51 protein-coding genes and 1 pseudogene (2 of these 52 running past the window's edge) are annotated in these 57,671 nt (G+C 45.6%); 15 read left to right on the forward strand and 37 right to left on the reverse strand.

The genetic code is table 11. The features are described 5' to 3' along the window. A protein-coding gene (locus R7O13_RS04795) for a type 1 glutamine amidotransferase domain-containing protein (protein WP_213903726.1) crosses the window boundary here: on the forward strand, positions 1–321 show its final stretch. The gene continues 351 nt to the left of window position 1, outside the view; only the last 321 of its 672 coding nucleotides appear in the window; its start codon lies off the left edge, out of view; its stop codon occupies positions 319–321. An 84-nt stretch (positions 322–405) separates the two neighbouring features. Here the strand turns inward: R7O13_RS04795 and R7O13_RS04800 are convergent, their stop codons facing one another. Next, a complete protein-coding gene (locus R7O13_RS04800; protein WP_213903725.1) occupies positions 406–1,053 on the reverse strand; it encodes a glutathione S-transferase family protein in 648 nt (215 codons plus the stop codon). Between the two features lie 118 nt (positions 1,054–1,171). Between R7O13_RS04800 and R7O13_RS04805 the strand changes: the two genes are divergently transcribed. Then, positions 1,172–2,002 carry a LysR family transcriptional regulator gene (locus R7O13_RS04805; protein WP_318303160.1) on the forward strand — a complete coding sequence of 277 codons (831 nt, stop codon included), beginning with the start codon at positions 1,172–1,174 and terminating at the stop codon, positions 2,000–2,002. A 9-nt stretch (positions 2,003–2,011) separates the two neighbouring features. On the opposite strand, the gene R7O13_RS04810 is transcribed toward R7O13_RS04805, so the two are convergent. The 5 genes from R7O13_RS04810 to artP form a co-directional block, all read right to left on the reverse strand. Next, a complete protein-coding gene (locus R7O13_RS04810; protein WP_318303162.1) occupies positions 2,012–2,584 on the reverse strand; it encodes a protocatechuate 3,4-dioxygenase in 573 nt (190 codons plus the stop codon). A 138-nt stretch (positions 2,585–2,722) separates the two neighbouring features. After that, a complete protein-coding gene (gene artM, locus R7O13_RS04815) occupies positions 2,723–3,391 on the reverse strand; it encodes an arginine ABC transporter permease ArtM (RefSeq protein ID WP_005388569.1) in 669 nt (222 codons plus the stop codon). Continuing rightward, positions 3,388–4,077 (reverse strand): arginine ABC transporter permease ArtQ, encoded by a 690-nt coding sequence (gene artQ, locus R7O13_RS04820; protein WP_318303163.1) that lies wholly within the window; start codon positions 4,075–4,077, stop codon positions 3,388–3,390. The genes artM and artQ overlap by 4 nt, the downstream gene beginning before the upstream one ends. A gap of 1 nt (position 4,078) precedes the next feature. Next, complete coding sequence (locus R7O13_RS04825; RefSeq protein WP_005388572.1) at positions 4,079–4,822, reverse strand: arginine ABC transporter substrate-binding protein; 744 nt, start codon at positions 4,820–4,822, stop codon at positions 4,079–4,081. An 88-nt stretch (positions 4,823–4,910) separates the two neighbouring features. Continuing rightward, the gene (gene artP / locus R7O13_RS04830; protein ID WP_102970230.1) at positions 4,911–5,639 is read right to left on the reverse strand and encodes an arginine ABC transporter ATP-binding protein ArtP; all 729 of its coding nucleotides are present in this window, start codon (positions 5,637–5,639) and stop codon (positions 4,911–4,913) included. A gap of 427 nt (positions 5,640–6,066) precedes the next feature. Here artP and R7O13_RS04835 point away from each other — a divergent pair, with 427 nt between their 5' ends. Continuing rightward, the gene (locus R7O13_RS04835; RefSeq protein WP_318303165.1) at positions 6,067–8,301 is read left to right on the forward strand and encodes a hypothetical protein; all 2,235 of its coding nucleotides are present in this window, start codon (positions 6,067–6,069) and stop codon (positions 8,299–8,301) included. A gap of 141 nt (positions 8,302–8,442) precedes the next feature. Then, positions 8,443–9,438, forward strand: a complete 996-nt coding sequence (locus tag R7O13_RS04840; RefSeq protein WP_285335211.1) for an ABC transporter substrate-binding protein — start codon at positions 8,443–8,445, stop codon at positions 9,436–9,438. An 82-nt stretch (positions 9,439–9,520) separates the two neighbouring features. On the opposite strand, the gene R7O13_RS04845 is transcribed toward R7O13_RS04840, so the two are convergent. The 7 genes from R7O13_RS04845 to R7O13_RS04875 all read right to left on the reverse strand — a co-directional run bounded on the left by R7O13_RS04845 (position 9,521) and on the right by R7O13_RS04875 (position 17,309). Continuing rightward, positions 9,521–9,898, reverse strand: a complete 378-nt coding sequence (locus R7O13_RS04845) for a nuclear transport factor 2 family protein (protein ID WP_031777276.1) — start codon at positions 9,896–9,898, stop codon at positions 9,521–9,523. A gap of 142 nt (positions 9,899–10,040) precedes the next feature. Next, a complete protein-coding gene (locus R7O13_RS04850; RefSeq protein WP_053307776.1) occupies positions 10,041–10,772 on the reverse strand; it encodes a DUF3726 domain-containing protein in 732 nt (243 codons plus the stop codon). After that, positions 10,769–12,505, reverse strand: a complete 1,737-nt coding sequence (locus tag R7O13_RS04855) for a hypothetical protein (RefSeq protein ID WP_262653004.1) — start codon at positions 12,503–12,505, stop codon at positions 10,769–10,771. The genes R7O13_RS04850 and R7O13_RS04855 overlap by 4 nt, the downstream gene beginning before the upstream one ends. A gap of 101 nt (positions 12,506–12,606) precedes the next feature. Then, positions 12,607–14,208, reverse strand: coding sequence for a BCCT family transporter (locus R7O13_RS04860; RefSeq protein ID WP_318303169.1), 1,602 nt, complete (start codon positions 14,206–14,208; stop codon positions 12,607–12,609). A gap of 109 nt (positions 14,209–14,317) precedes the next feature. Then, positions 14,318–15,307: a membrane dipeptidase gene (locus R7O13_RS04865; RefSeq protein ID WP_318303171.1), complete on the reverse strand. Its 990-nt coding sequence runs from the start codon at positions 15,305–15,307 to the stop codon at positions 14,318–14,320. 69 nt (positions 15,308–15,376) lie between these two features. Further along, positions 15,377–16,837: an aldehyde dehydrogenase family protein gene (locus R7O13_RS04870; RefSeq protein ID WP_053349978.1), complete on the reverse strand. Its 1,461-nt coding sequence runs from the start codon at positions 16,835–16,837 to the stop codon at positions 15,377–15,379. A 73-nt stretch (positions 16,838–16,910) separates the two neighbouring features. Next, a complete protein-coding gene (locus R7O13_RS04875) occupies positions 16,911–17,309 on the reverse strand; it encodes a RidA family protein (RefSeq protein ID WP_005375789.1) in 399 nt (132 codons plus the stop codon). Between the two features lie 155 nt (positions 17,310–17,464). Here R7O13_RS04875 and R7O13_RS04880 point away from each other — a divergent pair, with 155 nt between their 5' ends. After that, positions 17,465–18,355 carry a LysR family transcriptional regulator gene (locus R7O13_RS04880; RefSeq protein WP_005375788.1) on the forward strand — a complete coding sequence of 297 codons (891 nt, stop codon included), beginning with the start codon at positions 17,465–17,467 and terminating at the stop codon, positions 18,353–18,355. A gap of 80 nt (positions 18,356–18,435) precedes the next feature. On the opposite strand, the gene R7O13_RS04885 is transcribed toward R7O13_RS04880, so the two are convergent. From R7O13_RS04885 to R7O13_RS04945, 13 genes are all read right to left on the reverse strand, one after another. After that, positions 18,436–19,542 carry an NADH:flavin oxidoreductase gene (locus R7O13_RS04885; RefSeq protein WP_033906956.1) on the reverse strand — a complete coding sequence of 369 codons (1,107 nt, stop codon included), beginning with the start codon at positions 19,540–19,542 and terminating at the stop codon, positions 18,436–18,438. Between the two features lie 661 nt (positions 19,543–20,203). After that, a complete protein-coding gene (gene cyoE, locus R7O13_RS04890; RefSeq protein ID WP_047100930.1) occupies positions 20,204–21,118 on the reverse strand; it encodes a heme o synthase in 915 nt (304 codons plus the stop codon). Beyond that, positions 21,079–21,390 (reverse strand): cytochrome o ubiquinol oxidase subunit IV, encoded by a 312-nt coding sequence (cyoD, locus tag R7O13_RS04895; protein WP_213897626.1) that lies wholly within the window; start codon positions 21,388–21,390, stop codon positions 21,079–21,081. The genes cyoE and cyoD overlap by 40 nt, the downstream gene beginning before the upstream one ends. Further along, positions 21,390–21,992 (reverse strand): cytochrome o ubiquinol oxidase subunit III, encoded by a 603-nt coding sequence (gene cyoC, locus R7O13_RS04900; protein ID WP_005375782.1) that lies wholly within the window; start codon positions 21,990–21,992, stop codon positions 21,390–21,392. Before cyoC ends, cyoD begins: the two co-directional genes overlap by 1 nt. After that, positions 21,982–24,018 (reverse strand): cytochrome o ubiquinol oxidase subunit I, encoded by a 2,037-nt coding sequence (gene cyoB, locus R7O13_RS04905; RefSeq protein ID WP_005375781.1) that lies wholly within the window; start codon positions 24,016–24,018, stop codon positions 21,982–21,984. The genes cyoC and cyoB overlap by 11 nt, the downstream gene beginning before the upstream one ends. 5 nt (positions 24,019–24,023) lie before the next feature. Continuing rightward, the gene (cyoA, locus tag R7O13_RS04910; protein ID WP_005388604.1) at positions 24,024–24,905 is read right to left on the reverse strand and encodes a ubiquinol oxidase subunit II; all 882 of its coding nucleotides are present in this window, start codon (positions 24,903–24,905) and stop codon (positions 24,024–24,026) included. A 798-nt stretch (positions 24,906–25,703) separates the two neighbouring features. Continuing rightward, on the reverse strand, positions 25,704–26,462 hold the full coding sequence (locus R7O13_RS04915; RefSeq protein ID WP_005375778.1) for an SDR family oxidoreductase: 759 nt from the start codon (positions 26,460–26,462) through the stop codon (positions 25,704–25,706). A gap of 110 nt (positions 26,463–26,572) precedes the next feature. Beyond that, positions 26,573–27,478, reverse strand: a complete 906-nt coding sequence (mmsB, locus tag R7O13_RS04920) for a 3-hydroxyisobutyrate dehydrogenase (RefSeq protein ID WP_005375775.1) — start codon at positions 27,476–27,478, stop codon at positions 26,573–26,575. Between the two features lie 11 nt (positions 27,479–27,489). Continuing rightward, the gene (locus R7O13_RS04925; protein ID WP_318303172.1) at positions 27,490–28,629 is read right to left on the reverse strand and encodes an enoyl-CoA hydratase/isomerase family protein; all 1,140 of its coding nucleotides are present in this window, start codon (positions 28,627–28,629) and stop codon (positions 27,490–27,492) included. A gap of 8 nt (positions 28,630–28,637) precedes the next feature. Then, positions 28,638–29,423, reverse strand: a complete 786-nt coding sequence (locus R7O13_RS04930; protein ID WP_318303173.1) for an enoyl-CoA hydratase — start codon at positions 29,421–29,423, stop codon at positions 28,638–28,640. Positions 29,424–29,460: 37 nt separating this feature from the next. Continuing rightward, positions 29,461–30,615, reverse strand: coding sequence for an acyl-CoA dehydrogenase family protein (locus R7O13_RS04935; RefSeq protein WP_318303174.1), 1,155 nt, complete (start codon positions 30,613–30,615; stop codon positions 29,461–29,463). A 19-nt stretch (positions 30,616–30,634) separates the two neighbouring features. Further along, complete coding sequence (locus R7O13_RS04940) at positions 30,635–32,128, reverse strand: CoA-acylating methylmalonate-semialdehyde dehydrogenase (RefSeq protein ID WP_031781134.1); 1,494 nt, start codon at positions 32,126–32,128, stop codon at positions 30,635–30,637. 23 nt (positions 32,129–32,151) lie between these two features. After that, positions 32,152–33,363: an acetyl-CoA C-acyltransferase gene (locus R7O13_RS04945; protein ID WP_318303175.1), complete on the reverse strand. Its 1,212-nt coding sequence runs from the start codon at positions 33,361–33,363 to the stop codon at positions 32,152–32,154. 275 nt (positions 33,364–33,638) lie between these two features. Between R7O13_RS04945 and R7O13_RS04950 the strand changes: the two genes are divergently transcribed. The 5 genes from R7O13_RS04950 to R7O13_RS04970 all read left to right on the forward strand — a co-directional run bounded on the left by R7O13_RS04950 (position 33,639) and on the right by R7O13_RS04970 (position 38,656). Further along, on the forward strand, positions 33,639–34,013 hold the full coding sequence (locus R7O13_RS04950; protein ID WP_017821195.1) for a MerR family transcriptional regulator: 375 nt from the start codon (positions 33,639–33,641) through the stop codon (positions 34,011–34,013). Positions 34,014–34,079: 66 nt separating this feature from the next. Beyond that, positions 34,080–35,249, forward strand: coding sequence for an isovaleryl-CoA dehydrogenase (locus R7O13_RS04955; RefSeq protein WP_005387610.1), 1,170 nt, complete (start codon positions 34,080–34,082; stop codon positions 35,247–35,249). A gap of 25 nt (positions 35,250–35,274) precedes the next feature. Then, positions 35,275–36,879, forward strand: coding sequence for a carboxyl transferase domain-containing protein (locus R7O13_RS04960; RefSeq protein ID WP_318303176.1), 1,605 nt, complete (start codon positions 35,275–35,277; stop codon positions 36,877–36,879). 29 nt (positions 36,880–36,908) lie between these two features. Next, positions 36,909–37,748: an enoyl-CoA hydratase-related protein gene (locus R7O13_RS04965; RefSeq protein ID WP_138940352.1), complete on the forward strand. Its 840-nt coding sequence runs from the start codon at positions 36,909–36,911 to the stop codon at positions 37,746–37,748. Further along, complete coding sequence (locus tag R7O13_RS04970; protein ID WP_213867791.1) at positions 37,748–38,656, forward strand: hydroxymethylglutaryl-CoA lyase; 909 nt, start codon at positions 37,748–37,750, stop codon at positions 38,654–38,656. Before R7O13_RS04965 ends, R7O13_RS04970 begins: the two co-directional genes overlap by 1 nt. A gap of 46 nt (positions 38,657–38,702) precedes the next feature. Here R7O13_RS04970 and R7O13_RS04975 read toward each other — a convergent pair whose 3' ends face one another. The 7 genes and pseudogenes from R7O13_RS04975 to R7O13_RS05000 all read right to left on the reverse strand — a co-directional run bounded on the left by R7O13_RS04975 (position 38,703) and on the right by R7O13_RS05000 (position 46,004). Beyond that, complete coding sequence (locus R7O13_RS04975; RefSeq protein WP_005375761.1) at positions 38,703–39,581, reverse strand: DMT family transporter; 879 nt, start codon at positions 39,579–39,581, stop codon at positions 38,703–38,705. Positions 39,582–39,972: 391 nt separating this feature from the next. After that, positions 39,973–40,509 (reverse strand): methyl-accepting chemotaxis protein, encoded by a 537-nt coding sequence (locus tag R7O13_RS31505; RefSeq protein ID WP_412125714.1) that lies wholly within the window; start codon positions 40,507–40,509, stop codon positions 39,973–39,975. Further along, a pseudogene (locus R7O13_RS31510) lies at positions 40,507–41,286 on the reverse strand (PAS domain-containing protein); the annotation flags it as partial. The gene R7O13_RS31505 and the pseudogene R7O13_RS31510, both read right to left, overlap by 3 nt. Positions 41,287–42,312: 1,026 nt before the next feature. Further along, positions 42,313–43,224 (reverse strand): hypothetical protein, encoded by a 912-nt coding sequence (locus R7O13_RS04985; RefSeq protein ID WP_025816241.1) that lies wholly within the window; start codon positions 43,222–43,224, stop codon positions 42,313–42,315. 346 nt (positions 43,225–43,570) lie between these two features. Continuing rightward, positions 43,571–43,873 carry a hypothetical protein gene (locus R7O13_RS04990; RefSeq protein ID WP_054574367.1) on the reverse strand — a complete coding sequence of 101 codons (303 nt, stop codon included), beginning with the start codon at positions 43,871–43,873 and terminating at the stop codon, positions 43,571–43,573. 205 nt (positions 43,874–44,078) lie between these two features. Beyond that, positions 44,079–45,017, reverse strand: coding sequence for an alpha/beta hydrolase (locus tag R7O13_RS04995; RefSeq protein ID WP_017635745.1), 939 nt, complete (start codon positions 45,015–45,017; stop codon positions 44,079–44,081). A gap of 72 nt (positions 45,018–45,089) precedes the next feature. After that, a complete protein-coding gene (locus R7O13_RS05000; protein ID WP_017821078.1) occupies positions 45,090–46,004 on the reverse strand; it encodes an alpha/beta hydrolase in 915 nt (304 codons plus the stop codon). A 128-nt stretch (positions 46,005–46,132) separates the two neighbouring features. Here R7O13_RS05000 and R7O13_RS05005 point away from each other — a divergent pair, with 128 nt between their 5' ends. Further along, positions 46,133–47,062, forward strand: coding sequence for a LysR family transcriptional regulator (locus tag R7O13_RS05005; protein ID WP_005386206.1), 930 nt, complete (start codon positions 46,133–46,135; stop codon positions 47,060–47,062). Between the two features lie 68 nt (positions 47,063–47,130). On the opposite strand, the gene R7O13_RS05010 is transcribed toward R7O13_RS05005, so the two are convergent. Continuing rightward, entirely contained in the window at positions 47,131–48,324 is a 1,194-nt protein-coding gene (locus R7O13_RS05010; RefSeq protein ID WP_318303182.1) for an acetate/propionate family kinase, read from the reverse strand. A 363-nt stretch (positions 48,325–48,687) separates the two neighbouring features. Here R7O13_RS05010 and R7O13_RS05015 point away from each other — a divergent pair, with 363 nt between their 5' ends. Beyond that, positions 48,688–50,226 (forward strand): bifunctional diguanylate cyclase/phosphodiesterase, encoded by a 1,539-nt coding sequence (locus R7O13_RS05015; protein ID WP_318303184.1) that lies wholly within the window; start codon positions 48,688–48,690, stop codon positions 50,224–50,226. 72 nt (positions 50,227–50,298) lie between these two features. Here R7O13_RS05015 and R7O13_RS05020 read toward each other — a convergent pair whose 3' ends face one another. Beyond that, entirely contained in the window at positions 50,299–52,230 is a 1,932-nt protein-coding gene (locus R7O13_RS05020) for a DEAD/DEAH box helicase (RefSeq protein WP_005375680.1), read from the reverse strand. 413 nt (positions 52,231–52,643) lie between these two features. Between R7O13_RS05020 and rnb the strand changes: the two genes are divergently transcribed. Both rnb and R7O13_RS05030 read left to right on the forward strand, forming a co-directional pair. After that, the gene (gene rnb / locus R7O13_RS05025) at positions 52,644–54,647 is read left to right on the forward strand and encodes an exoribonuclease II (RefSeq protein WP_047104463.1); all 2,004 of its coding nucleotides are present in this window, start codon (positions 52,644–52,646) and stop codon (positions 54,645–54,647) included. A 71-nt stretch (positions 54,648–54,718) separates the two neighbouring features. Continuing rightward, on the forward strand, positions 54,719–55,528 hold the full coding sequence (locus R7O13_RS05030) for a helix-turn-helix transcriptional regulator (RefSeq protein WP_053307810.1): 810 nt from the start codon (positions 54,719–54,721) through the stop codon (positions 55,526–55,528). Between the two features lie 33 nt (positions 55,529–55,561). Here R7O13_RS05030 and R7O13_RS05035 read toward each other — a convergent pair whose 3' ends face one another. Further along, positions 55,562–55,915 carry a DUF3024 domain-containing protein gene (locus tag R7O13_RS05035; protein ID WP_017635751.1) on the reverse strand — a complete coding sequence of 118 codons (354 nt, stop codon included), beginning with the start codon at positions 55,913–55,915 and terminating at the stop codon, positions 55,562–55,564. Positions 55,916–56,181: 266 nt separating this feature from the next. Between R7O13_RS05035 and R7O13_RS05040 the strand changes: the two genes are divergently transcribed. Continuing rightward, positions 56,182–57,006, forward strand: coding sequence for a phosphate ABC transporter substrate-binding protein (locus tag R7O13_RS05040; RefSeq protein WP_017635752.1), 825 nt, complete (start codon positions 56,182–56,184; stop codon positions 57,004–57,006). A gap of 63 nt (positions 57,007–57,069) precedes the next feature. On the opposite strand, the gene R7O13_RS05045 is transcribed toward R7O13_RS05040, so the two are convergent. Further along, a protein-coding gene (locus R7O13_RS05045) for a MaoC family dehydratase (protein WP_005386198.1) crosses the window boundary here: on the reverse strand, positions 57,070–57,671 show its 3' portion. Its footprint extends 79 nt past the window's final position; 602 of the gene's 681 nt are visible here — the last part of the coding sequence; its start codon lies beyond the right edge, outside the window — the gene reads right to left on this strand; its stop codon occupies positions 57,070–57,072.

Consider the following 57,671-nt stretch of genomic DNA (forward strand, 5'->3'; position numbering starts at 1 on the left):
GCAAAACACTATGAAGATGGCGGTATTGTTGCAGCAGTTTGTCACGGTCCGGGCGCTCTTCTCCCTATCACGCTTAGCAATGGCGAAAAGCTACTTTCGTCTAAATCAGTAACAGGCTTCACTCGTGAAGAAGAGATCGACTTCGGCACCATCAACGATATCCCATTCCTATTGGAAGAATCTCTTGCACGCAGCGCAGCGCGCTACTCTAAAGTGCAACCATGGCAAGAGTTTGTAATTGTGGATGATCGTGTCATCACAGGTCAAAACCCAACGAGCGCACACGGCGTAGGCAGAGCGATTGTTGAACACCTAGCTTAAACGCGCTGGAAACGACAACCATCCTAGAAGAGGAAAGCGTGCTTTGTCATGCTTTCCCTTGCTACAGGCGATCGCAAGATGCGCTTATACTTCTTCCCCTGCCTCGTCCTCTTCTACGATATCTGTTTCTTGGCTCGCCTCTTCCAGCCATTGCTGTAAAGATTCACTTGCTAGCACCTTCTGTTGGTAGACTTTGGCACCTTCCGATAACTCGATACCATAAGTTTGGAAACGCAATGCCACAGGTGCATACATGGCATCCGCTATCGACCATTCTCCAAATAACCAGCCGTTGGGATACAGCTTGGCTTGTTCTGCCCAAATAGCGTCAATGCGTGCAATATCTTTACGTGCACCTTCAGTTAAATCGACTTTTCTGCGCGCGCGGATATTCATTGGGAGTTCGCTTCTTAAGTTAAAGAAACCCGAGTGCATTTCTGACGCAATAGCGCGTGCTTTAGCTCGTTCTGCGGAGTTGCTTGGCCATGCTTTGCCTTGTAAGTATTGCTCGTTAACGTATTCCAAAATCGCTAATGAATCCCACACGGTTGCGTCACCATCCACCAAGGTAGGTACTTTCGCCGTTGGTGTAATACCTTCCAAGGTCTTATAAAAATCTTCCGTGAATAATTTGAGCTTGGTGACTTTCACATCCAGTTTGAATTGAGAAAAGATCAGCCATGCGCGAAGTGACCAGCTTGAGTAGTTTTGATTAGCAATAAACAGTTTCATGACGCCTCCATGCGGTTTGTGTTTTGAGTACCCATTCACAATATCTGATTGTATTTAAGGGGACTAACGGATAGTTTTGATGGAACACTTCAACAAAAACGATGGATGAGTTTTAGATATGGATATCGATGCGTTACGCAGCTTTCTGGCTTTTGTCGAAACGGGAAGTTTCACTCGTGCAGCCAAGCAGATCAATCGCACCCAATCCGCGTTCAGTGCGCAAATGCGTAAGCTAGAAGACGAACTCAGCGTCAGTTTGTTTGAAAAAGAAGGTCGCAACCTAGTATTGAGTGAAGCGGGACTGGCACTGCGCTCTCACGCCGAACTATTGGTTAACTTGCACAATCAAGCACTGAAACAAGTGAAACGTTATGAAAATAAGCGTCCTCTTCGCTTAGGTTGCCCAGAAGATTACAACGACAATATCTTGCCTAAAGTCATCCGCGTATTACAGCAATCTGAGCCCACATGTTCGATTCAGGTCTTTAGTGAGCCGAGCATCACCTTGAGAGAAAAACTTGATGAAGGAAAGCTAGACGCCGCTATTGTGACAAGAGCACCGGACAGTGAGGAAGGTTACTGGCTAGCAAGCGACAAAGGCGTGTGGATTGCTCATCCTGATTTTGACATCGAGCAAGCCCAACCTATCCCTCTCGCCCTATTCCAAACCGACTGTAAATACCATGCGGCAGCAGTAGACGGATTAACCAAACGTGGCACTCCTTATCAACTACTGGCATGTTGCAATACGGCTTCTGCACAACGAGCAATTGTACGTTCAGGCATGGCTATCGGTGCGATGGGCAGTATTAGCGTTAGCGAGGATCTTAAGATCTTAGACGATATGCCATCGCTACCTTCCGTGGATATCGTTTTGGTCACGGGCGTCGAGCCTCATCCGATACTGGATAAAGAATGCTTGGCGCAATTGGTTGAGTTAATGGTTTAACCGGATTAGCTAGCCAATCACAAAGTTAAATTCGCCCGTTAACCGCCCGTCGATTCGTATAGTTTCAAACTGCAGATAATCACGGGCTTTGCCTCCCCACCATTCATCGCCAGTATTGCCTTTCAAGTACAACTGAGTGGTCAGAAGCTCTTGGTTATCCCGCCACAACTTAACGTGAATGTGCGGTGGACGAAAGGCATAAGGTACAGGGTACAAGGTCTGAAACAAGTAGTGGCCATCCGATTGAGTTAAAACTGCACCAAAGCCAGCAAAGTGCGCATCAAACTTATCGTTATTTGATTGCTTAGGATGATCGTAAATCCCCTGCCCATCGCATTGCCAGATTTCTACTTTGATGCCTGAAACTGGGTTTCCCGATGTATCTACTACTCTGCCTTGCAACACGATAGGTTCACCGACCAAGCCTTCTGATTGCAGAATCAAGTTTTGACGAAGAGGAATATCCACTACTGGATAAAATGGCCCTTCTGTTTGTGCTGGCGTCGGCCGCATTGGTGTCGTCGCTTTTAAAGAGGGTGCGAACAACAATGTCCACAGCGCTAAAAAGTGTCTTCTTTCCATGGTGCCACCAATACAATTGCATTGAATTAAGTTTGGTGGAACTTGAGGGATTTGCCATAACGAATATAAAAAATGCCCCTGCAAGAGAGTCATTTGCAAAGGCACTGTGGAACGAGATGATGAGTGTTGATTGAAGGTTTATGCGGCTTCGAACGCCAATGCTTTCTTCTCTACCTGACGGAAAATAAGAGTTAGCACACCATTTACCGTTAAATAAAATGCGCCCGCAATACCAAATACCGTCAACGTATCGTAAGTTTGTGCGTTAATGCGCTGCGCGTAACCCATCAGATCCATGATCGTAATCGTGCTTGCTAGTGACGTGCCTTTGAAGACCAAAATCACTTCGTTCGAGTAAGCAGGAACAGCACGACGAATAGCGTATGGTAGCAGCACTTTTAGCGTTGCGGTTTTGTTCATACCCAGAGCACGACACGCTTGCCATTGACCGGAAGGAATCGCGTTAAACGCTCCTTTGAACAACTGAGTGCTGTATGCCGCGGTATTCAACGCTAGCGCCAACATCGCACAGAACCAAGGTTGGCTTAACCATGTCCAGAATACACTTTCTCTTACTGCGTCAAACTGACCCGGACCGTAGTACACCAAAAAGATCTGTACCAACAAAGGCGTACCAGTGAACAAGGTAATGATGCCACGGCTTACCCAATGCAACCCCGGAGTACGCAGGATCAGAGTCAGCGTCATCATCAGAGCTAAGAGACAGCCCACAACCAAGGAAGCGGCGGTCAATTGGAGGCTAGTGCCTAAGCCATCCAGCATTTGCCAAACGTGTTGTTCGTTCATGCGGTCGCCTCCTGTCCCATGCTCATGCCTTGAATTGAGAACTTCTTATCAATCAGTTTGACGGCACGTTGTGTAATCAAAGTAATGCCTAGGTAAATCACCGCAGCGGTTGCGTACCATGTAAACGCTTCATGCGTCGCTGCAGATGTTAGCTGCGCTTGCTTCAACAAATCCGTTACGCCAATCAGTGATACAAGCGCGGTGTCTTTCAGCAGAACCAACCATTGGTTAGTTAAACCTGGTAGTGCGTGTCTTACTGCTTGTGGTAAAACAATGCGAACGAAAGCGTGTGCTTGACTGATGCCGAGTGCACTTGCTGCTTCTCTCTGCCCTCTTCCAACGGCTTTTAATGCGCCACGTAGAGTTTGAGAAGCGTAGGAAGCGAAGATCAATGACAACGCCACCACGCCAGACAAGAACGGGCTAACTTCAATAAAGTCGTCGGTGATTAAAAACAGAACCTGCGTCGAACCAAAATAGATGAACAACACGACAAGGATTTCTGGCAAGCCACGTACAATCGTCACAAACGCCGTCATTGGCCATTTAACGAAAACGCGGCGAGACATTTCACCACTGGCGAATACCACTGCCAGAATCAAACCGACTAAGAGGCTTGTGAAGGCCAGCTGGACAGTCATCCAACTAGCTTGAACAAGCGATAAAGAGTAACCCGTTAGTGCCATATTACTTACCGAAGTATTTGTTGTAGATTACGTCGTATTCGCCGTTTGCTTTCACTGTTTTCAGTGCTGTGTTCAGCTTGTTCACTAGCTCGTCGTTACCTTTATTTACTGCGATACCGAAACCGTTACCGAAGTATTTAGGGTTAGTGACGTGCTCACCCACGTAAGCTAGGTTGTCTTCTTTCTTGAACCATTCTGCTACGACTGCTGTGTCACCGAATACAGAATCAATACGGCCATTTTTCATATCGATGAACGCGTCTTGGTAGCTTGAGTAAGGAACCGCGGTTACGCCCGGCATTTGCTCAATCAGGTAGCTTTGGTGTGTTGAACCGTTTTGAACACCAACACGCTTACCTTCTAGTGCTTTTTGATCAGCCACTTTTTCTTTGATAGAAACAAACGCTGCTGAGTTGTCATAGTATGCATTCGTGAAATTCACTTGCTCCAAACGCGCCTCAGTAATGTCCATTGCAGAGATTGCCGCATCGTAGCGCTTGAATTTTAATGCTGGGATCAGGCTGTCAAAAGATTGGTTGTGGAAGGTGCATTTTGCTTCGATTTCTTTACATAGTGCATTCGCCAGATCCACGTCAAAACCTTGGATTTGGTTGTTTTCATCCATGTATTCGAATGGTGCGTACGTCGCTTCCATCGCGAATTTGATCTCTTCTTGTGCTGCTGCGTTTGCTGCCATAGTTGCAGAAGAAAGGCCGATTAGTGAAGCTAGTAGAATCTTTTTCATTGCAATACTCCGTGTGTACTTAGTGGGCTGACACTCGCAATGACAGCCGAGCTTATCTGTTAAATAGACTGAACTTTAAAAACGTAATTTAGTGATTTAGGTAGTCAGCAAACTGGGCGGTTTGCGGATTAGAAAACGAATCATTTGTGCCGTGCTCGACGATGTGTCCTTTTTCTAAATACAGTACGTGGCTAGCGATTTTCTTGGCGAAATCCACTTCGTGCGTCACAACTACTTGTGTAATTCCGGTTTCGCTTAAATCTTTAATAATCTTAACGACTTGGTTAGTAATTTCCGGATCAAGCGCAGCGGTCGGTTCATCAAAAAGCAAGACTTCCGGTTTCATCATCAATGCACGAGCAATCGCCACACGTTGTTGCTGACCACCAGAAAGTTGCATCGGCCATGCATCCGCTTTGTCTGCCAAATGCAGCGTCGCAAGAATTTGCATTGCCTGCTTCTTCGCTTCTTCTTTATCCATGCCAGCGACTTTTACCGGAGCCTCAATCAGGTTCTCCATCACTGTCATGTGCGGCCATAAGTTGTACTGCTGGAACACCATGCCTACTTTACGACGAAGTGCTAAACCTTGTTTCTCTTTGATTTCAGTAGAGAAATCAAAAACATCATTTGCGATGTTTAGCTTGCCGTTATCCGCCCCTTCAAGAAGGTTAAGAACACGTAGTAGAGAGCTCTTCCCTGCGCCACTTGGACCAAGTAACACCAGTGTTTCCCCGCTTTCACACTTAAAGCTGACATCGTGAAGCACTTGTGTCTCACCGTAGGATTTATTGATTCCGCTTACCTGAATAGTCATGCTGACATACCGCATTAATTGTCACTTGGTATTTATATTACTCAACTGGACTTTTTATACAATAAAAATGTATAAAAATTTAATTTGTTAATTTTTTGTATGATCAGCTACCACCAAGACAGAGTATCTGACTGGTTTGAAGAGTTAGTTTTAACTGAATTTGTTGAAGAAAAATCCAACAACATGGTGACGACCGAAACAAGGTTAAAATGGTGGTTATTTTTGTGCTGACGTGTAGAGGAAGTTTTGAGTCTATGAGGATGATCTATTCCAAGTACACCCGCTCATTTTTGCACAGCATCCCCTGTTAGTTTTCCTGTAAAGTCCTCTATGGCAGGGTCCTGATTACGACTTCGCGAATGGACTATAATTTCTCTTTGTATCTGACTCTTAATTTGAGTCATCTAAGTATTAATGGGATAACTCCATGTTGAAGTCGCATTGTTTTTCTCTCGTTACACTCATTTCTTTGAGCTTGCTTTCTGTACCCAACGTTTGGAGTAGAACAGCAATCGTATTACCTGGGTTGCATGAACAGGGTATTGATCTTCAAGATAAGCCTATCTCTGCTGCCGCTGCACTTGAATGGGAGTTGGATAATGCCGATATCGTGTTTGGAGCTTACGAAAATAAGAGTGATAACGAGCGTGTAAAAGCGCTTGGTTACATGTACAACCAAAAGCTGGAACTTAACTCAGGTTGGCTGGAAAACGATATACGTAACCAAGCAGAACTGAATGGAATTGACTACGAAGATTTCTTTCTCCACTTTTCTGAAGACACTATCCTAGCTGAAGTCGACTCAAGCCATGGTGAAAATACCTTACTCAATCGAAAACCGATGATCGTTGGCTATACCGCCAGCGCTAACCACGCCGGTTTTTGGCTATATCAACCACCGCCATGGGATGCTGATGTATTTGGTCAGGCGAATAATGGTGGAGCCCTCTATGTCTATCACTCAGAGAAGTTCGACCGCTTAGCCTTTACGTTCTCTCAGTTTGCTCAAGGCGGCAGCTTCACGATTGAATACCCTTCTGCCATCGACTCGTTTGGTCAGGTAACTGAATGGAAACGCTTCGCGATTAAAAAAGACAAAACTGAGAACATGACTAAAAACCAAACGGTCAACTGGTCTGTCCCTTCGGATTGGGTTCGCGCTACAACGCATGATGGTAGCGGAAAAACTTATGGTGGCGGTCAGAACTTTGGCTCCACCTTTTTACGCGACGGCGGCCGCCTTTACGTTGCGAAAATTACTTGGCATGACGACAACATAGAAAACCGCCCACGTCTCGAAAACATTCAACTCAAAGATAGCTTCCCTGCCGTCAATATCTCAGGAGCACCAACGGAGACACCTGAAGGTCAAACCATTCAACGCTGGCGTAAAATTCGTGGCTTCGACAAATCTGCAGATCGAAACCAAGACAATTATCTTTCTTGGCATGAATACAAAAACCGTTCGAATAAGAATGCAACCGCACGATTTCGTTGGGAGTCACGCGTTATTCCATTTGGTCGTATGTGGAATCAAACCTCTTCTTGGGCATTGACCAATCTCGGCAATCCCGTTTTTGCCAATACAATGCGCCACTCTTACCAAGCTGAATGGGCGAAACAAGGTTTAAATGGTGCGTACAACGACGATACGAATAAGTTACTCGGTGCAAATCAGTTCTACATATATTCCGGAGGCACAGTGGATGAACTTGGTTTGGTGGCGGGTAGCCAAGCTGCTGACGATGCTTACAAAGCGCAATTCTCGGCGTTCTTGAATAAACTGGCAACGCTGGATGAAGATGCGTTAATTGGCCTCAACATAGGTACGGCAAACTTATTCGGTCGTAATGGGCAAAACCACTTGGTTAACGCTGGCTCCTTGTACTTGCGCGAGCACTACCTTTTCCCTGCTACCGGCTTTAGTGGCTATGCTGGCTTGGCTAAGTTTTGGGATAACTCTGCACTCGCCAAAGCGGGTCAGAAAGTGATTTATCAAGCGACCACGCGTTATGGTCGAGTTCAATACTTTGGTAACACAGAAAACAATTGGAAACAGGACCAATACTCTGCACTAGCGGTGTTCTACTTAAACTATCACCCTGAGCGCATTTACTTTAATCAGTGGAACAATGGCTACTTATATGGAAGTAATAACACAACAAGTGACAACTTCTGGAAGGCAGGCGTACCAAAGAATATTGCTTATCAACCTAGCGCCTTGCTTGCCATCGATTTAGGTATGCCAACCAATCAAATCCCAGATGGGTATCAGGCGACTCCGCTAATGATGTCCACCAGCACGCCCTATTCCGCCGATTACACGGTGATTGGAGATGCTTCTATGAGCAAAGTGGCTCATCCTGACTTGCCTAATGGCGCTATCGATTTGTTACCAACCCATACGTACTTTGCGTATCACTCAGACGATACGGTAGTGATGCATGGCCCTACAGAGATGGTGTTAGCCCGCGAATTCACCAAAGGCCAAGTTCTGTATCGAACTGATTTCTTTGGCAAGAATATCGATTATTTCTCCTCACCGAAGATAACTATCGCACTTCCAGAACCTATGCGACCTGTAGATCAAGACGGTAACATCGGCGACTATGTTTCTCACATTGAGATCGGCGGCTACGAAGGGGTGTTCTTGCTGTATTAACTCCCTTTCAACCACTCTGACTAAACGCTTCATAAATCGCCGTTTTTATGCTTAACGTCACTGAAAAAACCTTGTTCACTGAATCTTTATAAACCGATGTATATACTGAAGTAAATGACAACGACAAGGAAATTCAGTCACATGAAGACGACACCTTCAATGCTATCTGTTCTGCTGCTATCAGCATTATCTACTCATGCAAATGCGGACGAATGCGGAAAAATAACCATCGCAGACATGAATTGGAATTCGGCCAGCTTAATGGCGCACATCGACCAATTTGTCTTAAATGAAGGCTACCAGTGCGATGCGGAATTGATCCCTGGTGATAGCGTTCCTACAGGCACCTCTATGATTGAAAAGGGGCAACCTGACGTTGCGCCAGAGTTATGGACAAACGGCATTAAAGAAGCACTTGATAAAGGGATTGCGGATAAACGCTTGCGCATCGCTAGTGAATCGCTTGTCAATGGCGGTGAAGAAGGGTTTTGGGTTCCCGCCTATCTGGTAAAACAGTATCCAGAACTCGCGACGATAGAAGGCGTCATCAAGCACGCCAAACTATTTGAACACCCAGAGGATGATGACAAGTTCGCGTTTTATAGCTGCCCTGCTGGTTGGACATGCCAAATCACCTCCGGTCACTTGTTTAATGCATTAGGGTTAAGTGAGCACGGCTTTGAGATGGTTGACCCAGGATCTGGCGCAGCATTAGCTGGCACCATCGCCAAAGCCTATGATCGCAAAATGCCTTGGTTTGGTTACTACTGGTCACCAACACCCGTATTGGGCAAGTATGATATGGTCAAAGTGGATTTTGGTAGCGGAACGGATCTGGAAGAGTATCGCAACTGTACCACCCAGCCTGATTGTACTTCTCCCAAAGTAACAATGTACCCACCTTCTCCAGTTCGCACAGTAACAACGGAGGCGTTTGCGAGCAAAGAACCCCAAGCATTCGCGTACTTGCAGAAACGCGGATTTACCAACGAGCAAATGAGTGAAATGCTGGCCTGGATGGAAGATAACTACGCGGACGGTGAAGAAGCGATGTTTTACTTCTTTAATACCTACCCTGACTTGTGGAAAGGCTGGGTATCTGAAGACGTCGCGGTGAGAATCGAAAAAGCGCTTTGATGATTAATACTTCGAGTGCCACAAATCATTTAACCTCCCATACCGTTTGAATAAACGGCATGGGAGACTAATCAACGACTCGTTAATACATGGTGTGACCATTCAATGTTTCTTTGGGTATCTCTTGCAGAGCGTCCCAATGTTCAACGATCTTCCCATTGTGATCAAAACGAAAGAAATCCATCGTCACGTATTCAATATCATTAGGCCATGTTTGGTGAGTGTGTAGTGCCACCAAATTCCCTTCAGCAATGGCTCGCACAAACGTAATATCTTTATCGGGATACTCATTTTGCATCCGCTCAAAATACTCGATAAAAGCCTCGGGGCCATTTCCAACTAATGGATTGTGCTGGATGTACTCATCACCTACGTAGTCTTCAACTGCCTTTCTTGGGTTACCTCTATAGGCGGTTTCGTAAAACGCAATGGCATTTCTTTTATTCTCTTGCAGATCCATTTTTCTTACCTGTATTGCTCCATCTTGCGGATAACGGTAATCATAGTCTTTGAACTTCAGAAGTGACTGAACATCGCGCACAAAAAAGGCCGCTAAACAGCAGCCTTCATCACTTCTACTTGGAATCATCGCCTTTCATCGCTTAAACCACACCGCCAGCACCGAGCATAGAACGCTCACTGTTCTCCACCAGCAACGCGGTTGCGGTTTGTTTCAGTGTTTCCCATTCTTGGTCTTCGACAAAGATACCATTTTGCCAAGAAGCTTGTTGCGTACGGCTTAACTCATCGCCTTCAATGTGGGTGGTATATCCTTGTGCACTTTTCTCGATATCGAAATCGTTCACGGAGAGCTCGATAACCATACTATGCAAATCCGTATCATGCCCATCAAACTGATCCGAGAAAAAGACTTCTGGTGCGATTCGTCCACGATTTAACACATAAAGCGTTCGCTTGGGACTAGAGCCATTGACCCATTGTGCACGGCACGCAATGCCTTTTGCAGAGAGTTTCAACAACTCACTAAAACCTAGCCAACGGTTATGGCACTGCGTCAACGTGATAGTAATCGACTTACGGTTAATCATTTTCTCAAGTGCGAAATCCAACACAGCGGGTAAATGACACGCTACACTCCCGTTGTGCAGTTCTACCTCTATGTTTGACGGCGTACTGTTGGTCACCGATACGGCGCAGTCTGAATCTAACCCAAGAAACAGACTGGCGTTATTAAAATGACGAACTCCATGTAAGCCAACCATTTGCAAGTCCGCCACCATGTTCGCAATGACATCCGCCTCACCACAGTGACGGCGCATGCCAAGAAATGCCTTATTAACCGCGGCCACCAATTCGTTGTGAGAGACGATCATAATGCAAATCCTCCACTGATTTTTTGATTATCACTTTGCGCAATTTCGTCACGTGGCGGCATGCTAGGGAAAATCCATGTGTCTACCAGTTTAGGGTCGTGAATTTCATCTAACAACGGCGCACCTTGGAAGAAAGTTACTCGAACCCAACGATCCGAGCGCGGATCAAACTTAGTCGCGCCAAAGATCGCCAATTTACAGCGCAGTAAGTGCATTGGTAACGCATCTTTACGCAGCACATTCATTTGAATATCCCCCATCGCACGGTTGCCTAGCGTCCATACGCGACGTGTGATCGAACGATAAGCCGGTTTTTGCAATAGAAACTCTGCTACGGACATTTCTACATCACAGTCAAGCAAGGCCTGGTACAAGCGATTCACTTGTCTGCCGATATCAAGCGGCAGTTCTTTTTCTTCTCCAGCCTCTTCCCCGCGAACACCAAGCCTTGGCTCTTCTTTATCTTGTGAGCGATACCAGAACCAGTAGTTGTTCTCGGCTAGTGAGTAATCCGCATCAATCGCCCAGCGGTACTTGCTTTGCAACACTTCCAGTAAATCTTGGATCTTTTTCCCGCCCGGAATAGATAACGTTTCATCCGTATTCATTTGGCTAGCAAATTCATCCACTAAAGATGGGTAGAGTTCGATCAAGCAAGAGGTGAGGATTTCTTGGGCTTCCACACTCATTGTTTTCTTATGCTCGACCAAACTCGCCCAATTCGGATGTGATGCCATTAACGTTGTTAGCTCTGATAGCAGTTGTTTGATGTCTGATATCGCTTGATGATTGAGCCTGTCTTGATGTTCATTGATGGTGATGACTTGCTCTAAATGACGCTGTGCTTTTTGTAGTAATCCTTGCAAAGGAGCATGGAATGAAGCTTCACATGGCATCGCAAAGACTCGCGCTACCGCACGTTCGCGAGAGGTCATCCATTGGTCAACGATGCACGGGTGATTAATCAAGTATGGAGCCATGCCTAAGCCAGTCGCATTGCCGACACCAAGGTAGCGCTGCAAGCCACGATGCAAAGCCACCGCGTTGTCGCCACCTTGTTGAAGTGCCAGATAGTGCACCCAATCTAGGCTGAATTCACGCAACATATATACGGCACACATTTGCGCACTAAAAGACTGGCTGAAATCTGAGTTGTTCTCTAACAGTTTGAAATCGGCGATACCAAACTTTCCGTTACCATAGACAGCTGTGGTACGCAGGATATAACCCACTTCCGCTAACTCTTTCGGCTCAGGCTGCTCGCCTTGAGAAAGCGCGCTAACAATGTGCTCAAACACGCGCACACTTTTGTTTGCGCGAGCAAGAACAAGTACGTTGTTTGGATTACGTCCCGCTTCTTGCAGCGGTACATTTTCTCGCAATCTTTCCAACAAGGTAACATCAACATCGCCTTGAACCAGTGCAAATGTGACGTCCCACTTTTCAGCAATTACGCGATCATTACGCTCGTCGTCGGCAATTTCATCACAGAATACCACCAAATGATAAACGTGCTCTGGCGTGGTCAATTTGTAAATCACATGACCATAACCACGAGGACAAAGCTGCCACTCATGCTTGGTTACTTGCCAGTTTTGGCTTGCCATATTACGAATCAGACTGCGAACAAAGCTGATTCGGTTTTGGTGCATTGCGCCAAGCCTTTCGGCTGCCATGACAATCGCTGCATCGCGCATAGTTGCTTCCGTATAAGTAGAACGATGTGCATCCATTTTGCTCACCACCTATTTGTTATTGTAAGAATACTAGGGTTTGTGCGGATGCAGGAGGAAAACACCCGCACAAGCTCCACGTTGTTTGAATTAGATAATTGTTATAGCCCTTGCTCTTTCGCCATTTTGATTGCGATTTGCGGCGCATTCCAAAGTGACGGTAACAGAATCAACGAAACCGGAACCGCGGTAATCACAATGAAAGATTGCAGTGCAGAGATGCCACCAGAGCCAAGAGAAATCAGGATTAGTGCCGTCACACCCATCATTACTCCCCAGAAGGTACGGATGATCGCATTCGGCTCCGTTTCACCACTGATCACGACACTGATTGTGTAGGTCATTGAGTCGCCCGTCGTGACGATGAAGATCGTGGTTAAAATCAGAAATAGAATTGAAGTCAGCATTGGCATTGGTAGTTGCTGAGTCACTGCAAGCAAAGCACCTGGCAAGTTAAAGCCCTCAAACGCCGCACTCACGCTACCCGGTTCAGCAATTTCAAACGCAAGGCCTGAGCCGCCCACAATCGTGAACCAAAAACAAGTGGTTAACGGAGCCACAATACTGATGGTGGAAATAACTTGGCGAATAGTGCGACCACGGGAAATACGCGCAATAAAGATTGCCATCATCGGACCATAACCCAGGAACCAGCCCCAGAAAAATACTGTCCACCAACTTAGCCAACCTTCGTCACCGCGATAGGTCGCCATTGGGATAAAGTTATCCAGCATGCTCCCTACACCTTGAATATATCCGTTAAAGATAAAATTCGTCGGACCAAAAAACAGGATGTAAACCATCAATGCCATTGCCAGAATCACGTTGTAACGACTAAGCAGTTGCATGCCTCGGCTTAATCCACTGAGTGCTGACAAGGTGTAAAGCGCAATCGCAAACAAGATGATGATAAGCTGAGTGGTAAAGCCATCAGGAATATCAAACAGCGCATTTAACGCGTAGCTAACCTGCAAGCCTAGAAACCCAATGGGCCCGATGGTGCCCGCGGCTACCGCGATAATGCAGCACGCGTCAATCAATGCACCGAGTTGGCCTTTAAGTGCTCGTTCACCCAAGACTGGGTAAAGCAAAATACGGGGTTTTAGTGGTAAACCTTTGTCGTAATGTAGGTGCATCACCACGATGGAAGTTAAGCTACCTACAATCGCCCAAGCTAGAAAGCCCCAGTGCATAAAGGATTGTGACAACGCATTCACCGCACCTTGCTGCGGGTTATCTTGCGCGCCGTACAAAGGGGGTGGGCTAACGTAATGCGCGATAGGCTCAGCCGCGGCCCAGAAAACACCACCACCAGCCAATAAGGTACAGAAAATAATCGCCATCCAGCGGAAAGAATCCATTTCTGGTTTTGCAATCCCGCCCAACATCACCTTGCCTGTTCGCCCTGCAGCCAAGCCAAGACCAATAAGAAAAGTGAGAAGCAGCAGTAACTGCCAGTATGGACCAAACACCTGAACTGCCCAGCTAAAACCGGCGTTAACGATCGTAGATAACAGCTCGCCGTCATAAAGTGCAATAGCAACGAACAACGCGATGAAACCACCGCTATACCAAAAGGCCGGGTTATTCAGTCCTAATTTGTCCGTCGTGTTTTCTGTTGTTGATGTGTTGTGTTTTGCTTTTGACTTGCCCGATGACGCGCTCATCGTGGAAGCTTTCATGCTATTGGTTAAATCAGACATACTCTGGCTCCAGAGGTTCTTTGCAGCAGCCAAAGACTGGCTACAAATGTAAGTTTTACGCCTGCCGTATTGTTATTATGTGGGCAGGCGGTTCCTACTTTGGGGAATGCTATGAAATAGGCTCTAATCCTTCTTTAAGGAAGTTGAACCAGTTTTCACCCAATATTTTTCCAGCCTCAGATTCACTGAATCCGTGACCCATTAATCCGTTATAGATGTTCTCCATCCCTGCACTGCCGCAGAACCATGGCAGCGCACCTGGCCATCCCGAGTTACTTGCTGAACCTTCGCCGTAATCCATCGCTTTTGACCAACGCCCGTTGCGCATCCACTCCAATACTTGTTGCGGTTGGTTTAAGCACAGATCACTACCGATGCCTAAATGGTCGACGCCAAACATGTCTGCGGTTTTCGCTACCATCTGGCAGAAATCATCCAGCGTGCACTGGCTGCCATTTGGTAAATGGAACGGATATAAACTGAATCCAATCAAACCACCGCGCTCCGTCAGTGCTTTGATCACGGTGTTGGACTTGTTGCGCAGTGCGTCATGCGCAAACGTCGGGTTAGCATGGCTGATACAAATTGGACGCGAAGAGAGCTCGATAGCTTCCAACGTCGAACGCTCCGCGCTGTGGGACATATCAATGATCATCCCGACTCGGTTCATCTCTTCAATCGCTTGCTTACCAAAGCGAGTTACGCCGGAATCGTTTGGTTCGTAACAACCTGTCGCCAGTAAGCTTTGGTTGTTGTAGGTCAGTTGCATGATCAGCAGACCTTGGCGGCGCATCACTTCAATCAGACCAATTTCATCATCGATAGGTGAGCAATTTTGCGCGCCGAAGAAGATGCCGACTTTGCCTTCTGCTTTGGCTTTTTCTACATCTGCCATTGAATAAATAGGCATGATGAGGTCCGCATTTTGCTCGAAGCGCAAGTTCCACTCAGCAAAACGCGTTAAGGTTTCGCGCGCAGTTTCGTGGTAGACGATAGTGGCATGAACGGCGGTAATGCCACTCGCCTTAAGCGTTTGGAAATACTCTCGATCCCAATTGCAGTACTGCAATCCGTCAATCACAATCCGTTGTTGGTACATAACCACTCCTTAAACAATTTCTTAGCCTTTTCGTGCGGGTAACTGACACCATCAGCTACCCTGCTGTTCTTAGTAAGGGCGCTGATAAGCGGTTTTCACCACGGTGTAGAACTCTTTGGCGTACTGCCCTTGCTCACGAGGGCCAAAGCTAGATTCTTTACGGCCACCAAATGGGACGTGATAATCTGTACCCGCAGTTGGCAAGTTAACCATGACGCAGCCCGTTTGGACTTGCTGTTTGAAGATCGCGCTATTGCGCAGACTTTGCGTGATAATGCCGCCTGTCAGGCCAAAGCGCGTATCGTTCGCGACTGCAATCGCCTCATCCAAATCAGAAACGCGAATCACGCTTGCCATTGGTGCAAAGACTTCTTCTTGGTTCACTTCCCAGCTGTTTTGTGTGTTCAAGAACAGGGTTGGTGACATATAGTAACCGTCATGCTCTAGGCTCAGACGCTCACCACCGAAAGCCAGCTCCGCGCCTGCTTGGCGTGCATTTTCAATCCACTCAAAGTTCGCATTCAGCTGGTTACCATCAACAACAGGACCCATGAATACGCCCTCTTCCAGTGCGTGACCCACTTTAAGTTCGCTCATGCGTTTGATTAGCGCTTCAACATACGCGTCGTGAATTCCGTCCATAACGACAAGACGAGAAGACGCGGTGCACTTTTGACCTGCACCCGAGAATGAGCCTGCGATTGTTGCTTCGACAGCAATCTGAATGTCTGCATCATCTGCCACTACGAGCGCATTTTTGCTACCCATCTCTAGCTGACAACGCACAAAATTTGGTGCTGTTGCCGCTGCAACTTTGCGGCCAGTGTCCACAGAACCAGTGAAGCTAACGCCGTTCACATCCTTCGAATTGATAAGGGTATTACCGACTTGCGAACCGCTACCCAAAACGAGGTTAAACGTGCCAGCAGGTAAACCTTGGCGATGGATAATCTCTGTCAGCGCAACGGCACTTGCTGGGGTGAGGTTGGCAGGCTTCCAGACGACGCTGTTGCCAAACGCAAGTGCTGGCGCGATTTTCCAAGCCGCTGTTGCTGTTGGGAAGTTCCAAGGAGAGATAATGGCGATAACGCCGACGGCTTCGCGAGTAACTTCAACGGAGACACCTGGACGGACGGAAGCAGCGTTATCGCCAATTTGACGCAGAACCTCAGCAGCAAAGTATTGGAAGAATTGGCCAGCACGGTAAATCTCACCTCGACCTTCAGCAAATGGCTTACCTTCTTCACGCGAAAGCAAGGTGCCCAATTCGTCACATCGTGCAATGAGCTCATCACCAATCGCTTGTAACACTGCTTGTTTGCGCTCGATTGGTGTTTTTTCCCACTCTGGCTGCGCTGATTTAGCCGCTTGAATCGCTTGCTCTACTTGCGACACGCTCGCTTGTGCAAAATCACCAATGTTTTCGCTGATATCAGAAGGGTTAATATTGGCGATGGTGTCCATGCCCGATTGCCACTCACCCGCTATATAGAGGGATTTTTCTGCTTGAACATTGTTAATAAAAGTCATGGTTCTTTCCTTGTTCTTCCGATTTGTGATGGCAAGCCACCCACTCACTGATCTCTAATTATTCTTATTGGATTTATTCTGGTTGGCTTGCCGACGCGTAGACAACAAACTCCACCAACATCTCTTCTCGCGCTAACCCTGCAACCACCATGGCGGCGCGATTTGGGTACGGCGCTTCAAAATATTCCGCGTACACTTGGTTAACGGTCTTTAAGTATTCTCTGTCAGTCACATAAATCAGGACCTGCAACACCGAGTCCAAAGACTCCCCTGCACACTCCAGGGTGTGAATGAGATTGTTAAAGGTTTGACGTGTTTGTGCTTCGATACCGCCTTCCACAACCGCGCCTGTGTCATCAATAGGAATTTGAGCCGTATACAGGGTTCCGTTGTTGACTATCGCCCATTCAAGCGGCGCTTTAGAAGCAAATAGACTGGTTTTAACTGGGTGTTTTTTAGTAGGAGTATTCACGTGCCTTTCAACCTTTGTAACAGCTTTGTTTCAATATGGTTAAATGATGCACATTGACAGGCGATAAATCTAACGGTAAATTTTTGACATTTGATAAATTAAACTTATCACCCTATTTAAAATAACGTAAATAAAGGGATTAAGAGGCATTAGGGATGAGTATTAAGCTTCAACAATTAATGCATTTTGTGATGGTAGTCGAGGAAGGAGGCTTTCGAGCCGCTTCACATCGTGCAAATCGTTCTCAGGCGGCACTGTCAACATCGATAAAAGAGCTTGAAAAAATTCTAGGGCAAACGCTGTTTGAACCCGGAAACAAAACCAAATTGACCCCGTTTGGTGAAATTTGTCTGCCCAAGGTGGTTCAGTTTCTCAATATCTACAGTGCGCTGGACAACGATCTCAAAGCTGCCGCGGCCGGACAGCAAGGGAGAGTGCGAATTGCGAGCGTTCCTTCTGTTGCAGCGAAACTCATCCCTAGCGTATTGGGTGCCTTTTGCGAGCAGTATCCAAATGTAGAAGTAAGCTTGATCGATGATAACGCGGCGGGCGTCGAGGCTCGCTTACTCTCCGGTGAAGTCGACTTGGCGCTCGGTAACCCCTCTCACCTCGATGAGGGCGGCATTGACTTTACGCCGCTGTTAGCCGATCCAATAGGCGTGGTGTGTTTAAAGGACAACCCTATTGCGAGTCATCCAGAAGGAATCGAGTGGCAAACTTTGTTGGAACAACCCTTTATCCGTAACGGCACCTGTACGCTTCTCGATCCAACCCCAGCCAGAGCTCTGAGTCAGCAAGCGCTCTATTCGGTCGAAAATATTACTTCGCTGTTTTCTGTCTTAGAACTTGGGATTGGTGTCACGACCCTACCGAAGCTTGCTTTCCCAACCAATGAAACACGCTTGGTTTGGATTCCGCTTATCGATCCACCACTTGAAAGGCAAATTGGTATATTTACGTTAACCGATCGCACGATCTCGCCTCAAGCTAAAGCATTTCACGACCTTTGTGTGCATTATTTAAACTATCAAAAAGAAGATAAATAATGGTTCGATTAACATGCGGATAATTAAAAGCCTCCATATTCAGAGTGGAGGCTAATTTGTATTTGTGTATTCGCTTCGTTCTATTTTTTGCGACGATTTCGGTTCTTATACACCACGCAAAAGTTACCACGCTTGGTACGACACTTTGAGCAACGTTCGCAATCTACTGGTGCGCGATTGCCTTCTTTCCAACGTTTGATCAACTGCGGCTCAGCCAATAAAGGGCGTGACACAGCAAAAAATTGGATATCTGTGTTTTCTGCAATTTTCTCAATCGCATCAATGTCGCTCAGCCCGCCGACAGTAATCACCGGTATGCTAACGTCCTGACTGATCACGTGACCATATTCGTGAAAGTAACCTTCTTCTTGTAGTCTGTAACCATCGAACGTTTGACCAACAAGTTCGTTTGCTTTGCCGTGAACATTGCCAGATACGATGATCGCATCAACGCCTACTTCTTCAAGTTTCTTACAGACGACGCGAGTTTCATCGAACGTTAAACCGCCGTCAAAGAACTCTGTTGCCGTCAGTTTAACGAGGATCGGAAATTCGCTTCCAACCAGCTTTCTGGTTTCAGAGTAAATTTCTAAAAGAAAGCGCATGCGATTTTCTAAGTCACCACCATATTCGTCTTCGCGACGATTATAGTACGGGCTTAAAAACTGGTTAATTAAATAAGTGTGCGCCGCATGAATCTCTACGCCGTCAAAACCAGCGTCTTGAGCACGTTTACTCGCCAATGCGAATGCCTTTACGATGTAGTCGATTTCGTCCTTTGTCATCGCTTTGCCTTGCGTATTTGTACCACGCTCAGGCACGTCACTCGGAGCGAAGATGACACGCTCACCGACGTTATGGGTGGTTTTGGTGCCACCGTAAGCAATTTGCATCACGATTTTAGAATCTTGTTGATGTACTAGCTCTGTTAGCTTTTTGTATTCTTCAATAAAAGAGTCGTTGTAGATCCCCATCATACCTGCGTTGGGTTTCTCTTCTTCAACGATATTGGCATAACCCGTGACAATAAGCCCAACCTCCCCTTTCGCAAGCGTTTCGTAAATATCGTAAAGCTTTGCCGTCATGTGACCATCTTCGGTCGCCATGTTCTCCCACGTTGCGCTTCTCACAAAACGGTTCTTTAGGGTCATGTTGCCAATGCGGGCTTCGGAAAACAAAATGCTCAAAACCAGTCCTCTTAAAGTTGTCTTTATGTTTTATCTTTTCGCAAGTAAACAAGAACGAAAAAGGAACAGCGATACACGATGTATGGCTGTTCCTTCTCTGAATCCTTGAGACCTGCAAACTACAGGCGCACCTTAATGCCTCGGAGACGACAAAACTTTAATCTGGGTTAAGGTTTAGTGAGTTTTTAGATTATGTAAAAGGATGATTCTTAATCGTGTTCATTTCACTGGAGTTAAGATGCTTCCTCACCCACTTTCAGTCGTAAAACTTTTGTATTTCGCTAGCTGGTGATTCAACTTAAACATTCACATTGTTAGTTTGTATGCTGCTATGGGAACTAGCACTACCCCAAATGTTTACATTACAAACTATCGATATTGAATTCTCATATGGTAAGTAGAGTTATTGCGCTGTTTATACTTTTAGCTTAATCGTCGCTATCTCTTGGCATTATTACGCGTCAGCGGAAACGCGCGATCTACTATGTTTTACACACTGGTTGTTTTTGCTTTTAGATATGAATACGTGATAGTGAAGCTAGAGGAGGAACAGGGAAAATAAAGGACAATAGAAAGTTAAATGACCTTACTTCTAGGTAAGGTCATTCATGCATTCAGCAGCAAAAGATATTGGCGCGTAGCAAACGCTTAGGTCTGGTTGTTACAGAGCTAGAGGAATCAACTCGACACCAAGCACACCACTGATCCCCATCACCACTAGCAGTGAGACTTTAAACACCGACTTTGACCAAGCGATGTAGTTGTTCTCATCAATGCTGCGAAAGGTCACTTTCGTCCACATAAAGCAAACAACCGCTGCAACCGCTAAGTATTCATACCCGGCTTCACCTAGTAAAAATAACCCCAATGATGCTGCCCCAAAAGCCACGACATACGCTTTCATGTGTCGATGCGCTTTATGAATGCCTTCTTTAACTGGCAATACGGGAATCCCGGCTTCTCGGTAGTCTTGCATGCGGAACATGGCAATGGCATACGAGTGCGGCATTTGCCAGAGACAGAACATGGTAAAGAGTAAAATCGCTTCCAAGCTAATGAAGTTTGTTACCGCCAAGTAACCCACCAATGGCGGAACTGCGCCTGAGATACTTCCCACTAAGGTTCCATACACCGAGTTACGTTTGTACCACATCGTGTAAAAGAACACGTAATACACGTAGCCAAGCAACACGACGACAGCGGATAGTGGATTCACTCGGATAAATAACAGTGCGGTTCCTACCAGCAATAAAGCAAGTGCATAAACAAACGCAATATCGATATTGATGTTGCCTTTCACTGTTTCACGATTTCGTGTACGTGCCATCTTTTGGTCGATATCACGATCGAAAATATTATTCACCACACAACCTGAAGCGATGACTAACCCAACACCAACTAACGTCGTAACGAACAACATTAGACTGGCTGGTTCTGTTTTTGCGGCGAGGAAGAACCCCGCCGCAACAGAAATCAGGTTGCCGAAAATAATGCCCGGTTTAGTGATAGACAAATAACTTTTCAGCATACCTTGACCTACAACTTCATGTTGACGTTCATGTTGTAGATGATCCATACCGAGCCAGCGATAAGGATAAGTACAACAATGGCGGTAAACATCAGTGATACAAGGTTCCAACGTCCGTCGGATGTTTTTGTTTCCATGTGCAAGAAGTATTTAAAGTGAACAAATATCTGCACTAATGCACATCCAAATAGAATCGCATAGGTCGTTGTATCTGGTAATGATTTCGTCCAAACAAAGTAGAACGGAATTACCGTCAGAATCACTGAGGCAATAAAGCCTTTCACGTAATCTGACGCACTGGTTTCTACATGTTGATCCATTACATTACCCCCAGTAAGTAAACGATGGTAAAGACACAAATCCAAACGATATCTAAAAAGTGCCAGAATAGGCTTAAGCAGTTAAAGCGCATTGCCATATTGTCGTTTAGACCTTTCGTCGACAGTTGATGGTACGCTACCGCTAACCAAATCAGACCAAAGGTTACGTGTAGGCCGTGCGTACCAACCAACGTAAAGAATGCCGACAGGAATGCACTTGTTTGTGGCCCATAGCCTTCTTCAATCAGGTGATGGAACTCATAGACCTCCATACAGATAAAGCCAAGACCAAGCGCGAACGTGACTAACATCCAACGTTTGAGACCAGCAACGTTGTTGCGCTTCATCGCGATAATGCCAAAACCAAATGTGATACTGCTAAACAGCAGCAGCATGGTTTCGACAAACACGAATGGGAGTTCGAAAATGTCTTTACCTGTTGGGCCCGCAATTGAATTGCTCGACAGCACAGCGTAAGTCGCGAACAAGGTCGCAAACAATACACAGTCACTCATCAGGTAAACCCAAAAGCCAAATAGCTTGTTGCCATTCGTGTCATGGTGGTGATCATGGTCGTGATGTGCTGCGATATTAGTTTGCATACGTCACCTCCAGATCATCTTTACTTTCGCTGTCTTTCACTGAGTTTTTCTTCGCTTCTTCAAGCTGAGCTCGACGCTCGGCCTCAATTGCTTTGATCTCTTCAACTTCCACGTAGTAATCCACGTCATCGTTGTAGCTGTGCTGAATACACGTCACGATAATACCGACCAAACTTGCTGCCGCTAGCCACCAGATGTACCAAATCATGCCGAAGCCAAATAGGAGCGACCAAGCCGACACGTAGATGCCTGTTGCCGTGTTTTTTGGCATATGAATACGTTCGTATTCCACTTCTTTAGTTGGATCGAACTCGCCACTTTGTTTCTGGTACCAGAAGGCATCCAGCACATCACCTTTTGGTAGGTGCGCAAAGTTGTAGAACGGCGGTGGAGACGATGTTGCCCACTCAAGAGTACGACCACCCCACGGATCACCAGTTAGGTCACGGTTTTGCTCGCGGTCACGGATACTCACGTAAATTTGGATGAACTGAGACAATACGCCCAGCGCAATCACAACCGTACCTGCTGCGGCAATCGACAACAGTGGGAAGTATTCAGGGTTGATGTCTTGGCTTAAACGACGAGTCATACCCATAAAGCCCAGCGCGTAAAGCGGTAGGAACGCCATTAAGAAACCAATAATCCAAAGATAGAACGCGCGTTTGCCCCAAGTTTCATTCATGGTGAAACCTGTCGCTTTCGGGAACCAGTAAGTGATCGCAGCGAAACATCCAAACACCACACCACCGATGATAACGTTGTGGAAGTGAGCAATCAGGAATACTGAGTTATGCAGAACGAAATCTGCGCCCGGAACAGCCATTAGTACGCCTGTCATACCACCAACAGTAAAGGTGATCAGGAAGCCCACCGTCCACATCATTGGCGTCGTAAAGCGGATGCGGCCTTTGTACATCGTGAATAGCCAGTTGAAGATCTTCACCCCTGTTGGGATAGAAATAATCATCGTGGCAATACCGAAGAAGGCATTTACGTTCGCGCCAGACCCCATCGTAAAGAAGTGGTGTAGCCAAACGACAAACGCAAGAATCGTGATAACTACGGTAGCCCAAACTAGCGATGTGTAACCGAACAACTTTTTACGTGAAAAGGTTGCGGTGACTTCTGAGAACACACCAAAAATTGGCAAGATCAAAATGTACACTTCTGGGTGGCCCCAAGCCCAAATCAGGTTGACGTACATCATTACGTTGCCGCCAAGATCATTGGTAAAGAAGTGCATGCCTAGGTATCTATCCAGCGTTAGCAGAGCGATAGTCACCGTCAGGATTGGGAATGAAATGATGATCAAAATGTTTGCACATAGAGATGCCCAAGTGAAAACTGGCATCTTCATCATTGGCATAGACGGTGTACGCATACGCAAAATGGTCGCGAAGAAGTTCACGCCTGTTAACGTCGTACCAACACCTGATATCTGCAACGCCCAAATCCAATAGTCGACCCCGACTCCTGGGCTTGCCTCAATACCTGAAAGCGGCGGATACGCTAGCCAACCTGTACGACCAAATTCACCTAAGCCGAGAGACATGTTTGTTAGGATGACACCAACAACAAACAGCCAGAAGCTCAAGTTATTCAGATACGGGAAAGCTACGTCACGTGCACCAATCTGCAATGGCACGATGATGTTCATCAAACCAATGACCAATGGCATCGCTACAAAAAAGATCATGATCACGCCGTGGGCAGTAAAAATTTGATCGTAGTGATGCGGTGGCAAGTAACCTGCTTCACCCGCAGAAGAAAGGAGTTGCTGACTACGCATCATGACTGCGTCAGCAAAACCACGAACAAGCATCACCATCGCTACTGCGATGTACATGAAGCCAAGTTTTTTATGGTCTACTGAAGTAAACCATTCATTCCACAAATATTGCCACTTTCCGGCTTTGGTCACCGCGTAAACTACGGCTAAACCAACCAGCGCCACAACCGCTAGGGTGATGACGATAATAGGTTCGTGGAATGGAACTGAATCAAGAGTTAATCTTCCAAACATTACGATTATCCTTGGTTTTCAGGCAAACAGTTCATTGAACCAGGATGCTGAGTCACAACGTCGGTGAACAAGAACGGAGGAACGCTAGAGAACAAAGTGACTGGCTCTGCGATACTTGGCGCTGCCAGTGAGCTGTATTGCTCCCAATCTTCAATACGATCAGGGCTCGCCTTCACTTTCTGCACCCAATTTAGGAACGCAGCACGATCAGACATTGCTGAAGCTGTGAACTTCATTTGCGAAAAGCCTTCGCCGCTGTAGTTCGATGCAAAACCCTTATAGTCACCTTCGTGGTTCGCTATCAGGTTGAGCTTGGTTACCATTCCTGGCATCGCGTAGATCTGTGTACCTAAGCGAGGGATGAAAAACGCGTTCATGATGTTGTCCGAAGTCAGTTTGAACTGCACTGGCACATCTTTCGGGAACGCCACATAGTTCACCGTCGCAATGTTTTCTTCTGGATAGATGAACAACCATTTCCAATCGAGTGACACCACTTCGATGGTCATTGGTTTAACATCACTTTCCAAAGGTTTGGATGGCTCTAGTTCATGAGTAGAACGCCATGTGATCGTCGCAAGAATCGCAATGATGATGATTGGAATTGTCCATACCACCACTTCGATTTTGGTCGAGTGTGACCACTCGGGTGCGTACTCTTCTTCAGTGTTAGAGGCGCGGTATCGGTAAGCGAAGTAAATCGTCATTAAAATCACAGGGATTACAACGATCAACATCAGCAAAAGAGCAGTAATAATTAGCTCTTTTTCCTGCACACCAATGGCACCTTTGGGGTCAAGTAAAGCTGAATTACATCCTGAGAGCATAAGTATGACGGACGCCAAACTTCCCCTCGACAAGATGCGTTTATATCTTGAGGCTTCCATTAACTTTCTCGATGGTTGTCTGGTTTCAAAACAGATGCCAATCAAAGTAAATAAGAGCTCACAAATAGCGCAGAGGTAATGTATGAGAACAAGAAAAAACTTCGATAAGTAGTTATTCTACTTACAATTTTTCAACTTCGTCATCAAGCATTTAACCAGCTAGAATGAACCGTTATTTGCTACGATACGATTGGTATCAAGCCAAGAACCAGTTGTTATAGTCATTAGAATGTTTATGTGTTGAGCATGAGTAACGTCGGGCTCAGAGCGAAACAAAACGGAATTGAGTGGAGATCAAAACCACACTCTTAGTGTGAGTTTATTGTTACACTTTGAAACACTATGTTACATTTGGCGCATTATGAGGAGTAAAAAGTTAAAGCTCATTAGCCACAACTGGAAACTAACCTTCCATTAATGGAAGTTACACACTTTAAATCGAATATTAACCCCAACACGAATTTCTCGTGCTTCAACAATTAATTATTTAAAAACAAATAGTTGAAACTTAAAATTGATGAGACTGACTATCAACTTCATTTACGCAGATAGCCTTAATGAGAAGCGGAAACTAAAAAACCAAAAGTGTGATCAGCATCAAATTAATGATTTCACTTAATATTTGAGTGGTATTTACATCTCTTTATTGGATTGTGAGAAATCATTCTCAAGGTAAATCCAAACATAAGTTGTAAATACATTTGGGTTGCGCAGAATTAGCACTCCACAACATAGAAAATGTTGAAATGGAAAGAGACTTATTATTCAGGTCTATCAGAGCCTTATTTCAGTGATCACTTACATACGAATGCCGCCATCCACTTCTAAAACCCTGCCAGTAAAGTAATCACTCTCAATAATGTATTTTACTGCATGCGCGATTTCGCTTGTTTCGCCCATCCTGCCAACTGGGATCATCTTTTCTAATCGCTCTATGGCTTCGGGTTTCATTTGCTCTGCCATCGCGGTATGAACTACACCTGGTGCAACCGCCGCCGCGCGAATACCGTATCTTGCGAGCTCACGAGCCCATGTTGTCGCCATGGTCGCGACCGCCGCTTTTGACGCAGAATAATTGGTTTGTCCGATATTCCCAGCTCTCGCAACACTAGAAATATTGATGATAACGCCTTGGGAGCCACTCTCAATCATCTTGACGGCAGCTTCACGCCCACACAAAAACGTTCCTGTCACGTTAACGTTCATGACCAAGTTGAATTGATCCAAAGACATCTTACTGATCACGCCATCTTTTGCTTTTACAAGTAACCCATCTCTTAACACGCCAGCGTTATTGACTAACCCATTGAGTTGACCAAAATCTTGGATAATCGCTTCAAACGTGGTTTCAACGTCGATTTCGTTGGTGACATCCACTTGATATGTCAACGCTTTCGCACTCAGCATTCGACACTGCTCTTGTGTTTCCATTAAGCCACTGGCGTTTACATCCAACAACGCTAAATCAGCGCCAGCTTGAGCAAGGGTAATGGCCATCATTTGCCCAAGCCCCTGCCCTGCTCCTGTAATGGCAATAACACTACTTTTTATGTCCATATTGGTGCACTCCATAGCTCGTAATGTTCTCTATCTCAACCAGTCTAAGTTGGCCGAAATGATGCGCGTTTTAGGTCACCATCTCGGGCTGGTTTGTCACAAAACTCAGTCTAGCCTTTCTTACTCTTGTATAACTCAAATAAGCTTGAGAAATCGAGCTCGCCGTGGCCGCTCGCGTTGTGGAAAGAATATAAGTTGCGCGCTAACGACCCCATCGGAACCGAAGAATGTGTTTGTAACGCCGCATCTAACCCCAAACCGAGATCTTTCAACATAAGTTTGCTCATAAAGCCCGGTTGGTAATCGTGACTAGCTGGCGCACTGTCCATCACGCCTGGGCAAGGATTGTAAAGCTCCAATGCCCAATTTCGGCCAGAGCTTTGCAGCATGATGTTTGATAGCACTTTTGGATCGAGTCCATGATCGATACCTAGGTTTAATGCCTCGCACGTACCAGACATTAAAATGCCGAGCATAAGGTTGTTACAGATTTTCGCCATTTGACCATCGCCTGCTTTGCCAGCATGGAAAACATTTTTTCCCATATACTGCAAAATCGCATTGGCTTTAGAAAACGCTTGATCCGAACCACCAACAATAAAGGTTAATGTCGCCGCTTTCGCGCCAGCAACGCCTCCCGAAACGGGCGCGTCGACAAACAACACACGTTTATTTGCCGCTTCATTGGCGACTAATCGCGCAGAGTCTGGATCAATGGTTGAACAATCAATCATCAAGGTACTTGGCGAGACAAGATTGAGGACACCTACGCCACCGTGTAAGTCGCCAAGATACACGGAACGAACGTGAGATCCTGCTGGTAGCATCGTGATGACTGTGCTTGCACCATCCACGACTTCCTCAATAGAGCTCGCCACCACCGCACCAAAAGGTACTAGTTGCTTTGCGGCTTCGCTATCGACATCGAATACTTGCACGTTAAATCCAGACGCGAGTAAGTTTTGCGCCATCGGATGCCCCATTCTTCCTAAACCGATAAATGCGATGGTACTCATGATCATTCTCCTTATTGACCTAGTGTTTGTTCACCCAAATCAGCAAGCGGATGTTCGTCATCCGGCCAAAGTGAGGTAAACAAGGTATCGATGACATCTTCATCGACTTCACTGACACTGTTAAACATCCAGTTAGGTTCGCCATCCCGGTCAATAAGCCGAGAACGGACGCCCTCTTTAAACTCACCTAATAAGGCACTGCGAACCGACAAACTCAACTCTAAACGGAAGCAATCTGCAAGCGGTAAGCTGTGGTACTCTTTCACTTGTCTAAAGCAAATATGCGCGGTGATCGGACTGCCCGATGCGAACGTTTGTTTCGCGTTTTCTATCCACTGACTATTCCCTTCGATAGCCATGATTCGCTGTGCTATCGCAGTAAGATCAAAGCCTTTGCACGCTTCCTCTATCTGATCTAAGTATGGACAGATTTGCGTGGTTGGTTTGCTATCAATAACTTGTTCTTCCATTAACTGTAGTAGTGCAGTTACCAACTCTTTCGCATCTTCTTTGCCCCACTGGAGCCGCTTTAGCTCATCCAGTAAGGTGGGATACTGCTCTTCCAACAGTAACCAATCGGCCAAACCAATAGTGACAGCGTCACTTGAATTAACCATTGAACCTGTCAATCCGAGGAATAAAGCCACTTGCGGATCTATCTGGCTTAAAAACCACGTACCTCCCACATCGGGATACAGTCCAATATTGATTTCTGGCATAGCAAGGCGTGATGTTGTTGTCACAACTTTATGGCTGGTTCCCATAAAAAGCCCCATCCCACCGCCCATGACAATACCTTCTCCCCAACCGATAATGGGTTTGTTGTAAGTGTGGATGAGATAGTCACACTCATACTCCAACGAGAAATAGTTCGTACAGAACTCTACGATTTTTTCTTTACTCTCGTTATGCATGACGTGATACATAGCTCGAACATCACCACCAGCACAGAATGCTTTTTCTCCAGCGCCAGTCAGTACCACACAAGTCACATGCGGATCGTCTTGCCACTTGATAAGCTGATCGTTAAGTTGGACTAACATGTCATACGTCAATGCATTCAATGAAGCGGTGTTGTCTAACGTTGCGATACCAATGCGGTGCACGCCATCTAAGCACTCTATTTCACTAATGGTTACCATCCCTGCCATGTGGCCTCCTATCGGTTTTTCCATTGCGGTGGGCGTTTTTCTAAAAAGGCGCGAACACCCTCAACTTGATCTTCCGTATCAAAAAGATTCAGAAACAACTCTCGCTCTTTCATTAAGCCGTGTTGAAGTGGCGCAGAGCGCATATTTTGAATGAGCGCCTTACATGCGGCGACAGAAGATGGCGACTGGTTCGAAACAGATTCAGCAAGCTCCAGCGCTTTACTTAAAGCTTCGCCTTTGGAGACCAACTCCTCAGCCAAGCCTAGTTCTTTTGCTTTGTCAGCGCTGACTTGCTCTCCACATAAAATGATACGCTTTGCCCAGCCTTCCCCTACTAACGCTGTGAGGTTTTGGGTACCGCCAGCGCAGGGCAAAAGTCCGACTTTGGCTTCAGGTAAAGCAAGTACCGCTTGCTCTTCAACGACTCGAATGTCACAAGCTAATGCCACTTCTAACCCTCCGCCCATGGCGTAACCATTAATGGCGGCAATGGAAACACCACGGAATTCAGAGAGCGTTTCAAACGCTTCACCAAAGCATCGCGCCATGTCTAACGCAACCGCTTTGTCACCGTCAGAAAATAGCTTGAGATCTGCACCAGCAGAGAAAAACTTTTCTCCACTGCCGGTTAAAACCAGTGCGTAGACCTGCTTATCATTGTTAAGTGTGAGTATCAGCGACTTCAGTACCTTGAGGCTCTCTGCTGTCCACGTATTGGCTGGCGGGTTGTTCATCGTCACCACCGCAACGTGATTAGTGATCGTATGTTGAATGGCTTCTTGGGTTAATGGCATATCTGAATCCTTTCTCAATGAGCAAATCCATACTTCGCTACAGCAAGGCCGACTCCTCAGAGAGCAAACGACGTGCGATGATCAAGCGCATGATTTCGTTCGTTCCCTCCAGAATTTGATGCACACGCACATCTCTGAAATGACGCTCCATTGGATACTCTTTGATGTAACCATAGCCACCATAAAGCTGCAGCGCGTGGTCGCAAACCTGAAAACCTACATCGGTTGCGAACCGTTTTGCCATCGCGCAATAAGCCGTAGCATCAGGGTCATTTCGGTCGAGTTTACTGGCGGCATAGCGCACCAACTGCCGCGCAGCCACTAGCTCTGTCGCCATGTCTGCCAATTTGAATTGTAAGGCTTGAAACTGCGCAAGCGGCTTGCCGAACTGCTTACGCTCTTGAATGTACCGTGCCGCCTGATTAAGGGCCTGTTGAGCCGTACCGACGGAACAGGTCGCAATATTTATACGCCCTCCATCAAGCCCTTTCATCGCAAAGACAAAACCTTGCCCTTCTTCGCCCAGTAAATGGCTAGCTGGAATAACGACATTTTCAAAAGTAACCGCTCGTGTTGGCTGGCTGTTCCAACCCATCTTGGGTTCTTTGCGCCCATAGCTGATACCATCAGCGTGAGCAGGGACAACAAATGCGGACACGCCTTTGGCACCCGCTTCTCCAGTTCTCGCCATCACGACCAAAACATCTGTCTCTCCTGCGCCAGAGATAAAGGTTTTGCCACCATTCAACACGTAAGTATCACCTTTTTTGCTCGCGGTTGTGGTCAACGAAGCGGCATCCGATCCCGCATTAGGCTCGGTTAAGCAATAGGAGCCTAACCACTCCCCCGTAACTAATTTCGGACAGAACTGCGTTTTGGCTTCATCGGTAGCAAAACTGGCTATCATCCAACTCACCATATTGTGGATAGTCATGAAAGCGGTCGTCGACGTACAGCCCATTGAGAGTTGTTCAAAGATAATTGACGCATCCAAACGGCTTAACCCTAAGCCGTCATGTTCTTCTGGTGTGTAGAGACTGAGAAACCCCAGTTCCCCCGCCTCTCTCAATACGTCTTTGGGGAAGATCTGCTTTTCATCCCACTCCGCCGCCATCGGTGCTAAACGCTCATCGGCAAATTGTTGAGCGGTATCGGCAAATGCACGTTGATCTTCATTAAGTTCAAAGTCCATAAAAGCTCCTTTTATTCACTCAGCGCAGTTGGATGGTCAGATTGAGCCCCGTTGGAATATCGTCATCAAACCAACGCGCCGTCACCGTTTTGGTCTCGGTATAAAAACGCACTGCTTGTTTACCATACGCATGTAAATCACCATAGAAACTGCCTCTCCAACCAGTAAAGGAGAAAAATGGTAAAGGGACTGGAATTGGCACATTAATCCCCACTTGACCGACTTGAATGTCATGCTGATATTTTCTCGCAGCAGCGCCATTAGCGGTAAATATAGAAGTTCCGTTGCCGTAAGGGTTGCGATTCACCAACTCAATGGCCTCTTGCAACGTTTCGACTTCCATACAAACTAAAACAGGGCCAAATATCTCTTGCGTGTAAATCGACATGTTCGCTGTTACACCGCTAAACAAGGTTGGGCCAATCCAGTTTCCATCGGGAAAGCCGTCCACTTCACACTGACTGCCATCGAGTTCACACACTGCGCCTTGTTGTTTGCCATCTTCGATTAGGTCCAATACGCGTTGCTTGGCTTGCTCACTGATCAGTGGGCCATAAGCAGCCTGTTCATCATCCCAAGGCCCTGGGTGTACTTTCGCCATCGCCAGTTTCAGGTCTGCAATCCATTGTTTTGAATCGCCGACAAATACCGCAACAGAAATCGCCATACAGCGTTGCCCCGCAGCCCCAACGGAGGCTCCGATTAGGTTATTCACCACTTGATCTTTGTTTGCATCAGGCATGATCACCATGTGATTCTTTGCACCAGCAAAAGCTTGAACCCGTTTAAAATGTTTAGTCCCTGTGGTGTAGATATAACGGGCAACGGGAACCGAGCCAACAAATGACACCGCTCGAATATCAGGATGAGCCAGAAGAAAGTCGACTTGCTCTTTGCGGCCATGAACGATCTGCAACACTCCTTTCGGCGCGCCAGCTTGCTCAAATAGTTCAGCTAAACGAATAGAGGTCAATGGCACTTGTTCGGAGGGTTTGAGCACAAACGTATTGCCCGCAGCGATAGCGATTGGGAACATCCACAACGGAATCATGGCAGGAAAGTTAAATGGCGTAATGCCGCAACACACACCTAGGGGCTGAATCATTGAGTAACTATCAATATCCGTGGCAACGTTTTCGACGGTTTCGCCCATCATGTTGCTGGCAATGTTTGCCGCCTGCTCAACAACCTCTATGCCTCGCCACACATCGCCTTTAGCATCCGCTAAAATCTTACCCGTTTCATGAGAAAGCAGTGTGGCAAGCTCATCATGATGCTCTTTGAGCAAGTGCTGATAACGCAGCATGACTCTGGCACGCTCGGATACTGCCACTTCCTTCCAGGATTGGAATGTCTCTTTCGCATTATCAATGGCGGCTTCCATCTCGTGCTCTGTGGAACATGGAACGTACGCAATGACATCATTAGTGGCGGGATTGGTTACCTCAACCCAATCCGATGTTTGAGATTCACGAAACTCGCCACCAATAAACAAGGGAACCAAACGAGTCATCATTTACTCCTTTCTGATTTCAATTAAAGCGGTATTTCAATGCCTATCGCCGTGGCTTCTCCACCACCGATACAAAGTGACGCAACACCCCGCATCACTTTTTTGGCTTCGAGATCACCATTGGTGCCTAGCGCTTGTAGCTGACGCAAACTGTGAATCAATGTCACCAGAATTCGTGCGCCACTAGCCCCTATCGGATGCCCAAGTGCACAGGCTCCACCTTTAATATTTACTTTGCTCGTATCAAGCCCAAGTTCCGCCACCGCTATTTGTGTCACGACGGCAAAGGCTTCATTGATTTCCCACAGGTCCACTTCATAAATTGACCAATCTAGCTGGAACAGCAGTTGCTCAATTGCGTAGACGGGTGCCAAAGTAAATTCTGCAGGTTTTCTGGCATGTGTAGAGTGCGCCTTGATGATCGCAAGTGGTTTAAGCCCCTGATGACGCGCAGTGTCTTCATCCATAAGCACCAGAGCCGCCGCGCCATCTGAAATGGCACTCGAATTAGCAGCGGTCACCGTACCTTTTTCATCGAATGCAGGTTTGAGTTGAGGAATTTTACCAAGGTCAATCGAGCGTGGGGGCTCATCGTAGTCCAGCACCGCTTGTTCTGACTTGGTATTGAGTGAAACCGGCGAAAGTTCATCGGCAAACAAGCCTCGCTCTTGAGCTTCCAACGCACGCTTTGCCGACATCACGGCCCATTCATCCATTTGCTCTCTGGTGAACTTAAGCCTGTCAGCGACTTGCTGAGCATAAACACCCATTAAGTGCCCTTCGTAAGCATCTTGTAGCCCATCGAGAAACATGTGGTCATACGTAGACTGGTGCCCCATGCGCATTCCCTTTCTCGCCTCCCTCAGCAAATACGGCGCATTGGTCATACTTTCCATACCACCAGCAATGGCAGAGCGAATCGTTCCAGCTTTAATGAGATCGTGCGCTAACATGACGCTCTTCATGCCAGAGCCACACACTTTGTTAATGGTGGTGCACCCTACACCCAAAGGAAGATCTGCCCCCATAGATGCTTGCCTCGCAGGAGCTTGTCCACACCCTGCTGGAAGCACACATCCCATGAACACTTCATCCACCGAAGTCACATTCACTTCGTGCATTGCCGCCTTGATCGCCAGTGCGCCTAATTGAGGAGCAGAGTAAGTTTGCAACTTGCCTTGAAAGCGCCCAATTGGCGTTCTTTTCGCGCTGACAATCCAGATGTCTTTTCCCATGATTCGCATTCCCTTAAGGTATATGTGAACACTTGGCAGACTGATGACACCCTACATAGAATTACTCACCAAGCGCCACACCAGCCTTTATCGCCTTTTTCACTAACAAACTTTCATTCCGTGATTTCTTGACGTTTACGTAAGCATAGCACTAGCCTTTACAATGAGATGAAAAAACACACCAAGCAGACGTTTATATTTCAAAGTTGATGTTCGGCCTTCCCATTTAAGGTTCGATTTCCAGAAACTGGATTTTTATTCGAGGTAAGTATGTTATGGAAAAATACAAGATCAGTGACCTCGCCAAGGAGTTTGATATTACTACTCGCAGTATCCGGTTTTATGAAGACGTGGGTCTGATTGAACCAGAGCGAAAAGGCAATATGCGCGTTTATCAACGCAGGGATAGAATTCGCCTCAAACTGATTTTAAGAGGGAAACGACTCGGTTTTTCGTTGGCAGAAATTCGTGAACTTTTCGAGCTCTACGACATGCAACAAACCGAAGGACAGTTGTTGAAAATGCTCAATATCATTGAAGAGAAACAAGCCGTCCTACAGCAACAACTCAACGACATCAGCGTCGTTATGGCAGAGTTGAATGCCGCTAAGGAGCGTTGTATTCAAACACTCAAAAGCAAGCAGACATAAACGCTATACTCAATTAGCAACACCGCTACAGGCTTTTCCACCTTACCTCTGATACCGGGAGACGTTATGAAAAGCACCTATACCCCACTCAATTTCGGACTTGGTGATACCATCGATATGCTCCGAGAACACGTTAATGCCTTTGCTACGGAACATATTGCGCCCATCGCCGCTGAGATAGACCGCGATAACCAGTTCCCGAATCATTTATGGCCTTTGTTGGGAGAAATGGGGTTGCTTGGTGTGACCGTCGATGAAGAGCTTGGTGGTGCAGGCATGGGATACCTCGCTCATGTTGTTGCCATGGAAGAAATCAGCCGTGCCTCTGCGTCTGTCGCTTTAAGCTACGGCGCTCATTCTAACCTGTGCGTCAACCAAATCTTTCGTAACGGCACGCCTTCTCAACGCGAAAAATACCTTCCAAAACTCATTGATGGTACGCACGTTGGCGCCCTAGCGATGAGTGAGCCCAATGCAGGTTCAGACGTGATAAGCATGCAACTGAAAGCGGAGAACAAGGGCGACCATTTTGTACTGAATGGCAACAAAATGTGGATAACAAACGGGCCCGATGCTGACGTAGTGGTGCTTTACGCTAAAACAGATGTCAGCGCAGGTTCACGTGGCATTACCGCATTCATTATTGAACGTAACTTCGCAGGTTTCACTCATGCTCAAAAGCTGGACAAGCTAGGCATGAGAGGCTCGAATACTTGCGAACTTGTATTTAACCATTGCGTAGTGCCAAAAGAGAATATTCTTGGCGAGTTGAATCAAGGCGTCGAGGTATTAATGAGTGGGCTGGATTACGAGCGCGTCGTCCTCGCTGCCGGACCACTCGGGATAATGCAAGCTTGCATGGACATTGTGGTCCCATACGTACATGAACGAGAGCAGTTTGGAAAATCCATTGGCGAGTTTCAGTTAGTTCAGGGCAAGATCGCCGATATGTACTCTCGAATGAGTGCAGCAAAAGCGTATGTATATACCGTCGCAGCGGCTTGTGATCGAGGTAACGCAACACGCAAAGATGCCGCTGGCGCGATTTTGTACAGTGCAGAGCTCGCCACACAAATGGCACTCGATGCAATCCAGTTGCTCGGTGGGAATGGCTACATCAATGAATACCCTGCTGGGCGTTTGCTACGTGATGCAAAGCTTTATGAAATCGGCGCGGGTACCTCTGAGATTCGCCGCATGTTAATAGGCCGAGAGCTGTTCGAAGAATCTCGCTAACGGAACATACGACAAGGAAGTCATTATGGCCATTATCAAAAGTAAAACTAAGCCAACTGACGAGTTATTTCTTTCCAATAAAGCTGTTATGGAAACGTTGGTCACTCAACTTAATCAACACATCGAGACCATCAAACAGGGCGGCGGTGAAAAAGCCATTGAGCACCAGAGGCAAAAAGGAAAACTCCCCGCACGAGAACGCATCGCGCGCTTGCTTGATGACAACACTGACTTTCTTGAAATCAGCCAGTTTGCCGCCTGGCAAGTGTATGACGAAGCGATCCCCTGCGCTGGTGCTATCGCCGGCATTGGTATCATAGAGGGGATTCAATGCATGGTCATCGCCAACGATGCTTCGGTAAAAGGCGGAACCTACTACCCACTCACGGTAAAAAAACACCTAAGAGCGCAAGAGATTGCCCAACGCTGCCAACTCCCCTGCGTGTACTTGGTGGACTCCGGTGGCGCAAATCTCCCTCATCAGTCCGACGTCTTTCCCGACAAAGAACACTTTGGTCGCATTTTCTTTAACCAAGCGAGAATGTCGGCGAAAGGCATCCCCCAAGTTGCTGTTGTGATGGGGCTTTGCACTGCTGGGGGCGCGTACGTTCCTGCCATGGCGGATGTGTCCATTATGGTTAAAGAGCAAGGCACCATTTTTTTGGCGGGGCCACCTTTGGTGAAAGCGGCCACTGGCGAAGTCGTGACGGGTGAAGAGCTCGGCGGTGCAGACGTGCATTGTCGGAAATCTGGTGTCGCAGATTATTACGCTGAAAATGATGAACATGCCCTAATGCTTGCGAGAGAAGCCATTGCCAATGCCAATAGAACAAGACCTGTTAAGCCAGAAAACACCGTGCTTCCTCCCCGCTACGACGCAGAAGAAATCTATGGAATCGTGAATGCCAACTTACGACTGTCATTCGACGTTCGAGAAATTATTGCCCGCATCGTCGATGATTCTGATTTCGACGAATTCAAATCCTTGTACGGCAGAACGCTAGTGTGTGGCTTCGCTCGTATTCAAGGACACTTGATTGGTATTGTGGCAAACAACGGTATCTTGTTTTCTGAATCGGCACAAAAAGGCGCGCACTTTATTGAGCTGTGCGCCAAACGGAAAACACCGCTTCTTTTTCTCCAAAACATTACCGGCTTTATGGTCGGAAAAAAGGTTGAAGAAGAAGGCATCGCAAAACATGGCGCCAAGCTAGTGATGGCCGTCGCTTGTGCTGACGTGCCGAAGTTTACCGTGATCATCGGTGGATCGTACGGCGCTGGTAATTACGGCATGTGCGGCCGAGCGTATGATCCAACCATGATGTGGATGTGGCCGAACGCGCGTATTTCTGTGATGGGCGGAGAACAAGCAGCAGGCGTTTTAACACAAGTTCGAAAAGACGCGAAGGAACGTCAGGGGGAAGCGTGGTCAGAGCAAGAAGAGCACATTTTTAGAGAATCGATCATAGACTTGTATGAAACACAAGGACATCCCTATTTTGCGAGTGCTCGGCTATGGGATGACGGAATTATTGACCCTAAAAAAACGCGTCAGGTGTTGAGTCAAGCGTTAACGGCAGCATTAAATGCCCCCATTCCTGATAGCGAGTTTGGCGTCTTCAGAATGTAAACATCCAAAGATGAATTAAGGAAGTTAGTATGCAGGAAATGCAACCAAGCATTATTCCCAACGCCCAAAGGCAAGATGATGTTCTTTGGCATGTCGATGATAATGGCGTAGCGACCATTACCCTAAACAGAACAGCCAAACACAATGCTTTTGACGCTTGTACGATCGACTTGCTGATCCACCGCCTAGATTATCTCGCTTTACGAACGGATGTGCGGTGCTTGGTATTAAAAAGTAACGGTAAGCATTTTTCATCCGGGGCCGATTTGAATTGGATGCAGTCGATGGCCGAAAGCACGAGGCAAGATAACTTCGTTGATGCCCAAAACTTGGCAAGACTCATGGAAACATTAGATTCGTTCCCTCAACCCACCATCGCAGTTGTTCAAGGTTCCGCTTATGGTGGCGCTTTGGGGTTGATTTGTTGTAGTGATATCGCCATCGCAAGCCAAAGTGCCAACTTTTGCTTAAGTGAAGTTAGGCTTGGTTTAGTTCCAGCAACCATTGCGCCTTACGTCATGCGCGCGATGGGGAATAGACAAGCTAGACGCTATATCTTAAGTGGTGAAGTCATTTCAGCCGAAGATGCCGAACGGTTTGGTATTGTGCACGAAGTGAAAGAAGCCAAACAGCTTGAAAGTGCGGTCGATAGCGTAATCAAGACGTTGCTACTGAATAGCCCAGATGCGATGCGTAAAGCGAAAACGCTCTGCCATCAATGTCATCAAAACCCCATCGATCAACAACTGATTCACTATACTAGCAAGCTCATTGCGGACATTAGAGTATCACCCCAAGGTCAAGATGGGCTGCAAGCGTTTCTTGAAAAACGTAACCCAAGTTGGGTCACCAAGTCACAGGACAAGTAATGCTGCCTTCCAAAGTAAAGATTGTCGAAGTAGGTCCACGAGATGGGTTGCAAAATGAATCTCCTGTTGCGACCCAGACTAAAGTCCGGCTGATCAACTTACTCTCTGATACTGGGCTAACGCATATTGAGGCGGGCTCTTTTGTCTCACCCAAATGGGTGCCACAAATGGCGGACTCAACAGAGGTCATGAAAGCAATAACACGGCGAAATCATGTTACCTACTCTGCCCTGACACCAAACCTAAAAGGCTTAGAACAAGCGTTAGAGGCTGGTGTCAATCAGGTCGCGATTTTCACTTCATCCTCAGAAGGATTCTGCCAACACAATATCAATTGCTCGATTGCAGAAAGCCTAACTCGCTTCGAACCTGTAATGCGATTAGCCACCAAACACGGCATCCCTGTTCGTGGCTATCTATCCTGCGTTGCCGACTGCCCTTACGATGGCCCGACAGCCCCTAAACAAGTGGCGAGCGTGGTCAAATCACTCATCGATTTAGGGTGTTATGAGGTGTCTCTAGGCGACACAATCGGTACAGGCACGCCAAACCGTATCGCTGCTATGCTGGAAGCCGTCATGTTGGTTGCACCTCTTCCCCAGCTTGCTGTCCATTTCCACGACACATGGGGACAAGCTCTCACCAACATTTATCAGGCACTGAGTATGGGCATCAATACCATCGACAGTAGTGTAGCTGGGCTGGGTGGATGCCCATACGCTCAAGGCGCATCAGGAAATGTCGCAACGGAGGATGTACTATATTTATGCCAAGGGTTAGGAATAGAAACGGGGATCGACTTAGAGCTACTGGCTAAAGCTGGCTGGATGATCAGCGAAGAGCTGGGTCGGCAGCCTACATCAAAAGTGTCATTAGCATTGCGTAACCGCGTATTATCACTTTCGTAGAAGGCCATCCGGCACCTCATTTTCTCCCAACCCAAGTTAATTTGCTCTACTTTCGAGTAGGGAAGCGAAACCGCCCGCCAGTACGATAAATAATTAGAGAAAATAAGATAAGCACACAACCTACTAGTTTATTTGCCGTTAGCACTTCGCCATACCACAGCACGCTCAGAATAACCGTCCAAACTGGTTCTAATATCATAATTAGAGCAGCGTTACCTGCCTGAACAAATTTTTGCCCCATGGTTTGCATTACGTAACGCAAGCTCGTCGCTAATAAGGTACTCAACGCAAACCACCACCAAATAGAGGAGTCCACCTCTGCCGGGAAAGATTCCATAAAAAATGAAACCAACAAACCTAAACAACCTGCTGAAAAAAGTTGCACGCAAGTAAGCAGCAGCACAGGTAGTTTTTGAGAGTATTTGCTGTTCACATTAAAATGAAGCGCCAAAACCAGTGCTGCACCAAGAAACCACAATTGACTGGCCGATTGTTTCCAGCCACCAACTAAAGAAAGACAAGCAAGACCTAATACAGCGATAGGCAAAGAAAGCCAGAAAATTCGTTGTGGTCGTTGACGAAACATAACCCATGCAACAATCGGCACAAACAGCATGGAAAGGCTCATGATAAATGCGCCTTCCCCGAGAGTATCACTGATAGAAATAGCGTAAATCCATGTCATAACGGCACTGCCTAACAGGAGCCCGACACCACCAGCAGAAAGCACATCTTTTAAGTTTGCTTTCAGCAAAGGTCGGTAACATAGAGGCAGTAAGCAGAGCGAAGCGATAGTAAATCGCGCCCCAATAAAGCCAAAAGGTGGTAAACCCTGTATTGTTTCCTTAGAGAATATCCAGCCAAGTGCCGCGATCATCGTCGTCGCAACCAGAATAACCGTCGCTTTGCGTTCTGAGTTAAACATAAGTACTCACAAAATATGGAACACACAATAGCGCAGCAAGAGAGTTTTACTGCGCTACTGTGTAAATTTGAAAGGGGTTTGTGTCGAGCGAAAAAGTGAAAGCCCGATCCTCTCCTGTATTGTTGTCACGCAGATTAAAGTTCTGCTGCTAGATACATTAAATGCAGGCAAAGTCTTAAGGCAAGCCTTTTCGCATACTAAATTACTTTGGCATTCTATACAGCAAGCAAACTGGCTAAAACCTGTACCGGGTGTCGAACTACCTACCCTTCAAAACGCTTAACTTGACTGCGGCAGGAGTAGTATTGCGACTTCAGCGCACCTCAATACAGGTTGAATAAGGCGAATTGCTTTTTACCAATCGCCTCTGCAATGAAAACTTATTGATTAACTACAACGAGTGGTTAAATTGCTCCACGGCCTCTACAACACGGCTAGCGCCATCTTGTATTTCATTCATCACATTACCTGCTTTTTCAGAGAGCTCTAGCGTATCTAGTGCTTCTTTTTGGCATTTAGCGATCAGCTTAACTGCGTTATCCGTTCTCTGTAGGTTTTCACTTACCATTGTGACAATTTCATCGGTGGTTGCATTGGTTCTTGTAGCAAGCTGTCTGACTTCATCAGCAACAACGGCAAAGCCTCTACCATGCTCACCCGCACGAGCCGCTTCTATCGCCGCATTTAACGCCAATAAGTTAGTTTGGTCAGCGATACCACTGATGCTATTTACCAACTCGCTAATACGCGATGAGTGCGCTTTAAGCTCGTCAATCGCCGTGTTCGCTTGCTGCATTTGCTCGGAAAGTATCTGCATCTTTTCTAACGTTGAGCCTATAACCTCTTGCCCTTGCAGGGTTTGTGTTCCAGTTTCTTGGGAGATTTCGTTCGCCAATTGCGCAGCCTGGGCCATTTTCTGTTCCTGCATCACCTGCTGGGTAATATCTGTCGCGAACTTAACGACCTTGTAGAGCTCTCCTCTGTCGTTATGGATAGGGTTATATGAAGCCTCTAACCACACCTCTTCACCATAACGGTTAACTCGTTTGAATCGCTCTGATGAAAATTGCCCTTTTGCTAAACGTTGCCAAAACTCACGGTAAGCTTGAGAGCTCGACTCTTCCTGATCACAAAACATGCGACGATGCTTCCCTAGAATCTGATCAAGCGTATAACCCATTGTGTTTAGGAAATTATCGTTGGCTTTTAAAACATGACCATCTAATGTGAACTCAATCACCGCCATAGAACGACTTAATGCATTTAGCATGTCCTCTTGCTCACGAGATGATTTGATCGTTCGCGTAAGTTCAGAAGCAAAAACAAAAAAGCTTTCTACTTCTCTGCGCTCATTTAAAACAGGCTGGATAATCGTTCTTAACCAGGCTTCCTCACCATTACCTTTCTGTACTTGCAATGCCCCATTCCAGAACACTTTATCTTGGACGGCTTTCTTCATTCGATGAAAGTGATCTGTATTGCGCGAATTTGACGGTACCAATTCAGTAATTGATTTCGTTAAGATCTCATCATCATTTAAGAAAAGTTCTTGCTGTAGCTTAGTATTTGCAGAAGTAATGATGCCTTTACTATCCAATGTTAAGCGGATCATCTCTTCATCTAAACTGGTTTGGATTTGCTGCAGGATTTGCAACTCCTGCTTTAATCGTTGATTTTCTTGTTGAAGCGACTTATTAAAAAACATGACTTTCTCTCATTTGACCGACCTTCGGACTAGTCAAAGGTTTATTATTTGTATACCGAATAAACTGCAAGCGGCAAAATCATTTGGTTGCATATTCAAACGCGATTTCTATTTCTCATCAAAGGACCCCGCTGGGAATGCGGCGATTTTTTCTACAGTGTAACCTAAGCGCAGTATACTGAAATTTCTCCAGCGCCCAAGATGTTTATATATTTATCAATATTAAAGCTCTTTATCGCCAGTTTGAGGTTTGTATTTGTGGATATACTTATATGAGAAGTGTTGTGTTCAGATCAATAAGCCTTTTCATTAAAAAAGAACCTTGACTTAATTCCAATAGTTTTTGCCGTTTTATCGCTTTTCCACCCGACTTTTGAGCGATTACCCACTCCTTATTCGCTTGCATTTCTATTAATAGCGCACGGAGCAACCAATAACAGCACACCGACCAACAAGCTTTTGGACAAAAGCTTGCTAGTGACTTTGTTAGATTAGCAAACTATCAATAACTACAGGTATGGTAAGTTTACTTATGAAGTCCTGATGCGATGAATAACATCGCACCAGAAAAAGTATTGGCTGGGTTCGCAGTAAAAAGTCTTTAAGTTAAATCATCGCACTTTGCAGGTGGAAGAACATAAATACGGCTTGAGTGCTTCAATGTAAGTTCTCGCTTAGATGTACATTCGATGTAGTTTGACGTTTCTATACCTTTTCTTAACGAGGTATCGAAATAGTGTCCGATTAAAGCAAAGATTAATGCTCCGAATAGCATTAATCTCAGAGTTAACTTTGGTAGTTGAATGCCATTGGCAATGTTGAGTAATGCCATTGGGATAGAAGGAAGAAAAAAACCAAACAATACAAATGACGACGTATTGTTAAGGTATCCCGATACTCTGATTACGGGGTTAATTCCTACATTTTCTACAGTATGAATTAAATTATAAGCTCCCGACCCGCACCATAACGCAAATCCTGTAAAAAATATTAAAAATGTAAGTTTCTTTAAAAAATCTAACATGATCAGTCAATTAATGCCTCTACAGTTTCTTTCATTGGCTTAGTGAATTTGTACTTATTATCTAATTCCGATACATATCCACCGATCTTAAATGCTGAATAAACAAACAAACCTAACCCAACTGCGGCAGGTAAAGAAAACCCAAACAAAATCCCAGCACCAGCACGAGCAACCAAAAGCACTCCCTGAGCGGCCACGCCAGCAACTACACCTTTAGCAACATCCGCCGTAAGTTGGCCTACGACTTCGCTTAGCGTCTTCTCATCGTGCAGCATGTAATCAACCGCATTGACCGCACTACTAAACACAAACTCTAAATAGATGTTGCCTCTCAAAAAACGGACATTACCTTGGACAGTATTCAATGCGTGACCAATCTTAAGCATTTTAGGCGTTGCTTGTTGCCAACGGATACCGAGATCTAAATATCGAGGCTTGTAGTTCTCAACCACAATATTCATTACACCATTGATATTGACGGCTTTGGCGGTTGCTCCCCATCCACCAAGCTCTTTAGCGACTTCATAAGCCCCTTTGAGTCCTACGCCAACGCCAGTGTAGTCCTTACCTGTAGAAAGCTGACCGTGTGTGTCTTTGATGAGCAAATCTAAATACTCGTTGGCTTCTTCAACTGTTAGTACGGCAATACTGACGTTCTCTTGCTGTGAGGTGTCCCACTGGTATTCTTTCGCTTGATCCTGTAAGTCCTTATTCCATTCTTCTTTCGTAAGGTCATACGCTTGTTGAGCAGGTTTTCGTTCAGCAAGAACGCGCTCTCTATTTTCAGCCCATCGTTTTTCATCGCTCGCGGTATATCTCAGCTCTTCCTGACGCTCTCGGCGTTGGTGAGCTGCTCTTTCTCTAGTGGTTTTTGGCCTTTCTACAGGGGTTACAGGAGCGGATTCATATCTCATAGAAGTCGGTTTTACTGATGAATAAGAAGGATAATAACAATATTTTCAGTAATTTATTATCCTCAACAAGATAACCTGACGATTTAACCAATTAAATAGGAAGTTTGACAGATTAAACAAACACAATGAAGGCTCAATAGTGTTGGGTTACATTCTATCGGATAACTTTTCGTAGGGTAAAACGCAAGCACCAAATTTTGTAGGGTATTTATTCCAGCTTATTTTGGGGCAAAGATAAGTTTGGCAGAGAAAGCCCAAGCTTAGTCTTCAGGCTTTATATCAAAACTCATAAAATGAAGCTTTGGATGCCTAAAACAACCCTAACTCACTTCAATTGCTGCCCGCACTAACACTTTTGTTTTGTATCGTAACTGATTTGCTTACTGACGTTCTTTAGTTGCACTCCTGCCTTATTAAATGCCTTTTGAATAGTTGTGGAAACATGCTGGCGGCCCTCTCCTTCAAAAAAGTTAGCTCGATCTTGCTTCGTTTCGAATACGCAGACTATTTCTAAACTTTGTGGAAAAGAAGAGAATTTGACGGTATGAGTCACCCAAAGAAAGCCATCGTAGCCTTTTAGCGTATCTTCACAAACTTCGGTCAACACTTCTCTAATTAGATTCTCGACCTTCTTATCTGATTTGCGCATAAATTAAACTTCATTCCTATCTAACGCCTTTAATTAGGTTTCAGTGTACATTGTCTTAAACAGTATTTGGCAGTGGTATTTAGTCAATAGCCTGTAGATGAGGTTATTCGCACGAAGATTTACCGACCTACTCGCTTCGAACTACATCTTACGCTGTTAAAAATAAGCGCTTTGCAACTCTACAAAACGCTTCTAACTTATTAGATTATTTTAAGTGTGTTTCAAGGAATGCAGAAACCTTGTCCATTGCAATGCCGACTGCTTCTGGATGGTCATACAGTTCATAGTGAGACCAATTTTCCAAATTAACCAGCTGTCGGTCTTTTGATTGAACAGAGCGGCCATAAATTTCCTGCCCATCACGATAAGCACCAAACGCCCCGACTTTTTGCCCTACCACGGCCATAACAGGCTGAGTCAATAACGTTTCGGCAAATGCAAAGGCATCCCAGCTCAGTGTTTTCTGTGCATGTGAAAACAGCATACGAGTTGCACCACCTTCGGTTTGTCCACGTGATGTTTTGTAGTATTCAGTAGCTTCGAACACGTCTCGTTCTGTTAATCCATTTTCTTTTGCAAATTCAATATTTGGAGGAAGAAGTTCATCGATTTTCAGCTCTGAGCCGCGAGCTTCGGCTGTTCTCTGTGCAGCCATAGCTTCAAGATTGGCGATAGGGTCGTACATACTAAAGCCTTCACGGAACAAGCGGCCTAAGTTAACAGGCGTAATACCTACGACAGCTTTCAAGCGCTTTTCGGTTAGGGCTGAATTGATCATGTAACCACCACCGCCGCAGATACCGAGTCCACCAATTCTATTCTCATCGACATATGGTAAAGTTACTGCATAGTCGATAACGCGACTGATATCTTCAACACGTTGACTTGGGTCTTCTACGTAGCGAGGCAATCCCCCCGATTCTCCTTGGAAGCTCGCGTCAAATGCGATCACGACGTAACCTAACTCAGCAAGGGCTTTACCATAGACAGCGCTGGATGTTTGTTCTTTACAACTACCAAAAGGATGAACACTTATCATTGTTGGGTAGCGTTTCGATTCATTGAAGCCTTCTGGGAATAAAATTAATGCAGACATATCCCAAGACATATCAGCATTTCTAAAAGTGATTTTTTGCATATTCATAATCAATATCTTAAGAGTAAAAAGCCTTGAGAGCAGAAAGGCTCGAAGCAATTGAGCCTTTCATCGGGAATATTAAAGAGTGCGTTGGAAGAAAGATGCGAGTTGGGATACTGCGTCATCGACGTATTCGGCAACATCATAAAGCGACATATGGTTTGCACCATCAATGGCATACAAGGTTTTATCTGAACTCGCTGCACGTTCTATCAGGTCATCACTCATCCATTTGCTGCCTGCGTCACTACCAACGACAGCAAGAATTGGCTGAGTTAGGAATGCTTCCGCTTTGTGGTACGCATCGTAAGTAATGATCTGGTTTAAGTTACGAGTTAGAGCAAAACCCGGCGCATTTGGATGTTCACAACGTGGTGTGTGGTAATACTCCCAAGCTTCGCGTAGCTCTGCATTTGAGGCATCTTCTTCACGCATCGGAGCTAGAGGAATAGTCGCGAATTCTGTACCATTCGTGTCGGTTGTGCGAGCATTCGAACCAAATTCTAAGTAACCAACAGCGTCAGCATCGTTAACCGAATTATCCCAACCATTACGGAACATTTGGCCAATGTTTACGGCACTAACCATACCCAGTGCTTTGATTCGACGATCATTGATCGCTGCATTTGCACTATAGCCCGCACCAGCACAAATCCCCATTGCGCCAATTTTATCGTTATCGACGTACTCTAACGTTGTCAGATAGTCGACGACTGCGCTCACGTCTTCAGTACTCGTGTAAGGGTTTTCCATTTGGCGAGGCTCACCTGTACTTTCACCTTGATACGAACGGTCAAACGCAATGGCAATTATGCCGCTTTTTGCAAGTTTACTCGCATATAGGCCTGCGGTTTGCTCTTTTACGCCACCACCTGGGTGTGAAACAACAACCGCCGCATATTGTTTACTTGCATCAAAATCTGTAGGGAAGTTGATAACCGCTGAAATCTCAATACCTTGACCATTGAGATTTTTGAAAGTGACTTTAGACATAGCGACATTCTCCATTAGAGGTTAACTGTTCATCTCAGGCTGACCTAAGCTTCGATGTAATATTAGTCAACACACTGTTTCGGATAAATATCGTTTTATCTACATGACTGTTTAGTTATACTTAACAGATGAGAATAGAACCTTCTTTAATTTCATCACTGACGTGGTTTGCACATATTGCTCGCCATCGCAGTTTCACTAAAGCAGCCTTAGAAATGGGGGTAACCCGTGCTGCCTTATCACAACACCTAAAAGCGTTAGAACAACAGCTACAAGTTCGGTTAATTAATCGAACCACCAGAAGTATGTCGCTGACGGAAGAAGGCCAACGTCTGCTTGATATTTTGCAACCTTCATTGGTGAACATTGAGCAGGTCGTTAACGAATTGAACGACTCTCATCTTGAGCCTTCGGGATTAATCCGTATCAGTGTATCAAGAACCGCTGCTCGGCTGCTTATTGAGCCCTATCTAGGTGAGTTCCTCTCTCGTTATCCTAAAATACGCCTAGAGCTAATCATGGATGATGGGTTTTCTAACATCGTCGCAGAAGGCGTTGACGCTGGCATTCGCTTAGGATTAAGCTTAGATGAACATATGGTTGCGATCCCTATTACTCCGCCGTTAACAACGGCAATAGTGGGCTCTCCTGAATACTTTAGGCAAAATGGACTACCTCAAACTCCTGAGGATTTAGAAGGTCACAATTGCCTTGCTTATCGTTTTACCTCTAGCGGAACAATTGATCATTGGTCGCTAACCTCTCCAGATGTTGCAAAGCGCACCCTCGTTTTCGAGCCTAAAGGCAATGCTATTTTTAATGATGACTATAGTATGTTACAAGCTGCAATGCAGGGTGTGGGTTTAGTGAAGCATATTGATTTATGGGTGGAAAAGCACATAGATGAGGGAAGATTGACCCGAGTTCTGACACCTTGGTGCAAAGAGTTTCCAGGGTTTTATTTATATATACCTTCACGAGAGCATATGCCGAAAAAAATCCGCGTCTTGATGGATTTTTTAATCGAAAAGCGCGAAGCTCTGAAACTCAAAGAGTAATTGCCAAATTGCTTTAAATAAAAAAGCGAGCACGAGGCTCGCTTTTAACTTTCTGTTTCCGTTATATATTACAATAGCTCAACCGATTGTTTGGCTATCACAAATTCCTCGTTAGTAGGAATAACAAGAGCTTTCGCACCTAACAACTCAGATGTTGCAATAACACCTGCGTTGCCAAATCTTGCATCTTCGTTACCTTTCTCATTTTCAACAAAACCTAACAGTTTTAGGTTTTTCAAGATTTCACGACGAATTGGTAGTGAGTTTTCACCAATACCACCAGTGAAGATGATACCGTCTAATGAATCCAGAGCCGCGAGGTAGGAAGTAATGTATTTCGCAACGCGGTAAGTGAAGATCTCAAATGCCAACTTCGCACGTGAATTCCCCGCTTCCATTGCTTCTAGTACGCCACGAGCATCACTTGTCACACCAGATACACCTAAGAAACCTGACTTCTTGTTCATCATCTCGAACACTTCGTCTTTTTCCCAGCCTTTACGGAAAAGGAACTCGATAACACTTGGATCAAGGTCACCACAGCGAGTGCCCATCATTAGGCCAGCTAACGGCGTCAAACCCATACTTGTATCAACACATTCGCCATTTTTAACCGCACTCACTGATGCACCGTTACCTAAGTGCACAGTGATAAAGCTGCTTTCTTCAACCGGCTTATCTAGCATTTTCGCTGCTTCACGGCTTACGTAGTAGTGGCTTGTACCGTGAGCACCGTAACGACGCACTTTATGCTCTTCGTAAAGCTCGTAAGGAAGTGCGTACATAAAGGCTTTGGCTGGCATTGTTTGGTGGAAAGCAGTGTCAAATACAGCAAATTGAGGCAGTGAAGGGAACGCCGCCATTGCCGCTCTCATGCCTTCAGCGTTCGCTTTGTTATGAAGTGGTGCAAGTTCAGCAAGGCGCTCTACTTCTTGAATAACTGTTTCATCAACTTTCACAGTTCCTTTAAAGGTTTCACCGCCTGCGACAATGCGATGGCCTACAGCGACAAATTTTGAGCTCAAACCTAGAGTTTCGAGTAGTTTTACCACTCGCTCAACAGCGTACTGATGATGGTTACCGCCAGCTGGAATTGCTTCAACGGTTTTTTCTCCCTGATATTTCCAACTGATTTCAGCTTCAGGTAGACCAAAACACTCACCAATACCTGATACCAAAGCTTCACCGGTTTCAGAATCAATAACAGCAAATTTTAATGAAGAGCTACCAGAGTTGATCACCAGTACAAACGAATTAGACATGAAATAGTTATCCTGTTGTAGAGCAGAGGTTGTAATAGCGCTTGTGCGCTGCGTACTTCTTGTTTGCCCCTCTATTATTCAATAATTTTTTAATCTTTCAACAATCTTTTAGTAAAAGCGATTTGATTGAACAAATTTTGTTGATCTGTAGCAAGTTTTGATTTTATTTGAAGGCTAAAAAATATCACTTGTTAAACATAATTTATGAATAGGTCAATTTGTACAAAGTCAGATATATAAGCTACGTTGTTTATTGGGTGAACAAAAATAACAAACCAATCAATAAATCGGGGTAATAATGTGCCCACTATTGCATTTCTATTAGTGATCTTAGGTTTGATTTTGCTCTGCTGGGGATGGCAGATGACAAAAAACATCTGCTCGAAAACTGACGTAACCGGGTGGACTTTCCTATTATTGTTAATCAGCTGTTTCATTTTTGCTTATGCCGTTTTTTTGCACGCCATCATGCAAAAACCTATTGCTTCTCTCTTAGAAACGGGGGTTTCTCTTATACTTTTTGGCGGCAGTATCTTTGTCGTGCTGGTGATTAAGTGGAGCAACGATTCGATATTAGAGCTTCATACTGTTGCTGAAAGAGAGAAGCGCAATGCCGTCCATGACGCTCTTACTGGGCTCCCTAATCGTAAATACTGCTTTGAGTCTATCGAAGGCAGAATACAATCTAGAGACCCATTCTCGGTGATCCTTTTTGACGTGGTTAATTTTAAACAAGTCAACGATGCAATGGGTCACTTTTGTGGAGACCAGTTACTTATTCAAATTGGTCAACGCCTTCAGGGGAAACTGAAAGGCAATGACCAGATATTCCGCGTTGGTGGTGATGAATTTGTCATCCTGACATCTTCTGCATGCGAGGAAATGGGTAGAAAACTCATAGAAGAACTAGATTCTGCAATGTCTGAACGCTTTCATTTAGATGAGTTTCAAGTTTCCTGCCGCGTTGTTTTCGGTATAAGCACCTACCCATATGACGCCCTAACCAATGATCTTTTGATCAAGCACGCAGATATCGCTATGTATCACGCCAAGCGTAATGGCAATCTTTTTGCGTTTTATAATGAGGATATGAACGTCGGGGCTAAGTACCAACTTGAGATATCTTCTCGTATTCAATGTGCGCTTGAAAAAGAAGAGTTTCAGTTGTATTACCAACCGTTGATTGATGCACACACTAACTTAGCTGTCGGTTTTGAAGCAGTGATTCGTTGGCATGACGAAAATGGTAAAACGATCTCACCCAACGACTTCATTCCTATCGCAGAGCGTAGCAATCAGGTGCACAACATTACCATGTGGGTTCTTAACCAAGTAGAAAGGGATCTGCAAACATTTATAGAGAAAGGCATTAAGCTTCCTGTCCACGTAAACTTATCAGCGAAAGATCTCTCATCTAACTTGCTGTTTAATCGCTTAGAAACTTTGCTCAAAGTAAACCCGCAATTCGCTGACCTAATAAGTTTAGAGATCACTGAAACGATGGCGATCGATAGGGTCGTTGAGCTCAACCCCTTAATTCATCAAATTAAAGGATTAGGTATAAAGATCAGCTTGGATGATTTTGGCACTGGGTATTCATCTTTGTCACTGTTAAGAGATCTTCCGGTTGATCAAATTAAAATCGACCGCTCATTTCTCTCCACAGCAAGCCGCACAGAAGGCTCCCGCTCTATCGTTGAGAACACGATTGCGCTAGCACATGGATTAGGGTATTCGGTCGTAGCAGAAGGCGTTCAAGACATGGACACACTGCATTTTTTGAGAAGTCGAGGCTGTGACATCATTCAGGGTTACTTGTTCTGTCCTGCCCTGCCCTTAGACGAAGTAATAAGTTGGGTAAACAAACACGATGAAAAGCAAAACCGTATTAGACGCGCATAAAAAAGCCGAGCGCTTTGCTCGGCTTTCAATTCTTTGTGTAGCAACTTAAACCGTCGCTTTAATCACTCGTGATTATGCGTCTGTACGACGGCCACGACCGTGACCACGTTCACCACGATGTGCACCACGGTGATCACCACCACGGTTGCGATCGAAACGACGTTCGCCACCTTCGCGATTGCCATCGCGGTTGCCGTCACGGTTACCGCGGAAGCCACCTTCGCGACGACCGCCTTCACGACGATCACCACCACGATTGCCGCCTTCGCGGTTGCCACGGTAACCACCGCCATCACGACGACCACCATCGCGACGACCACCGTCACGGCGACCACCACGAGACTCGCGGAAATCATCGAAGTCACATACTACAGCACCAACATCTTGTTGACGGATACGTAGTTTGCTTAGCTTGTTCGCCGCGTCTGAAGTCATTGCTTTAGGTAGCTGTACGAATGTGTGACCTTGAGCTAGCTTGATCGCACCGATAGAACCTTTACCTAGACCTAGTTCGTTTGCTAGAGCGCCAACGATGTCTTTAACTTGAACGCCTTGCTCACGACCAACTTGAAGCTGGTAAGTATCCCAGTCTTGGTTGTTGAAGTTACGACCGCCATCGCGACCACCTTCACGGCGCTCTTTACGACGTTGCTTGTCACGCTCAATTGCTTCAACCATTGGGTCTTCGCCAATGTAGAACAGAGGACGTTTGCCTTGCTGACGCTTAAGAAGCATAGCAGCAAGTGTTGCTGGGTCGATGTCTAGAGAAGTTTGTAGTTTCTCTACCAGCTCAGCAAATTTGTCTAGTGCTTTGTGCTCTTTCTCTGCTTCAAGCTCAGCGCCTAGCTTAGCTAGACGAGCTTCAGCAACTTGGTCACGTAGAGGAAGTTGGATTTCTTCCATAGATGACTTAGTTACACGCTCGATAGTGCGAAGCATACGAATTTGGTTAGTGCGAACTAGAAGGATCGCTTTACCCTTACGTCCAGCACGGCCAGTACGACCGATACGGTGGATGTATGACTCAACATCAAATGGGATGTCGTAGTTGAATACGTGCGTAATACGTGGAACGTCAAGACCACGAGCTACAACATCAGTTGCAACTAGGATGTCAATAACACCTTGTTTGATGTGATCAACAGTACGTTCACGTAGAGACTGAGGAATGTCACCGTGCAGTGCAGCTGCTTTGAAGCCACGTGCAGATAGCCAGTCAGCCAGACGCTCAGTATCTTGACGAGTACGTACGAATACGATTGACGCGTCAGTTTCTTCAGTTTCAAGAAGACGAGACATTGCTTCATCTTTCTCTACACCTTTCACTACCCAGAACTGTTGTTGAACTTTGTCTACAGTGTGGTTTTTACCAGCAACGTCAACCGTTACAGGGTCACGAAGGAAACGTTCAACGATCTTCTTCAGCATTGGAGGCATAGTTGCAGAAAACAGAACGCGTTGTGCTGACTCTGGAGCGTGCTCCATGATCGCAGTTACGTCATCTACGAAACCCATGTTTAGCATTTCGTCTGCTTCATCAAGAACGAAAGTACTAACTTCGTCTAGGTGTAGACGTTCGCGATTGATAAGATCTTGAACACGGCCTGGAGTACCGACAACTACATGAGCGCCACTTTTAAGAGCACGCATTTGGTCGACAATAGATGCGCCACCGTAAATCTCTAGAACTTTCAAACCTTTGATGTTTTTACCAAGGTTTTTCATTTCCGCTGCAACCTGAATTGCCAACTCACGAGTCGGAGCAAGTACAATCGCTTGCGGTTTGCGTTGGTTTAGATCGAGTTTGTTGAGAAGAGGCAGAGAGAACGCTGCTGTTTTACCTGTACCTGTTTGAGCTTTACCCAGCGCGTCAGCACCTTCCAATAGGTGTGGGATTGCCGCAGCCTGAATTGGAGTTGGTGACACGAAACCCATTCCGTCTAGAGCAGAAAGGATAGAATCATTCAGAGATAAATCACTGAATTGAATAACAGAATCTTGCATTGGGATCCTACTTAATTAAACAAAAAAACAGTCCCATATGCTCTTCCAATTCGATACTGATCCATCCAGATACTGATTCCATTCAGACGGGAACACAGCACAGTACACAACCGCGATAAGCCATTAGGGACGACTAAGGGAGGCGGATTATTCCTTAAAAGCATAAAAAAATCCAGAAAAAATTGAATTACATCACAATTTATTCTCAACAATGGTATTTTTAGCATATTTTTCCACCAGCCCTACCATTCCCCGTAGATTCGCGTAACTCACAGATGAGAATTTCATCAATATTTAAGCCAATTTCTCGTGGTTAAATTGGCAAAATTCACGGCGAAATTACGCTCCACAGGTAGTAATAATAGCTCGCAATGATTATAGTGTGCCCAACTCCATAGGTAATTTAAGAAAAGATGTTTCAAGATAACCCACTACTCGCTCAGCTTAAGCAGCAAATCCAAGAAAACCTGCCTAAAAAAGAAGGCTCAATAAAAGCCACAGATAAAGGCTTTGGCTTTTTGGAAGTGGACAGTAAGACTAGCTTCTTCATCCCGCCTGCGTACATGAAAAAGTGCATGCACGGTGACAAAGTCGTCGCCATTATCCGCACCGAAAATGAACGCGAAGTTGCAGAGCCACAAGAGCTGCTGGAACAAGCCGTGACTCGCTTTATTGGTCGAGTAAAAATGTTCAAAGGCAAGCTCAACGTAGCACCTGATCACCCACAGCTTAAAAAGCTGTCTCTTAAAGCGAAACTAAAGAAAGGTCTTAAACCTGACGAGTTCGCCGAAGGTGATTGGGTTGTCGCACATCTTATTCGCCACCCTCTAAAAGGCGATAACTCTTTCTTCGTAGAAATTTCTGAAAAAATCACTGACGCGAATGATAAAATTGCGCCTTGGTGGGTAACGCTTGCTCAAAACGATCTACCAAACTCTGAGCCAGCAGGCATCGATAACTGGGAACTGAAAGACGACGCGGAGCTAGAACGCGTAGACATGACTCATGTTCCATTCGTCACTATCGACGGTGAATCGACTAAAGATATGGACGATGCGCTGTACGCGAAGAAAACCGTATCTGGCGATTTCGAACTCACCATCGCTATTGCGGACCCAACCGCCTACATCACACCTGAAGATGAAATGGATAAAGTAGCACGTGAGCGTGGCTATACTATTTATCTTCCAGGCCGCAACATCCCGATGTTACCTCGTGATTTAGCGGACAACCTATGCTCTCTGATTGAAGGTGAAACCCGCCCTGCTATTTGCTGTACCGTAACGGTAAGTAAAGATGGTGTGATTGGCGACGATATTAAATTCTTCGCAGCAAACATCAAATCACATGCACGCCTAGCATACGATCACGTGTCTGATTGGTTAGAAAACGGCAGCTCTGAAGCATGGACGCCATCTGAAGAGATCGCGACCATCGTTCGTGATCTTTATGAGTTCTCTCTTGCTCGCGCTGAATGGCGTGAGAAAAACGCAGTGGTCTTCCCTGATCGTCCTGACTACCGTTTTGAGCTCAGTGAAGATAACGATGTAATCGCTATCCACGCAGACATGCGCCGCAGTGCAAACCGTCTTGTTGAAGAATCCATGATTACCGCAAACATCTGTGCAGGTCGTACATTACGCGATAAATTTGAAACAGGTGTCTTCAATACGCATGCAGGTATCAAGAACGAGAAGATTGAAGAAGTGGTTCAACTTGTCAATCCAGAAGGCCAGTTGGAGTTCACAGCGGAGTCTATTGCTACGCTAGAAGGCTTTGCTGCGTTGCGCCGCTGGTTGGCAGCTCAAGAAACGTCTTATCTAGATAACCGCATTCGTAAGTTCCAAGCATACAGTGAGGTGGGTAATCAGCCTCTGCCTCATTACGCAATGGGTTTAGACATCTATGCAACTTGGACATCACCAATTCGTAAATACGGTGATATGATCAACCACCGTATGTTGAAGGCCGTCATCCTTGGTAAAGAACCCGTACAAAAACCAGATGACCAAGTAGGCGAAGAGCTAGCTCTACATCGTAAACATCATAAAATCGCTGAGCGAAATGTCTCAGATTGGCTATATGCACGCACGCTTGCTGATGAGCCGAGCAAGAAAACTTGTTTCACAGGTGAGATTTTCGATATTAATCGTGCAGGCGCACGTGTCCGACTTCTCGAAAATGGCGCAGCAGCCTTTATTCCTGGTGCACTAATTCTTGATAATAAAGAAAGAATTGAGTGCAATGGCGACAACGGTACCATCTCTATCGATAAAGAGGTCGTATACAAACTTGGGGATACATTGGAAATTGTCCTTACGGACGTAAACCAAGAAAACCGCAGTTTAGTTGCAAAGCCAACCCAGGTATTCGCTGAACAACCAGCAGCACAAACAGAACAGACTGTAAGTGAATAATACCGAATGAAGTTAAAAGGCGCTCTATTGAGCGCCTTTTTTATTTGTTATGTAAAACGATAAGAACGAGTATGCCGAACATTGAGATCATTCGCTTTAATCACTTCACTGCGCGCAAAAGTGAGCGTTACACTGCAACACATAATGGGTTATATATTGTTGAAGAAGGTGCCCTATTAGTTCATCAACCTAATGGTGAGCAATTTGAACTTAAAGCCGGAGATTTCACACTCTATAACTCCGCAGATCTGAGCAGTGCAGAAGCCGTCTCTAGTGACGGAGGCTTTAAAGCATTGGCTTTAGTCTTCAACCCAAATATATTCTGTGACTTTAAGAAAGCGCACCCGATGCTACGTTCCAAAACGGAAGAAAGGCGCTTCTATCCTTTTTCAACGCAATCCAGTAGCGAAGTAGCACAATTGAAGGACATGTTGGTTAAGTTAGCGAGTCGCAACGCTCCAGACTACACACAAAGCCATATCGCAATGGCATTGCTGTCGTTGATGGTTGAGGTAGAGCCAAACATCCTATCTATCATAGATGATGCAAGTAGCCTGAGCGACTCTCAAAAAGCCATTAAGTACATTGAGGGTAATATTGAAAAAGACATCACGCTAGAAGGCTTAGCGGCTCATATGAGCATGTCCATCGCAACCTTAAAACGTCGCCTCGCCGCAGATGATCTTTCGTTTTCTCAGATATTAAAGGTGAAACGGATAAACTTCGCAGCAACCCAACTGCGCAAGTCAGAAAAATCAATAACAGAAATAGCGTTTGAGTCTGGTTTTAAAAGTGCAGCGCATTTCAGTACAGCATTTAAATCCGTTTACAACATGACCCCCAAAGACTTTAGAAACCAAGTCGTTAAGCCTAAAGTATAAATCATGTCGGCATTCGCATCCGTTGGGCTCACCCTATTCCCAAAAACACGCTTGAGGATCACGCTCCAATTCGTTGAGTAAGTCCTCAAGCATTCGGCTAAATGGAAGTGGCTTATAAGGCACCCACCTTAACAGCTCGTTGTGATATGTGGGAACATAGAAATACCAAAGTTGGTTGTCCTCATCAAACATGATCTTCGCGACGGGAGAAGTATACTCGCTATGCTGGGAGTCGAGGAGAAAATGCGCCCGATGAAGCTCAACGCCATTTTCTACTAGCTCATAGAGGCACTTGCCCTGTTCGACAGGCAAGTTAGCATTACGCGCAGAGCAGAGCGATTGAACTGATTTGTATAAACGACTTGTCGCCATTTGGGACACTGACATCAACGTTCTCCCGATGGATGATAGTTAGAGCTGTCGATCCTAGTATATAACCTTTACATCATCACCGATGGTAGTTATCTACCTAACTCAAGTATAAGATAGCTATATTATCATTTGCCCAGATTATCATCTCAATCCACTTGGAAACGCTAGCTCCATCACCTCTTGACTAGAAATAATTCCCCTGTTTAGCGCTAACAGTTCACAAAAGTGTAACCTGAACGCAATATCATAAACTCTGCTTTATCCCGTATATGGAGTTTAATATGTTACGTTTTACTGTGGCGACTTTATTGGCCATAGCAGTCTCCCTCCCTACCATTGCAAAAGAAATCAACATCTCAGGGTCAACGTCGGTTGCTCGCGTGATGGATGTACTTGCTGAGGAATACAACAAAACACACCCAGACGATTACGTTGCTGTTCAGGGCATTGGTTCGAGTGCTGGTATCACCATGGTCAATAAAGGAGTAGCCGAAATAGGCATGAGCTCTCGCTATCTGACTGAAAGCGAAAAAGGTGAAGATCTCAATGTATACCCTATCGCTTATGATGGCCTCGCTGTTGTTGTAAACCGTACCAACTCTGTAGAAAACCTTTCTCAGCAACAGCTGTTTGATATTTACAAAGGTAAGATTAAGAATTGGAAAGAGGTCGGGGGCGCAGATCAGCCTATCGCGGTGGTTACTAGAGAAGCGTCTTCAGGTTCACGTTACAGCTTCGAAAGCTTGCTGGGACTGACCAAAATCGTTAATGATCGCCTCGTCTCGGATATCAGCCCAAACAACTTGGTTGTAAACAGCAACAGCATGGTAAAAACCATTGTTAACCATAACACTCGCGCCATTGGTTTTATCTCTGTAGGGTCAGTAGATCGCTCGATCAAGGCGATTCAGTTAGATGGTATTGACCCAACCTCGACAAACATTAGCAATCATAAGTACAAGTTGGCGCGACCATTCCTAGTGCTATACAAAGTAGATAAGATTAGCGATGCAGGTAAAGGTTTTATCGCTTTCCTTCGTTCAGAGCAGGGACAAAAAGCGATTGCAGATTACGGTTATACGCCAGTAAAAAACTTTAATCAGTAAAAATAAAAAAGAGAGCACCTTGATGCTCTCTTTTCCTATGTAGTGTTCTCTCCGGTTTCGGAATTAGAAATGCAGTTGAATTACAGAGACCACAACCGCACCAGGTCGACGAATACCTTCAATTTCCACTTTAATTTCGCGCTCAATCTCCAAACCTTTTTTGATTGGCGTTACTTTTGTTAACGTGCTGACTGCACGAACATTATTGCCCGCTTTGACAGGGTAAGGGAAACGAACTTGGTTTAAACCCAAGTTAACTACCATTTTAGCTGTTGGGAACATTGGCTTTTCTGGATCAACTGAATCCGTCAGTTTAGGCAGCAATGCTAATGTTAAAAAGCCATGAGCGATAGTTGTCTTAAATGGAGATTCAGTTGAAGCACGCTCTGGATCAGTATGAATCCATTGCATGTCTTCCGTTACCGCACCAAATTGGTTAATACGTTCTTGAGACACATGAACCCAATCACCAGTGTGAATAACTTCGCCAATTTTTTCACTTAACTCGTCATAAAGCTTTTGAGCCTCTGGTGCCATTACGATCGGTGCGGGTTGAGGTGCAACTTCTTCGTTGACGGCTGGCTGCTGGTGATCACGAACTTTTGAGAAAAGAAAGCTATTTTGAGCTTTCCCCAAAAAGTCACTCCAATAATCGCGTAACGTTG

It is taken from the genome of Vibrio sp. Y176 (genome assembly GCF_033438945.1).

Excerpts from the sequence above, each read along its gene's own strand:
- R7O13_RS04800 (WP_213903725.1), bottom strand. The coding sequence starts at position 1,053 with ATGAAACTGTTTATTGCTAATCAAAACTACTCAAGCTGGTCACTTCGC.
- R7O13_RS04805 (WP_318303160.1), top strand. The coding sequence starts at position 1,172 with ATGGATATCGATGCGTTACGCAGCTTTCTGGCTTTTGTCGAAACGGGA.
- R7O13_RS04810 (WP_318303162.1), bottom strand. The coding sequence starts at position 2,584 with ATGGAAAGAAGACACTTTTTAGCGCTGTGGACATTGTTGTTCGCACCC.
- artM (WP_005388569.1), bottom strand. The coding sequence starts at position 3,391 with ATGAACGAACAACACGTTTGGCAAATGCTGGATGGCTTAGGCACTAGC.
- artQ (WP_318303163.1), bottom strand. The coding sequence starts at position 4,077 with ATGGCACTAACGGGTTACTCTTTATCGCTTGTTCAAGCTAGTTGGATG.
- R7O13_RS04825 (WP_005388572.1), bottom strand. The coding sequence starts at position 4,822 with ATGAAAAAGATTCTACTAGCTTCACTAATCGGCCTTTCTTCTGCAACT.
- artP (WP_102970230.1), bottom strand. The coding sequence starts at position 5,639 with ATGACTATTCAGGTAAGCGGAATCAATAAATCCTACGGTGAGACACAA.
- R7O13_RS04835 (WP_318303165.1), top strand. The coding sequence starts at position 6,067 with ATGTTGAAGTCGCATTGTTTTTCTCTCGTTACACTCATTTCTTTGAGC.
- R7O13_RS04840 (WP_285335211.1), top strand. The coding sequence starts at position 8,443 with ATGAAGACGACACCTTCAATGCTATCTGTTCTGCTGCTATCAGCATTA.
- R7O13_RS04845 (WP_031777276.1), bottom strand. The coding sequence starts at position 9,898 with ATGGATCTGCAAGAGAATAAAAGAAATGCCATTGCGTTTTACGAAACC.
- R7O13_RS04850 (WP_053307776.1), bottom strand. The coding sequence starts at position 10,772 with ATGATCGTCTCTCACAACGAATTGGTGGCCGCGGTTAATAAGGCATTT.
- R7O13_RS04855 (WP_262653004.1), bottom strand. The coding sequence starts at position 12,505 with ATGGATGCACATCGTTCTACTTATACGGAAGCAACTATGCGCGATGCA.
- R7O13_RS04860 (WP_318303169.1), bottom strand. The coding sequence starts at position 14,208 with ATGTCTGATTTAACCAATAGCATGAAAGCTTCCACGATGAGCGCGTCA.
- R7O13_RS04865 (WP_318303171.1), bottom strand. The coding sequence starts at position 15,307 with ATGTACCAACAACGGATTGTGATTGACGGATTGCAGTACTGCAATTGG.
- R7O13_RS04870 (WP_053349978.1), bottom strand. The coding sequence starts at position 16,837 with ATGACTTTTATTAACAATGTTCAAGCAGAAAAATCCCTCTATATAGCG.
- R7O13_RS04880 (WP_005375788.1), top strand. The coding sequence starts at position 17,465 with ATGAGTATTAAGCTTCAACAATTAATGCATTTTGTGATGGTAGTCGAG.
- cyoE (WP_047100930.1), bottom strand. The coding sequence starts at position 21,118 with ATGGATCATCTACAACATGAACGTCAACATGAAGTTGTAGGTCAAGGT.
- cyoD (WP_213897626.1), bottom strand. The coding sequence starts at position 21,390 with ATGGATCAACATGTAGAAACCAGTGCGTCAGATTACGTGAAAGGCTTT.
- cyoC (WP_005375782.1), bottom strand. The coding sequence starts at position 21,992 with ATGCAAACTAATATCGCAGCACATCACGACCATGATCACCACCATGAC.
- cyoB (WP_005375781.1), bottom strand. The coding sequence starts at position 24,018 with ATGTTTGGAAGATTAACTCTTGATTCAGTTCCATTCCACGAACCTATT.
- cyoA (WP_005388604.1), bottom strand. The coding sequence starts at position 24,905 with ATGGAAGCCTCAAGATATAAACGCATCTTGTCGAGGGGAAGTTTGGCG.
- R7O13_RS04915 (WP_005375778.1), bottom strand. The coding sequence starts at position 26,462 with ATGGACATAAAAAGTAGTGTTATTGCCATTACAGGAGCAGGGCAGGGG.
- mmsB (WP_005375775.1), bottom strand. The coding sequence starts at position 27,478 with ATGAGTACCATCGCATTTATCGGTTTAGGAAGAATGGGGCATCCGATG.
- R7O13_RS04925 (WP_318303172.1), bottom strand. The coding sequence starts at position 28,629 with ATGGCAGGGATGGTAACCATTAGTGAAATAGAGTGCTTAGATGGCGTG.
- R7O13_RS04930 (WP_318303173.1), bottom strand. The coding sequence starts at position 29,423 with ATGCCATTAACCCAAGAAGCCATTCAACATACGATCACTAATCACGTT.
- R7O13_RS04935 (WP_318303174.1), bottom strand. The coding sequence starts at position 30,615 with ATGGACTTTGAACTTAATGAAGATCAACGTGCATTTGCCGATACCGCT.
- R7O13_RS04940 (WP_031781134.1), bottom strand. The coding sequence starts at position 32,128 with ATGACTCGTTTGGTTCCCTTGTTTATTGGTGGCGAGTTTCGTGAATCT.
- R7O13_RS04945 (WP_318303175.1), bottom strand. The coding sequence starts at position 33,363 with ATGGGAAAAGACATCTGGATTGTCAGCGCGAAAAGAACGCCAATTGGG.
- R7O13_RS04950 (WP_017821195.1), top strand. The coding sequence starts at position 33,639 with ATGGAAAAATACAAGATCAGTGACCTCGCCAAGGAGTTTGATATTACT.
- R7O13_RS04955 (WP_005387610.1), top strand. The coding sequence starts at position 34,080 with ATGAAAAGCACCTATACCCCACTCAATTTCGGACTTGGTGATACCATC.
- R7O13_RS04960 (WP_318303176.1), top strand. The coding sequence starts at position 35,275 with ATGGCCATTATCAAAAGTAAAACTAAGCCAACTGACGAGTTATTTCTT.
- R7O13_RS04965 (WP_138940352.1), top strand. The coding sequence starts at position 36,909 with ATGCAGGAAATGCAACCAAGCATTATTCCCAACGCCCAAAGGCAAGAT.
- R7O13_RS04970 (WP_213867791.1), top strand. The coding sequence starts at position 37,748 with ATGCTGCCTTCCAAAGTAAAGATTGTCGAAGTAGGTCCACGAGATGGG.
- R7O13_RS04975 (WP_005375761.1), bottom strand. The coding sequence starts at position 39,581 with ATGTTTAACTCAGAACGCAAAGCGACGGTTATTCTGGTTGCGACGACG.
- R7O13_RS31505 (WP_412125714.1), bottom strand. The coding sequence starts at position 40,509 with ATGCAGGAACAGAAAATGGCCCAGGCTGCGCAATTGGCGAACGAAATC.
- R7O13_RS04985 (WP_025816241.1), bottom strand. The coding sequence starts at position 43,224 with ATGAGATATGAATCCGCTCCTGTAACCCCTGTAGAAAGGCCAAAAACC.
- R7O13_RS04990 (WP_054574367.1), bottom strand. The coding sequence starts at position 43,873 with ATGCGCAAATCAGATAAGAAGGTCGAGAATCTAATTAGAGAAGTGTTG.
- R7O13_RS04995 (WP_017635745.1), bottom strand. The coding sequence starts at position 45,017 with ATGAATATGCAAAAAATCACTTTTAGAAATGCTGATATGTCTTGGGAT.
- R7O13_RS05000 (WP_017821078.1), bottom strand. The coding sequence starts at position 46,004 with ATGTCTAAAGTCACTTTCAAAAATCTCAATGGTCAAGGTATTGAGATT.
- R7O13_RS05005 (WP_005386206.1), top strand. The coding sequence starts at position 46,133 with ATGAGAATAGAACCTTCTTTAATTTCATCACTGACGTGGTTTGCACAT.
- R7O13_RS05010 (WP_318303182.1), bottom strand. The coding sequence starts at position 48,324 with ATGTCTAATTCGTTTGTACTGGTGATCAACTCTGGTAGCTCTTCATTA.
- R7O13_RS05015 (WP_318303184.1), top strand. The coding sequence starts at position 48,688 with ATGACAAAAAACATCTGCTCGAAAACTGACGTAACCGGGTGGACTTTC.
- R7O13_RS05020 (WP_005375680.1), bottom strand. The coding sequence starts at position 52,230 with ATGCAAGATTCTGTTATTCAATTCAGTGATTTATCTCTGAATGATTCT.
- rnb (WP_047104463.1), top strand. The coding sequence starts at position 52,644 with ATGTTTCAAGATAACCCACTACTCGCTCAGCTTAAGCAGCAAATCCAA.
- R7O13_RS05030 (WP_053307810.1), top strand. The coding sequence starts at position 54,719 with ATGCCGAACATTGAGATCATTCGCTTTAATCACTTCACTGCGCGCAAA.
- R7O13_RS05035 (WP_017635751.1), bottom strand. The coding sequence starts at position 55,915 with ATGTCAGTGTCCCAAATGGCGACAAGTCGTTTATACAAATCAGTTCAA.
- R7O13_RS05040 (WP_017635752.1), top strand. The coding sequence starts at position 56,182 with ATGTTACGTTTTACTGTGGCGACTTTATTGGCCATAGCAGTCTCCCTC.